Source organism: Mesorhizobium sp. BR-1-1-10, assembly GCF_020165595.1.
Classification (GTDB): domain Bacteria; phylum Pseudomonadota; class Alphaproteobacteria; order Rhizobiales; family Rhizobiaceae; genus Mesorhizobium; species Mesorhizobium australicum.
Map to the genome: position 1 here is coordinate 343205 of NZ_JAIUIL010000006.1, position 56637 is coordinate 399841.

Genomic DNA, 56637 nt, shown 5'->3' on the forward strand with positions numbered 1-56637 from the left:
GTATCGGCAAGACGCTTGCGCAGAGACAGGACATTCGTGCCGGGACTTGTCACACCCGAGGACAGCGAAACGGACCCTTCGGTGGTTGGCTCGGAAACCGACGTTCTGACTTTCAGGCTGATGCGACCGGGAGACAGCACCACCGGCTGGAACTCCAGGCCGATGCCATATTCGATCTTGTCGATGGTATAGTTCTTCAGGCCAGTCTGGTTGTCGGTCGACACGTTCGCCGTGACGCCGCTCACCATGTTGTATTCACCGCCGACCTTGAAGGTTGCCTTCTCGCCGGATACGGCAGTCAAGGTGGGCTCGGCCAAGGTCTTCATGACCCCGGACTGCTCCATGGCATTGACATAGGCTTGCAGCCCCGAGGCGCCTATATTGAACCCCGAATTCGACAGCTGCTTACCGAGTCCGGTGAAATTGTCGCTAATCGCTCCATAGCTGATGCCGTTGCTGCCGCCACTGCCGACCATATTGACGCCGAGCTGCTTCATCACGGAACGGCTGACTTCGGCCACCGTCACCTTCAGCGTGACCTGATCATCTCCGATGATCTGCAGCAGATTGACGATCTGGCTGACGCGGCGCTCCTGGTCCGGATTGTTGATGTCGACACCGCTCTGGGCCGAGCCGCCAGCGGCGGTCTGCGAATATTGTCCCGTCGTCGCTTCACCGCCGGACACAAACATATTTGCCAGCTGTTCGGCACGCTTGGCATCCAAGGGGGTATCCACGGTGCCGGTCAGAACCACGTTGTCGTTGAGCAGTTCCACTTTGACGGCCGAGGTCGGAAGGAAGCGCTTGATATAGTCTTCCAGGCCGGCGACGTCGCGCTCGATGGCCAGGTCCAGGCTGGCGATCTGTTCGCCGTTCGGTCCAAAGACGAAGATGTTGGTTTCGCCGACCGACTTGCCAAAGAGATAGATACGCCTTGCGGTGCGGGTCACGGCGTCGGCAACGGAGGGATTGGCGACAAGAATGTCATAGGCATCGCTCGGCAGGTCAATGACCACCGACTTGTTGAGGCCAAGCTTGACGCGCTGGGTGGCTGTCGTGGCCGACACCTGCGTGCTCTTCGCCTCGACGCCCTGCACATTCGCTCCGACGAGCAGCAGGCCGAATGCCATGGCTACGATTGCCGGCAGTTTAGCGCTTAGCCTCATTTCCTTGCCCCTACCTCGGAGACTTCGCCCGACTTGATCAGCCTCACCGTTCCCCTGCGACCATTGCCGGAAACGAGATAGTCGGCCTCGTCCACATTCTTTTCCTGGGTGTCCGTGATCGCCCGCAGCGCCAGCGTCAGGCGATCCGCCATCTGCTGGGCAACGGTGATGATCTCCGCCTGTTTGGGTGTCAGCTCCAGCGTGGCGGTCTGGCCTACCCTGGTCTTCTTGCCTTCCTCGTCTTCCTGGATGGTTTGATCGATTGCCAGGACGCGGATATTCTTCAGGATGGTCTCGGTGCTGAAGCCGGCCCCGGTGTTGGCATCGGCCCTGCGGGTCATGATGACGTCGACGAAATCGTTTGGAAGAATGAAGCCGCCGGCCGAGGTGTCGGCCGATATGGTCGTGGCGACCGCCCGCATGCCGGAAGGCAGGATGGACGACATGAAGCTTTGCCCCTCGCCGATCAGCTTGGAGCGCCGCACGGGCTCGCCCGCATACATCGGCACACGGGCAATCGACCCTTTCAGCTTCTCCAGGGCATCGGGAGCGGTGGCCTTGGTGATGAAATTCGCGTTGATGCCGTCAGCGGGCCAGGATTGCCAGGCGATGCTGTTCTGGAGCGCGTTGCCCATCGCGACATCACCCGAAAGCACGAGCACATCCTGCAGGGATACCGCCGGGGCCTGGGGGCCAGAATCGACGACGATCTGAGGCGGCGGAGCGACCATGTTTTTTGCGACATAGCCAGCACCGCCCGCCGCGGCCACCGCCACGCTCAGAATAATCAATCGGGATGCTGGCATCTGTCCGAACCCTCGCCCTTGGCAAACCACCTAGCCAAGCCGGACTTTGCAGCGGCAATCGTCAAAACAAGGTTAATGCAATGCTTACGATCGTGATTAATTTAAGGTTTACATAAATTGAATGGATCGCGCCGAGATGCGCGGAAATGCTGGGCCGCCGCTCCGCAAGACGGCTTGCAAGGCATGCCAGCCGACGAAAAATTGATGAATTCAGTTCGCCAGCCTTGCCAGCGCCCATACCATCATGGGGGAATCGGGAAAGGTCAGCAGTCCGCCCAGGCCGAGCGCGATCCCGTAGGGAACACCGGCCGACTCTTCGGCGAAATGACGCAGGAATGGATTGCGGCCGGTGAAAACCGCCAGCGTCGATTTCCGGTAAAGCAGGATCGCGATTGTCAGAAGGCCGCCGATGAATGTCGAGACGACCAGATATTCGACGAGATGCACGTTGAGCCCCATCCACACGGCCGTGGCGGCCAGCAGTTTGGCGTCGCCGCCGCCCATGCCACCCAAGGCGAACAGGCCGAACGTCACGGCAAGGACGATGGCGCCGGCGGCGAAATGTCCGCCATAGGCTGCCCAGTCCATGCCCGTCAGCGGCGCCACCAGCGCGAAGACGACGACAAGCAGGACCGGCACGCGATTGGCGATCGTCATCGACAGCATGTCGGAGATCGCGGCAAACAGCATGCAGAACGGGAAGACGACGAAGATCAGGGCTTCAAGCATCGGCGCTTATGCCTATTGTGCGGATTTCCAGGATACTCAATCTAGGTCGGTTCGATTAACGATTGATGAGGTCCGCATGAAAAGACGGTCGTTGTCGGCAGCACTCTGGACCGGTCACAGAGAAACAGGGGCCGCCATGTGGCGGCCCCTGTCCAGAATGGAATCCAGGTGATCAGCAAATAAGCAGATCAGCTGCCGCTGCTGTTCAGCGTTGTACCGATGGCCGTGAATTTGGCGTTGATGGCATTGCCGAGCGCGCCTGCGCCGGTGATGATGGCGAGCGCGATGAGAGCGGCGATCAGACCATATTCGATGGCGGTCGCGCCGGATTCGTCCTTCACGAAACGTGCGATGAGATTAGACATTCGAGAGCTCCTACTCCACGTGTTACAGCACTTCCGTCAACTTCTGTGATGGTTGATCGGATGCTGCAAATCTAGGGAGAAGCTCTTTCGATCGGCTTAATAAACAGCCTTACCGATTCCTTTCCCGGCTAGAACATGTTGCGTGGTTAACTCCACACTAAGCGCTGGCTAATGTTCTGTTTTGCAGGTCGACGCCGCAAACGGCAAGGGCTTGGGCAGGCTTGCGACGCCTGCACGAGTTTGGTGATGCGCTCGGCCATGCCGACCGCCATATCCGGGCGCAACAAGTCAACTTAACCGTTGGTTCACCAATCTCGTTCATGTTCCGTTGAACAGTCCGCTTGCGTGGAGCGCCGTGATGGCCGTGCCGAGATCCTCAATTCTGATTGCCGTGCTTCTTGCCGCCAGCTTGACCGCGCCCGCCAGGGCCGGCGCCGGGATCGAGGTCACCATGAACCAGGCCAAGATCGTGAAATTGTCGCGCCCCGCCGATACGATCGTCGTGGGCAACCCGGCAATCGCCGACGCCTCCGTCCAGGATGCCTCGACGATCGTGCTCACCGGCAAGGGTTTCGGTGTCACCAATCTCGTCGTTCTCGACCCAGAGGGCAGCCCGATCGTCGACGCACAGGTTACCGTGGTCCGCCAGGCGGCCTCGTCGGTTCGCATTTACCGGCGCGCGGAGGTCCAGACCATGTCGTGCACGCCCTACTGCGAAAGCTCCTACAAGAGCGACGCGGAGAAATCGTCCGAAGCCGAGATGAGCGTCAGCAAATAAGCCATGCGGGCCGTGCCAGCGCCCAGGTTACTGCCTGGTTAAAGCGCCTGCGCCGAGTTTAACGATCATTCAAACCGGACCTCAATTGCTTTGCACTAATACACCTGTCAGCACCGTCCAGGATGGCAGGAACATCGCATGAGCAAGGAAATCGGCTCGACAGATCAACGCAAGATCGAGCGCGCCAGGCCTTTCCAGCGCTTCGTGCGCGACCGGCGCGGCGCCACGGCGCTGGAGTTCGCGCTGCTTGCGATGCCGTTCGCGCTTCTCGTCTTCGCCATCCTCGAAAGCTGCATCTCGTTTGCCAGCCAGGAGGTGATGGCCAACATTACAGACGATGTCGCGCGCCGGCTGCGCACCGGCCAGTTGAGGGCCGCCGACGTCGCCGGAGACAATTTGAAGAACATGATCTGCGGCAAGCTGGAAATCATCGTTTCGCAGGATTGCCCCAATCAGTTGAGCGTCGATCTTCGCCAGTACACGGCTTTCGCCGACGCGGCCCAGGCCGGCTTCAGGATTCAGGGCGGTAACATCCAGCTGACGAATAGCGGCGCCGATGTGCCCTTTACCGTCACGGCGGGTGCGGCGGAGTCAAGGAACATGCTGCGGGTTTTCTACAAATGGCCCATCATGACCAACCTGATGGCGCAGTCGATGGGCGGCAACAAAACGCTGCATTTCGCTTCGGTGACCTGGCAGAACGAGCCGTTCGACAATTGAGACAATCACCGAAGCAACAACAAGAAAAAAGGCAGTGAATATGATGCGTGCGGGGGCACATCAGGGAATTGCTGGGCCCTGGGGCAAATCAATGCTCTGGGGCAAATCAATCCGGTTCTGGTCCAATCGTCGTGGCGTCGCGGCGGTCGAGTTCGCGCTTATCGCGCCTATCCTGCTGGTCATGTATTTCATGACCATGGAGGCTTCGCAGGCCATCGAGACGAGCAAGAAGGTCAGCCGTGTCGGCAGCATGGTCGCCGATCTCGTCACACAACAGCCGATCATCGCCAAAGTGGACCTCGATGCCATCATGAAGATCGGCACCTTGACCCTTCAACCCTATAACCGCTCCGTGCCGGACATCACCATCACGGCCATACAGGTCACCACCGATGCCACGCCGCAGGTCCTGGTGGTGTGGTCGCGCAAGGTGGTCAACGGTGTGAACGGCGTCGGGGCCACCGCCGGCACCGCCACCACGGTTCCGGCAAGCCTCAGGGTCCCCGGAACCTTCCTCGTCCGCGTCGACAGCACCCTGGCCTATAAGCCGATCATCAGCTGGACGACCGACAGCCAACAGAAGCTCGGGTTTGTCGAGACGCTCGCCAAAGGCATGACGATGGGCGAAACCTATTATCTGCGTCCCCGCAGAAGCGTCACGATCCCTTGCAGCGATTGCTGAAAGACTTATTGCCGCCCATCGACCGATACCATCCGCACGATGGCCTCCGCCGCCGCATAGTCCTTGGGAGCCACGGGCATGAAGCCGCCAGCATGCTTCGGCTCCAGAAGGTCGTAGACATCCGGCGTCGTCGATTTGAGGTTGGTGAGGAACACGGTCAGCCGACGCTTGGCTTCCGGATCGAGGTCGCCGCGCACCGCATGGGGACCGTATCTCAGCAGACCCGACGTCCACACGACCTGAAGGGCCGAGGCCGAAAGGCCCGACGATTCGAGCCTTGCCTGCGTGCCCCCAGGCAGTCGCGGCTGACCGTCGGCCGCTGCCTTCACCCAGCCGAACATGGCGTCGGCCTCGCCGCCGACGAGCATGGTTTCAGCCGCCGACGCCGACGGGGCATGGACAAGGAATGGTGCGTCTTCGGCGATCCTGACGTGTTCGGCGGCCAAGCCCGCCAGCGGCAAAAGCGAACCGCCGACGCTGTCCGGCGGCGGCATGGCGATCCGGCGGGTCTCCATGTCAGCCAGGCCGGGCAATTCGCCGTCCCTGGTCAGCAGTACCGAGCGGATGCCGGCCGCACCGTCTGAATCGACCGGAGCTACGAGCGGCTCGACGCATTCGCAGCGTTGCAGCGCCGTGGCGTAGGCGGTCGCCGAATAGATGGCGTATTCGATCCGCGCATTGGCCTGTGCCTCGATCAGTGCCGCGTAATCGCGGGCAACGACGAATTCCACCTTCATGCCGAGCGCATTGGTAAAGGCTTGCGTCAGCACGGCCAGCCCCGGAACGGTATTGCCGGCGCCGGGTTCGGCGACGATACCGATGCGAAATGTGCCGATATCGTCGCGCCAGTCTGCCCACGCCGGTCCACAACAGAACGCACCGTTCACAGCCATGAGGGCAGTCCATGTCTTGAGCGCAGCCTTCATGACAGGACCGCCTTGCCTCTTGTTTCGTCCATGGGCGCCCAACTGGTCGCGACACCTGATCTTTGCGCCTTCCGAATTGCCAAGGCCGCCATGGAACCCTATGTCTTGAGGTCCACACTGGCAACAAATGACCCGATGGCGCGTGCATTCCTCTTTGTCCTGGATTCCTTCGGCATCGGCGGCGCGGCCGACGCAGAACGCTATGGCGACGCCGGTGCAAACACGCTGGCGCACATCGCCGAAGCTTGCGCGGAAGGGCGCGCCGATCGCGACGGGCTTCGTCAGGGACCACTGTTCGTCCCCCACATGGCATCGCTGGGACTTGGCAAGGCGGCCGAGACGGCGACAGGACTGGGTTTTGCTCATTTCGGGACGGACCTGCTCGCCAATGCCTTCCATGGCGCGGCGCAGGAGATTTCGAGCGGCAAGGACACGCCTTCCGGCCACTGGGAGATCGCAGGCCTGCCAGTACGCTTCGACTGGGGTTATTTCCCGGATACGGTTCCCGCCTTTCCGGCCGACCTGACCGAGGCGATCATCCGCGAGGGCAAGGTTTCAGGCATCCTCGGCAATTGCCATGCGCCAGGCACCGAGATCATCGAGCGGTTCGGCGAGGAACACATCCGCACGGGCAAGCCGATCTGCTACACATCGGTCGATTCCGTCCTGCAGATCGCCGCGCATGAGGTTCATTTCGGCCTGGAGCGGCTTTATGAATTGTGCCAGGTGGTTCGCCGGCTGGTTGACCCGCTGAGGATCGGACGGGTAATCGCGCGCCCCTTCGTCGGCGAGACATCAGCCACCTTCGAGCGAACCTACAACCGCCAGGACTACGCCGTGCCGCCACCCGAAGCGACATTGCTCGACCGGCTGACGGCGCGCGGCAGCCGCGTCATCGCCGTTGGCAAGATCGGCGACATCTTCGCCCATCGCGGGATTTCGCAGGTGCGCAAGGCGGCGGGCAACATGGCCATGTTCGACCAGGCGCTGGGCGCCATGGACGAGGCTGGCGACGGTGACCTCGTGTTCGCCAATTTCGTCGATTTCGACACCGAATTCGGCCATCGCCGCGACGTCGCCGGTTATGCCGCCGCACTCGAGGCCTTCGACCGGCGTCTGCCGGAGGCGTTTGCGAAGCTGAAGCAGGGCGACCTTCTCATCCTGACCGCCGACCACGGCAACGATCCGACCTGGCGCGGCACCGATCATACGCGCGAACGCATTCCGGTCATCGGCACTGGACCCGGCCTCAAAGGCGGCGACATAGGGCTGAGGGCGACATTCGCCGATATCGGCGAGACGGTTGCCGAACATCTGCGGCTGGCGCGCGGCCGTAACGGCACGTCCTTCCACGCCACGATTCGCGGTCATGCCTGAATTGCCCGAAGTCGAGACAGTCCGGCGCGGCCTGCAGCCGGTCATGGAAGGTGCTCATCTGGCCAAGGTCGAGATGAGACGACCCGATCTGCGCTTCCCCTTTCCCGAACGGTTCTCGGAGCGGCTGACGGGCAGGACGGTCACGGCGCTTGGCCGGCGCGCCAAATATCTGACCATGCATATGCAGGGCGGTCCGGTTCTGATCTGCCACCTCGGCATGTCGGGCTCCTTTCGCATCGAGACCGGCGACAACGACGAGACACCGGGCGTGTTCCATCATGAGCGTTCGAAGAGCGCGGCGCACGATCATGTCGTGTTCCATGTCGTTTCCGCGGCCGGCGCGCGCTCCCGGGTGATCTTCAACGACCCGCGCCGCTTCGGTTTCATGCTGTTTGCGGAAGAGCCGCCGGAGACGCATCCGATGCTGGGCGGACTGGGTGTCGAGCCCACCGGCAATGCGCTGGACGGCGTTCTGCTTGCCTCGCTGCTGAAAGGCCGCAGAGCGCCGCTCAAGGCAGCGCTTCTCGACCAGAGGCTGATCGCCGGCTTAGGCAATATATACGTCTCGGAGGCCCTCTGGCGCGCAGGGCTGTCACCCCTGCGCGAGGCAGGCACCATCGCCAAGCCAGGCAAGAAGGCCAGGGAACAAAGCGAAGGCCTCGCCGAGGCAATCCGTTCGGTCGTCGCGGACGCCATCGCGGCCGGCGGGTCTTCACTGCGCGACTATGTGCGCACCGATGGGTCGCTGGGTTATTTCCAGCATTCCTTCGCCGTGTACGACCGCGAGGGTGAGCCTTGCCCCAAGCCCGGCTGCAGCGGCCATGTCCAACGTATCGTGCAGAGCGGACGCTCGACCTTCTATTGCCGGACCTGTCAGAGGTAAGCTAGACCGCCGTCGAGCAAGGAGAAGCAGCCCATGGACTATGAGACGATCATCACCGAGACGCGTGGCAAGGTCGGGCTGATCACGCTGAACCGGCCAAAAGCGCTCAATGCGTTGAATTCCCGGATCCTTGCTGAACTCGTCTCGGCCGTGAACGGTTTCTGCGCCGATCCTGGCATCGGCGCCGTGGTTGTTACCGGTTCCGACAAGGCCTTTGCCGCCGGTGCCGACATCAAGGAAATGCAGGCGATCTCCTACGCGGATGCCTACAGCCAGGACTTCTTCGTTGGCTGGGAAGAGTTCACGCGGGCACGAAAGCCGATCATCGCGGCGGTGGCCGGCTATGCCCTGGGAGGCGGCTGCGAACTCGCCATGATGTGCGACTTCATCATTGCCGCCGATACGGCCAAATTCGGCCAGCCCGAGATCACGCTCGGTGTCATTCCCGGCATGGGCGGGTCGCAACGCCTGACCCGGTTCGTCGGCAAATCGAAAGCAATGGACATGTGCCTGACGGGACGAATGATGGATGCCGCCGAGGCCGAACGTTCGGGCCTGGTGTCGCGGGTCGTTCCGGCCGCCGAGCTGGTCGAAGAGGCCGTCAAGGCGGCGGCCAAAATCGCGGATTTCTCGCTGCCATCGGTGATGATGGCCAAGGAAGCGGTGAACCGGGCCTATGAGACGACGCTTGCCGAGGGATTGCGCTTCGAACGCCGCCTGTTCCACTCGCTTTTCGCGCTCGAAGACCAGAAGGAAGGGATGGCGGCGTTCGCCGAAAAGCGGAAGCCGAATTTCACCAACCGGTAGGGCGTGGCGGGCCAGCGTCCGAAACCCGTGGCATCGGCAAAAAGAACGCCCGTCGGCGTTGACGCGCCGGAAAAGCTGAACTATAAGCCGCACCAACCGAGGCGGCCCCGTGGCTGCCCGTTTGTTTTTTGCGCCCTGCGGCACGCCGCGTGCGCCGACCAGATCAGAAGAGAGGCATCATGGCCAACACATCCTCGGCCAAAAAGGCAACGCGCAAGATCGCCCGCCGCGCAGCGATCAACAAGAACCGCCGCTCGCGCGTCCGCACCTACGTGCGCCAGGTCGAAGAGGCACTCGCCTCCGGCGACAAGGCCGCCGCACAGGCCGCCTTCAAGGCAGCCGAGCCGGAATTGATGCGCGCCGCAACCAAGGGCGTGATGCACAAGAACACAGCGTCCCGCAAGGTGTCGCGCCTCGCCCAGCGCCTCAAGGTGCTGTCGGCCTGACATCGCCTTTTCAGGACGATCTTCTTCGAACCCGGCCGATCGCGCCGGGTTTTTTCGTTTGCCGGCAAGTACTTAAAAAGAATAGCCGCAGACAGCCCCAAGTGCAGATTCCCGAGTGCGAAATGATTTGCCGGCACATACATGCCCGCTGATGACCGGCACGCTTGAAAAGCGCCGACTGAAAAGACTACGCTCCGCACAAATAGCTATTTTTTTTCAAGCGGTTAGCGACAGTCATCCACAGCTTGTCCACAACGCGCCGAAGAGACGGGAGGACAACTGGCTGTCAAGTGAATTATTTCAGAAAATTTCGCGCCGGCCCGGCTTTTTCATATTCGTCGGAAAAGGGTTTGAATCCCAATGGCTTTGTCAAAATATGCCGCTGCGGCATGGCGCTCCAACCTGCCCGAGGTAACCAGATTCCTTAAAAATCCGTTAGACGTGGCCTTGCCCTATCCACAGCGATTTCGGTAATGTCGATCTATCGAACGGGACGGGCCTCTGGCCCTAACCCAGCCTTACGCGGCCAGCTTAAATTGGCGGGATTTGCGACGTGGATCAAGTCCGCGAACGGGTATGGTTTGCTCTTTTTCGATACGGTAGGGGACTGGCGTAACTAGACATGGCAGGTAGGACGGCGCGCCGGCGCTCTTTCGCCGGACGGTGTTGTATTGCCCTGACATACCCAACGCGGACTGGCTTCCATGGGCCGGCACCGGTTCCCGTCGGATAGTGGGCGACGTTCATTGCCGGCGGCGGCAATGGGCATCGTAGCGAAGACACGGTCGCCGGAAAAGGATGCAGGAGGCGCATCCCCAGCGAAAAACAGGTACAGAAAGGCAAGGAACTCGATCATGCAGAGCGGCATCGAAAGGGAGCTTACGGGCGACCTCCCATTTCCTGGAACTTTGATCGGAGCAAACGAGATGGCGGTCTCCAGCGACGCGGAACAGAAGTTCGACCGGGTCAAGGCCCAGTTGAAGGCGCGCCTGGGAACCGAAGTCTATTCCAGCTGGTTTGGGCGCATGAAGGTCGCGGAAGCGTCCAAGGGCATTGTCCGCATCTCCGTGCCCACCGCATTCCTGCGCTCGTGGATCAACGGCCACTATCATGATCTCATTTCAGAGCTGTGGAAGCACGAGGATCCCGAGCTTCTCAAGATCGAAATCGTCGTGCGCACCGCAACCCGTCAGGGGCGCGGCCAGCCCGAACCGGAATTGGCGCCGGCCCGCAAGATGACGCGGCAGACGCAGACGGCGCTGGCCGCCGGCACCGTCAGTCCAAGTAGGGTGGAGCGGTCTCCGATGCCGCGTCCGGGCGTGCCGGTCGAGAGCGAGTTCCGCCACAATGTCCTGGGATCACCGCTTGATCCGCGTTACACGTTCGGCTCCTTCATCGAGGGACCGTCGAACCGCGTTGCCTTCGCCGCCGCCAAGGCCGTGGCGGAATCGCAGTCGAGCGCGGTACGCTTCAACCCGCTTTTCCTGCATGCCACCGTCGGGCTCGGCAAGACGCACCTGCTGCAGGCCATCGCGGCGGAATCGCTGAAGCAGAACCCGAAGTCACGCGTCGTCTACCTCACCGCGGAGTATTTCATGTGGCGCTTCGCCACGGCGATCCGCGACAACAACGCACTGACGCTCAAGGAGCAGTTGCGCGACATCGATCTCTTAATCATCGATGACATGCAATTCCTGCAGGGCAAATCGATCCAGCATGAATTCTGTCATCTGATCAACATGCTGCTCGACAGCGCCAAGCAGGTCGTCGTTGCCGCCGACCGGCCACCGTCGGAGCTGGAATCGCTCGAACCGCGGGTCCGTTCGCGTCTCAATGGCGGCGTCGCGCTCGAAATGTCGGCGCCCGATTTCGCCATGCGGCTCGGCATGCTCAAACTGCGTCTGGCCACGGCCAGGATCGACGATGCATCGCTGGGCATTTCCGAAGAGATCCTCAACCACGTTGCCCGCACCGTGACCGGCAGCGGACGTGAACTGGAGGGCGCCTTCAACCAGCTCCTGTTTCGCCAGTCGTTCGAGCCGCAGATCACCATCGACCGCATCGACGAGATCCTCGGCCACATCTATCGCACGGGCGAGCCGAAGCGGGTCCGCATCGAGGACATTCAGCGCATCGTGGCGCGTCACTACAACGTCTCGAAGACGGAATTGCTGTCCAATCGGCGCACGCGCACCATCGTCAAGCCGCGACAGGTCGCCATGTATCTGTCGAAGGTGATGACGCCGCGCTCGCTGCCGGAAATCGGACGGCGCTTCGGTGGTCGCGATCACACGACGGTGCTGCACGCCGTGCGCAAGATCGAGGACCTTTCCGGCAATGACAACACGCTGGCGCAGGAACTGGAATTGCTGAGAAGGCTGATCAACGACCAGGCCTGACCGGCCAGAAGCGCCCGCTTGCGGGGTTGGCCAGCTTTATCCCCAGAAAGCCCGCGCAACCGGCCCGAACCGGTGGCGCGGGCTTGCGTTCACTGGTTTTTTCCTGTCAGTTTGCGTAGATTCTGAAGCCTGTTCAGAGCTTTCGCGGGGCGCCGGCAGCCGGAGACCCGTTCATTCATTCAAGCGAGCCTGTTTCGTCATGCGTGTTATCCTGGAACGGTCAAATCTCCTGAAGTCGCTCAACCACGTGCACCGCGTGGTCGAACGGCGCAACACCATACCGATCCTGTCGAACGTGCTTCTCAGCGCGGACGGCGCCAGCCTCGAAATGAAGGCCACCGACCTCGACCTAGAGGTGACGGAAGCGACGCCCGCCAAGGTCGAGCGCGGCGGCGCGACGACGGTCCCCGCGCACCTGCTCTATGACATCGTGCGCAAGCTCTCCGACGGCGCCGAGGTAATGCTGAAGACGGATGAGGACGGCAACGCCATGACGGTGACGTCGGGCCGCTCGAGCTTCCGCCTGCAGTGCCTGCCGCAATCCGATTTTCCCGAGCTTTCGGCCGGATCCTTCTCGCACATCTTCCGCCTCGATGCGGTGGCGCTGAAGGGCCTGATCGAGAAGACGCAGTTCGCCATCTCCACCGAGGAGACACGCTACTATCTCAACGGCATCTACCTGCACACGCATGAAGTCGGCGGCAAGCTGAAGCTGCGCTCGGTGGCAACCGACGGCCATCGGCTGGCGCGCGCCGAGATTGACGCGCCGGCCGGCTCCGAGGGCATGCCGGGCATCATCATTCCGCGCAAAACAGTGAGCGAGTTGCAGAAACTGGTCGACGATCCGGATGTCGCCGTGACCACCGAACTGTCCGACACCAAAATCCGCTTCACCATCGGCAGCGTCGTCCTCACCTCGAAGCTGATCGACGGCACCTTCCCGGACTATCAGCGAGTCATTCCGACCGGCAACGACAAGAAGCTGATCCTCGACCGCCAAAGCTTCGCCGCAGCGGTCGACCGGGTCTCGACCATCTCTTCCGAACGCGGCCGCGCGGTGAAGCTCTCGATCAGCGAAGGCCAGGTGACGCTTGCGGTCAACAATCCGGATTCAGGCAGCGCCACGGAAGAACTGGCGGCCGACTATTCGGCCGACCCGATCGAGATCGGCTTCAACGCCAAATACCTGCTCGATGTCGCCGCGCAATTGACCGGCACGGAGGCCAAATTCATGTTGGCCGATGCCGGTTCGCCGACGCTGATCCACGACATGGCCGATGAGACCGCGCTTTACGTGCTGATGCCGATGCGGGTATAGCCGGCGCGGCGTCGCTGGCGATACGACTAGGCCTTGGTTGCGGCGACTTCTACAGGCGGATAGCGGTTGCCGGCACAAACCCACATAAGTAAGCTCACGCTTACCAATTTTCGCAACTATGCGACCCTTGCGATAGATGTCGCGCCGGGCGCCGTGGTCTTTTCCGGCGACAATGGTGCCGGTAAGACCAATCTCCTCGAAGCGATCTCCTTTTTGACACCGGGACGCGGCTTGCGCCGCGCAGCCTACGGGGATGTGGCCCGTGAGGGTGGCGATGGCGGTTTTGCCCTGCATGCACGGCTCGACGGACCTGAAGGCGAGGTCGAGATCGGTACAGGCATTTCCGGGGGCGACACCGCGGAAAGCGGCAGGCGGGTGCGTATAAATGGAGCCGCGGCGCGGGCCGAGGACATGCTGGAATGGCTGCGGGTCGTGTGGCTGACGCCGGCGATGGATTCGCTGTTCACCGGGCCGGCCGCGGATCGCCGGCGCTTTCTCGACCGGCTGGTGCTAGCGATCGATCCCGGCCATGGCCAGCGCGCACTCGATTACGAGAAGGCGATGCGAGGCCGTAACCGCTTGCTGACGGAAGGCTCGCGGGATGCCAGCTGGTTCGAGGCGATAGAGACGCAGATGGCCGAGACCGGCGTGGCGATAGCGGCCGCGCGCGCCGAGTTGGTGCGCCTGCTGGTGGCCATGATCGACAGGCTGCCCGACACCGGACCGTTTCCGCGGGCCGATATCGGCCTTTCGGGTGAATTGGAGGCCGAGATTGCCGGTGCGCCGGCGGTCGATGTCGAGGAGCGGTTCCGACGGGCGCTTGCCGATGGCCGCGACCGCGACCGCGCCGCCGGACGTACCCTCGAGGGCCCGCACCGCTCGGACCTCATGGTCCGGCACCGGCCCAAGGCAATGCCGGCCGAACTCTGCTCGACCGGCGAACAGAAGGCGTTGCTGGTCGGCATCGTGCTGTCGCATGCCCGGCTGACCGGCGAAATGTCCGGCCTGACGCCGATCCTGCTGCTCGACGAGATCGCGGCGCACCTCGATGGCGGCCGGCGCGCGGCACTGTTCTCGATCCTGGAAGACCTGAACTGCCAGGCTTTCATGACGGGTACCGATGCGGCGCTGTTTTCCAGCCTGCATGGCCGCGCTCAGTTCCTGACGGTCGACCATGGCACGGTTGGGCCAACCGAAGACCCCTGACAATATTTTTCGGCCGCTATATGGTCCTGACATGACTACCGCCCTCACCGCCGACGAGATCGAACGCTATGCCCGCCACATCGTGCTGCCCGAGGTCGGCGGCGCTGGCCAGCAGAAGCTCAAGCAGGCGCGGGTGCTGGTGATCGGCGCTGGCGGGCTCGGGGCGCCGGTGCTTGAATATCTCGCCGCGGCCGGTGTCGGCACGCTCGGCATTGTCGACGACGACACTGTTTCGCTCTCCAACCTACAACGGCAGGTCATTCACGGCACCGATACGGTCGGCATGCTGAAAACCCAGAGCGCCGGCGCTGCGATCGCCCGCATCAATCCCAACATATCGGTCGAAACGCACACATTCCGGCTCACCGCGGAAAACGCCCCTGCCCTCGTCGCCAAGTACGATATCGTCGTCGACGGGTCCGACAATTTCGAGACGCGTTATGTGGTTGCCGATGCATGCGCCAGCGAAGGGAAGCCGCTGGTGCATGCGGCCGTCGGACGTTTCGATGGCTCGGTCACCGTGTTGAAGCCTTTCGAGGACGGCAGGGACGGCAAGCCGAACCCGAGCTATCGGGATCTGTTTCCCGAAGCCCCGCCGCCGGGCCTGGTGCCGTCCTGTGCGGAGGCCGGAGTGCTCGGCGCGCTGACCGGCGTCGTCGGCACCCTGCAGGCAATGGAGGCGATCAAACTGGTCACCGGCATAGGCGAGCCGCTGATCGGCCGGCTGCTGCTTTACGATGCGCTCGCCGCCCGCTTCGAGACCATCCGCTACAAAAGACGCTGATCTTGGAACAACCCCCTGTTTCGATCACGCAAATCCCCGCCGATTTCGGCCGCTGGGGTGATGTGCTTGCCCTGATCATGCATGCCTTCGCCTTCATGGACGGCATCATCGACCCGCCGTCGTCGGCTCACCTGCTCACGGTCGAAGCACTGCGCGCCAAAGCCTTGCGGGAGACAGGCTTTCTGGCGCTCGACGGCGACAGGATCGTGGGCTGCGTTTTTGCTCTCGAAAAGGCCGAGGGTCTTTATGTCGGCAAGCTCGCCGTCGCCCCGGACCGGCAGGGGCAAGGCATTGGCCGGCGGCTGATGCAAGCGGCCGAAGATCTGGCCCGCAGCCGCGGCAAGGCCGACATCGAACTGGAGACGAGGATCGAACTGGCCGCAAATCATGCCGCCTTTGCCCGGCTCGGCTTTCGCGAAACCGAACGGACGGCGCATGAGGGCTATGACAGGCCGACGTCCATCACCATGCGCAAGACCATTTCGTAAGCTTCGGTTTATGAGAGCCGGCGCCTGGAAGGTTTTCAGGTCCTGAGCGGCAGCACGCGGTCCGGCGGGCGATGGCCATCGACGAAGGCGCGGATATTGATGATGACCTTCTCGCCCATGTCGATGCGGCCCTCGAGCGTGGCCGAGCCCATATGCGGCAGAAGCACGACCTTGTTCCTGGCGGCCAGCTTCAAGAGCTTGCTGTTCAGGGCCGGTTCGTGCTCGTAAACGTCCAGGCCGGCGCCGGCGATCTTGCCGTCCTGGATCAGCTTGACCAGCGCTTCTTCGTCGATGATGTCGCCGCGGGCAGTGTTGACGATATAGGCGGTGGGCTGCAGCAACGCGAGCCGCCGCGCCGACAGAAGATGAAAGGTGGCGGGTGTCGAGGGACAATTCACCGAGATGATGTCCATGCGGGCCAGCATCTGGTCGAGACTTTCCCAATAGGTCGCCTCCAGCCCATCCTCGACCGCCGGCAGCACACGATGCCGGTTGTGATAGTGAATGGACAGGCCGAAAGCCTTGGCTCGCCTGGCAACGGCGGTGCCGATGCGGCCCATGCCGACAATGCCGAGCCGCTTGCCCCAGATGCGCCGGCCAAGCATCCAGGTCGGCGACCAGCCGGCCCATTTCTTGTCGCCCGTGAGCACACTGGCGCCTTCCGCTAGCCGGCGCGGCACCGCCAGCATCAACGCCATGGTCATATCGGCGGTATCTTCGGTGAGCACGTTGGGCGTGTTGGTGACGGTGATGCCCCTCTTGGCCGCCGCCGCCACGTCGATCTTGTCGACGCCGTTGCCGAAATTGGCGATCAGCTTGAGATTGTCGCCGGCCTGGGCAATCAGTGCGGCGTCGATCTGGTCGGTCACGGTCGGCACCAGCACGTCGGCTTCCTTGACCGCGGCGACCAGTTCCGGCTGCGTCATCGGCCTGTCCTCGACGTTCAGCCTTGCGTCGAACAGCTCGCGCATGCGGGTCTCGACCGGGTCGGGCAGCTTTCGCGTGATGACCACGAGAGGCTTCTTTTTGCCTACCATTGTTTCCCTCGTTGAGACCTCTTTAACCAAGACAGGCGAAACTGAAAGCCGGTCGCGGTAGCCGATTTACCCATGTAACAAGCGGTGCCGCCGAAGACAAAGAAAAAGGGGTGCCGCAGCCATCGGGCCGGTGCCGAAAGGAACGAAAGTGTCTGGTTTCGCGTCGCTTCGCCTGGCCCTCAGCGCAGCATTTCTCGGCGCTCTTCTCTATTCTCCGCTTGCCGGCGCGCAAAGCGCGGCCGCTCCCGCCCAGAGCGCCATCACGCTCGGACCGAGCGGCCTGCCGCTGCCGCGATTCGTCAGCCTGAAATCCGGCCGCGTCAACTCGCGTGTCGGCCCCGGCGCCAACTATTCGGTCGACTGGATGTACATGAAGGCTGGCCTGCCCATGGAAATCATCCAGGAATTCGATACGTGGCGGCGCGTGCGCGACGCCGACGGCTCGGAAGGATGGATCAACCAGTCGCTGCTTTCGGGCCGACGTACCGCAATCGTCGCTCCCTGGCAGCGCGGCAAGGGCGGCCAGATCAACCTTCTCAAGAGCCCCGAAAAGGATGCCAGAGTGGTGGCGATCGTAGAACCCGGCGTCATGGGCACGATCAAAGCCTGCGACGGCCAGTGGTGCGAGATGACGTTCGACGGCCACACCGGCTGGCTTGCCCAGTCGGTCGTCTGGGGCGCTTATCCGGGCGAGCGGGTCAAGGACTGAACGTCTCGCTCGCTTTTGCGCCCGATACGGCCGAGATGGGTATCCTGAAATCCTGTTGACAGCTTCAAGCCGTAGCCCAGCGCGCGGTCGATCGCGATATGCGCGATCCAGATCAGTGCGACGGCGTTGCCGACCGCACTGCCGGCGAGGTGCCCGGCAAGCAACACAAGCACCGGTACGATCAGAATGTGCAAGGCGTTGTAGGCAATGGCGCCGACGCGTGGGCCGCCGAGATAACCCAGCATCGACAGGTCCGGCGCCAGGATGAGCAACGCGAAGAGCCACCAGGAAACGCCTGTCGCGCCATAGAAGACGATCGCGGCAGCCGCCGCGACGGCCCATTCGAGCCGGACTATCCAATCGAGGAATTTCATCCCAGACCGCTTATTCCGGCCTTGCCGATCATTCCGGACGCTTGGGACGCAGCCTCACCACGATATCGACATTGGCGATCTCCATGCCTTCGGGCGGCTCCGGCAGATTGGTGACGGTTACCGGGCCGTTGGCGATGTCGAAAATCCTGTTTTCGCCTTCGATGTAGAAATGGTGGTGGTCGGAGGTGTTGGTGTCGAAGTAGGTCTTGGAACCTTCGACGGCGAGAATGCGCAGCAGCCCCGCCTGGGTAAACTGGTGAAGCGCGTTGTAGACGGTGGCCAGCGATACCGGCACGCCGGCGGCCTGCGCCTCCTCATGCAGTTCCTCAGCCGACAAATGGCGGTCGCCCTTGGCGAAAAGCAGGTCGGCCAGCGCAATGCGCTGACGGGTCGGCCTCAGGCCGGCTTCACGTACCCGCTTGTCCACAGCGACATTTTCCTTCCGGCAGCCCCGGTCCATCTGGTCTTCCAAGCTCGCAGTCCCGCTTCAAGACACGCCCAGAATGGCAAAAAAATGAATGTCTGCCGGAACCGGACCCCTGTTGACATATATTCTGTCGCCCGAATGCGATCAATAGCGCGCATTGACCCGGGCAGACTGGCGGGTTAAGCGCAAACGCCGGTTTCCGGCCTGAAACAGATTGTGTTAGGACACCAACGACAAGGGCGCGCTACCGCCCGGACGATATGGGGACGAAATTGATGGCGGGTTCGAAATCCAGCTACGACTACGAAGAATTGCTGGCCTGCGCTCGTGGCGAGCTGTTCGGAGAGGGCAATGCCCAGTTGCCCTACCCGCCGATGCTGATGTTCGACCGTATCACCGAGGTCAGCGAGACCGGCGGCGCCTTCGACAAGGGTTTCATTCGCGCGGAATTCGATATCAATCCCGACCTGTGGTTCTTTGCCTGCCATTTCATCGGCAATCCGATCATGCCGGGCTGTCTGGGCCTTGACGCCCTGTGGCAATTGACCGGCTTCTATCTCGGCTGGCTTGGCGAACCCGGCAAGGGAATGGCGCTGTCGACCGGAGAGGTCAAGTTCAAGGGCATGGTCACGCCATCGGTCAAGAAGGTCGAGTACGGCGTTGATTTCAAGCGTGTGATGCGCGGCCGGCTGGTGCTCGGCATCGCCGATGGCTGGATGAAGGCGGATGGCGAGCCCATATATGCGGCGACGGACCTGAAGGTCGGTCTGTCCAAGCAGTCGGCGGTCGCTTGACCGCAGCCCTGGCCCGCGCATTGGCCAGCATCCCTGGAAGGAGTTGCGAATGAGACGTGTCGTAGTCACAGGCCTCGGCATCGTGTCGTCGATCGGCAACAATGCCAACGAGGTGCAGACCTCGCTGCATGACGCCAGATCCGGCATCAGCTTTTCCGATTCCTTTGCCGAACATGGCTTCCGGTGCCAGGTCTGGGGCGCGCCGACGCTCGATCCTTCGGCGATGATCGACCGCCGCGCGATGCGATTCCTAAGCCACGGCGCGGCGTGGAATCACGTCGCCATGGACCAGGCGATCGCGGATGCCGGCCTCGACGAGAGCGACATCACCAACGAGCGCACCGGCATCGTCATGGGTTCGGGCGGTCCCTCGACCCGCACCATCGTCGAGGCGGCCGAAACCACGCTCAAGAACGGCAGCCCCAAGCGCATCGGTCCCTTCGCGGTGCCGAAGGCGATGTCGTCGACGGCCTCGGCAACCTTGGCCACATGGTTCAAGATCCATGGCGTCAACTATTCGATCTCCTCGGCCTGCTCGACCTCGGCGCATTGCATCGGCAATGGCTACGAGCTGATCCAGTGGGGCAAGCAGGACATGGTCTTTGCTGGCGGCCACGAGGATCTCGACTGGACGATGTCGGACTTGTTCGACGCCATGGGCGCCATGTCGTCGAAGTTCAACGACAGGGCCCCAACCGCATCGCGCGCCTACGACGCCAATCGCGACGGCTTCGTCATAGCCGGCGGCGCCGGCGTACTGGTGCTGGAAGAGCTGGAGCACGCCAAGGCGCGCGGCGCCAAGATCTACGCGGAGATCGTCGGCTACGGCGCCACTTCGGACGGTTTCGACATGGTTGCGCCCTCGGGCGAAGGCGCGGTCCGCTGCATGCGCCAGGCGCTGGCGACGGTTTCCACGCCGGTCGACTACATCAACACGCACGGCACCTCGACGCCGGTCGGCGATTCCAAGGAAATGGGCGCGATCCGTGAAGTGTTCGGCGAGAAGATGCCGTTCATCACGTCGACGAAGTCGCTGACCGGCCATTCTCTGGGCGCGGCGGGCGTGCAGGAATCCATCTATTCGATCCTGATGATGCAAGGCGGCTTCATCGGCGAAAGCGCCCATATCGAGACGCTCGATCCGGAATTCGAGGGCATGCCGATCGTACGCAAGCGCATCGACAACGCAGGGATCGACACCGTTCTGTCGAACTCCTTCGGTTTCGGCGGCACCAACGCGACGCTCGTTTTCCAGCGCTACTCCGCATAAGGCCAAGTTTTTCATATAAGGATTGCCGGCCATGGACGGATTGATGAAGGGCAAGCGCGGGCTTGTCATGGGTGTTGCCAACGATCATTCGATCGCCTGGGGCATTGCCAGGAAATTGTCCGAACAGGGGGCGGAACTGGCCTTCACCTACCAGGGCGAGGCTTTTGGCCGCCGGGTCAAGCCGCTCGCCGACAAGCTCGGCGCTTCGCTGGTCGTTCCCTGCGACGTCGAGGACAGCGCTTCGGTCGCCGCCACGTTCGAGACGCTTGGCAAGGCGTGGGGCGGACTGGACTTCGTCGTCCATGCCATCGGCTTTTCCGACAAGAACGAGTTGAAAGGCCTCTATGCCGATACCAGCCGGGACAATTTCGTCCGCACCATGGTGATCTCCTGCTATTCCTTCACCGAGGTGGCGCGCAATGCCGCGCCCCTGATGACCGCCGGCGGCTCGATGATCACGCTGACCTATGCCGGCTCGGTCCGCGTCATGCCGAACTATAATGTCATGGGCGTCGCCAAGGCTGGCCTGGAGGCCAGCGTGCGCTACCTCGCCAACGACTACGGTCCGCGCGGCATCCGGGTCAACGGCATCTCGGCCGGTCCGGTGCGTACACTGGCCGGCGCCGGCATTTCGGACGCCCGCCACATGTTCTCCTACCAGCAACGAAACTCGCCGCTGCGCCGGACGGTGACGATCGACGAGGTCGGCGGCTCCGCGCTGTATCTCCTGTCCGACCTTGCTTCCGGCGTCACAGGCGAAATCCACTATGTCGATTCCGGCTACCATATCGTGTCGATGCCGACCCTCGACGAGTTGAAGCAGACGGATGGCGGCCGCGACTGACGAGCGGCCCCGGTCACGCGGGTCTTTTGCCAGTAAAGAAAATAATCCTCTCCGGTAAAATTGGATTCATTCGCGGAAACCCATTTTAAGAAGGTTTCCGCTATAAAGCTCCCGTCTGGGGACCTTTTTCATGCCTGCCGCCATCAACCCGAAGCGAACACCCGTGTTCCGACTGCTCACGATAGCAAGTTCGGGCATTGGCAGTTTCGTCCTCGGAATCTGGGGGCTGAAGCACGGTCTCGGCGACGGATTTGCCGGCATTTCGGCTGATATGATGGTGTCGATCATGGCCGCGCTTTGTGCGCTGGCCGCATCGGTGGCGGCGATGTCCTTCTTTGCTGGTGTCGATGAATCGGCGGATTTCGTCTTCAACGAAACCCATTTCGACAAGCTGACCGGACTGCTGGCCCGCCCGGCGATGGTCGGCAAGATCGCCGAGGCGGCATGCGCGACAAGCCGCACCGGGGAACCGATGTTCCTGATCGACATCGACATCGACCGGTTCAAGCAGATCAACGATGCAATCGGCTACACTCACGGTGACGAACTGATCCGCGCCTTCACCAAGCGGCTGCACGACTGCGTGCCGGCGCGCGCACTGATCGGGCGGATCGGGGCCGGCGAGTTCGCGGTGCTGCTTCCCGATCACCAGATCCAGGGGACCCTGGAAAGCATGGTCGAGAGGCTCATCGACGAGATGATGGAGCCGTATGAACTCAGCACCCACCAGCAATCGGTGAGCCTGTCGGTGGGCATCGTGGCGATGCCCAAGGATGGGATCGATCCGGTCCTCATCCTGCGCCGTTCCAACCTGGCGCTGCAGAATGCGCGCGCCAGCGGGGTTGGCAACTGGTCGGTCTTCAACAGCGATATGGGGCGGGTGGCCGACCATCGCCAATGGGTCGAGTCCGAACTGCACAATGCGTTCGAGCGCGGCGATTTCGACCTGCATTATCAGCCGCAGCTCGACCTTCCGACCGGCCGCATCGTCGGCTACGAGGCGTTGATCCGGTGGCAGCATCCCGAACGCGGCATGATCCCTCCGATGGAGTTTATCCAGATCGCCGAGGAGACCGGCATGATCAATCCGATCGGCGAATGGGTGCTGCGCAAGGCCTGCAGCGATGCCCGCCATCTGCCGGACGACTGTTTCGTCGCCGTCAACATCTCGCCGGTCCAGTTCATGACCAAGGATTTCGTCGGCCTTGTGCGCGACACGATGCGGAGCACCGGCATCAAGCCGTCACGGCTGGAACTGGAAGTCACCGAGACGGCGATGATGCAGGACCGCGACCGCGCGGCCGCCATCCTGAAAGAACTCGCCGAGATGGGGATCTCGGTCGCTGTCGATGATTTCGGCACCGGCTATTCCAACCTCAGCTATCTGATCGACTTCTCATTCGGCAAGCTGAAGATCGACCGCTCCTTCGTCAGCCGCATCGATACCGATGCGAGCTCCGGCGCGGTCGTATCGACCATTGTCGGGCTTTCACGGGCGCTTGGCGTCAGCATCATTGCCGAGGGCGTCGAGACCGAGAACCAAGCGACACTGCTGCGGGCAGCTGGTTGCGAAGTGGTGCAGGGCTATCTGTTCGGCCGGCCGGCGCCGCTCAAATTCAGCGCTGGTGACAGGCACGCCACCGACGAAGTCCGGCGCGTCGCCAATCTACACTGACCTACAACATGTCGCGGCAATAGGATTCGCCCGACCTGCTGTAAGCTTCCGATTTATGGATGGCGTTGTCCCCGAACCGATGACACTTCCGGGCGACACGCATTAAATGCATCGCGTCAGCGCCGTGCGACAAACACCTTGAACATGCCGTCGCGGGCAAGCTCGGCGTGGCTGGCAAAGGCGGCCGACAGCACCGGCTCGTAGGGAAGCTGGCGGTTGGCGACCATGAACAGGCGCCCACCGGGCTTCAAGGCCTTGGCCGCGGCGCGGATCATGCCGACGCCGATCTCGGGCTCGGCCGCACGGCTGCGGTGGAAGGGTGGGTTCATTGCGATGACGTCGTAGCGGCGCTCGACAGGCTCGGCCAGGAGATCCGTCCAGAAGAAGCCCTGCGCCACGGTGTTGGCAAGGTTGCCCCTGGCGGCCTCCAGCGCATCGAAATCGGCCTCGTGAAGATCGAGGGCCGACAAGCCCGGACAGCGGGCAGCCATCGCGGCCGCCACATAGCCCCAGCCGGCGCAGAAATCGGCCGCGGTGCCACGCAAATCACCGGGCAGATTGTCGACCAGCAGTTTCGAACCGGCATCGACGCGGTCGAAGGAGAACATGCCGGGTGCGGTGCGGAACCGGTCCTCAACAAGCAAGGCGGGATTGGCGGCGCGAAGCGCGGCGGCGGCTTGCACATCAACCGGACGACGCAGCCAGAAGGCAATGCCGTGATATTTTGGCATGTGGCTATCAAGGAGAACAAGATCGCCGACGCGCTTACGCAGGCTTGCGATGCCATCCTCCTTGCCACCGGCAATGACGATCAATCCGCCCTCCGCCACCCGCTCGAGAGCCTCGGCGATGCGCAGTTCGTTTTCGCCGCGATGGCGGCCGGCGAGCACAAGCACTGCATCGAAATCCTCACCGGCCGATCGCGGCGTGACCGTGAAGCCAGCCGCCTGCAAAGCGCGGAAATACGGGCGAAAGCCCTGTACGAGATGCGGCGTAGCCTCGAAGCCCTGTGGCAAGCGCAGGGCGGGTTCGGCGCCAAGGAAGAGAATGCGCTCGTCCCTGCCCGGCGGGGAAAGAGCCTCGGCCTCGAATGGATGAAAAAGCGTCTTCAACGCTTCAGCGGACATGGCCGTGCTCCATAAACAAAAGCGGGCGCGACATAAGCCGCGCCCGCTTCGATTTTTCCGTCAGAGGCCTCAGGCGGCGTTTTCTTCGCCTTCGGTCTTCTTGTCGCGGGCGATTTCCTTGCCGGTGGCCTGGTCGACGACCTTCATCGACAGGCGGACCTTGCCGCGCTCGTCGAAGCCCATCAGCTTGACCCAGACCTTGTCGCCTTCCTTGACGACGTCCGAGGTCTTGGCGACCCGGTCGTTGGCAAGCTGCGAGATGTGGACGAGGCCGTCACGCGGACCGAAGAAGTTGACGAAGGCGCCGAAGTCGGCGGTCTTGACGACCGTGCCTTCGTAGATCTCGCCGACTTCCGGCTCGGCGACGATGGTGTGGATCCACTTCTTCGCCGCCTCGATCTCCTTGGCGTTCGACGAAGCGATCTTGACCGTGCCGTCGTCCTCGATGTTGATCTTGGCGCCGGTCTTCTCGACGATCTCGCGGATGACCTTGCCGCCCGAACCGATGACGTCGCGGATCTTGTCGGTCGGGATGTGCATGACCTCGATGCGCGGCGCGAACTCGCCGAGTTCAGGGCGGGCGCCGGTCAGGGCATGGGACATCTCGCCGAGAATATGCAGGCGACCGTCCTTGGCCTGGCCAAGGGCGATCTTCATGATCTCCTCGGTGATGCCGTCGATCTTGATGTCCATCTGCAGCGAGGTGATGCCGCCTTCGGTGCCGGCAACCTTGAAGTCCATGTCACCGAGGTGATCCTCGTCGCCCAAGATGTCGGAGAGCACGGCGAAGCGCTCGCCTTCCTTGATCAGGCCCATGGCGATACCGGCCACCGGCTTGGCCAGCGGCACGCCGGCATCCATCAGCGCCAGCGAGGTGCCGCAGACGGTAGCCATCGAGGACGAGCCGTTGGACTCGGTGATCTCCGAGACGACGCGCAGCGTGTAGGGGAACTGGTCGGCGGAGGGCAGCATCGGACGGATGGCGCGCCAGGCGAGCTTGCCATGGCCGATTTCGCGGCGGCCCGGCGAACCCATGCGGCCGGTCTCACCGACGGAGTAGGGAGGGAAGTTGTAGTGAAGGAGGAATTTCTCCTTGTACATGCCGGTCAGGGAATCGACGTACTGCTCATCCTCGCCGGTGCCGAGCGTGGCAACCACGAGCGCCTGGGTCTCGCCGCGGGTGAACAGCGCCGAACCATGGGTGCGCGGCAGGACGCCGACTTCGGAGACGATCTTGCGAACCGTGCTCAAGTCGCGGCCATCGATGCGCGCGCCGGTGTCGAGGATGTTCCAGCGAACGACCTTCGCCTGCAATTCCTTGAATACCGAGCCGATCTGTTCGGAGGTGTACTTTGCGTCCTCGCCTTCAGCCGGGGCAAACGCGGCCTTGACCTTCGCCTTGACAGCGTCGACGGCGGCGTAGCGCTTCTGCTTGTCGACGTTCTTGTAGGCATTGCTGAGCTCGTCGCCGACGATCTTCAGCATCTCGGCCTCAAGCGCGGAATAATCCGGCGCGGTGAAGTCGCGCGGCTCCTTGGCGGCAACTTCCGCCAGCTTGATGATGGCGTCGATGACCGGCTGGAAACCCTTGTGGCCGAACATGACAGCGCCGAGCATCAGCTCTTCGCCGAGTTCCTTGGCTTCCGACTCGACCATCAGCACGGCATCGGTGGTGCCGGCGACGATGAGGTCGAGCTTGGACTCCTGCATCTCGTCGACATGCGGGTTCAGCACATATTCGCCATTGATGTAGCCGACGCGCGCGCCGCCGATCGGGCCCATGAAGGGAACGCCCGACAGGGTCAGGGCCGCCGAGGTGGCGACGATCGACAGGATGTCCGGGTCATTTTCGAGATCGTGCTGGACGACGGTGACGACGATCTGCGTGTCGTTCTTGTAGCCGGCGGCGAAGAGCGGGCGGATCGGGCGGTCGATGAGACGGGAAACCAGCGTTTCCTTCTCGCTCGGACGGCCTTCGCGCTTGAAATAGCCGCCCGGGATCTTGCCGGCGGCATAGGTCTTTTCCTGGTAATTGACGGTCAGCGGAAAGAAGTCGAGACCGGGCTTGGGCTCCTTCATCGAAACGACGGTGGCGAGAACCTTGGTCTCGCCGTAGGTGGCGAGCACCGCGCCGTCGGCCTGGCGCGCGATCTTGCCGGTCTCCAGGATGAGCGGACGACCGCCCCATTCGATTTCCACTTTGTGGTGATTGAACATGTCTTGTCCTTAATAAGCGGAAAGGGCCGCGCCGTTTCACGGTGCGCGGATGCCCTTTGCCTGGCTTCCTTTCTCGGGCAGCCACGGGCAAGACAACGGGAAGCTCGGGTGATTTAGGCGCGACAAGCGCGCGCGAGCGTCCTGCAATCCTGCCCCATGACCGTCCATGGGCGGTTTCGAACGGCCCTTTGCACGCTCGAAACCGGGTCTGGCCAGCCTATGCGACTGGCAGAATGCGCGACCGGCGGGCTCTCCGAAGAAAGCCCGCCGGTCAATTCGTCAACGGCGCAGACCGAGCTTCTCGATCAGTGTCTGATAGCGCGAGTCGTCCTTGCGCTTGAGATAATCAAGCAGGCTGCGGCGCTGGGACACGAGAGCGAGCAGACCACGGCGGGAATGGTTATCCTTCTTGTGGTCCTTGAAATGGTCGGTCAGGTTCTTGATGCGCTCGGAAAGGATGGCCACCTGAACTTCCGGAGACCCGGTATCGCCCTTGGCGGTTGCGAATTCACCCATCAATTCCTGTTTGCGCTCGGCAGTAATCGACATCGTGTTTTTCCTTATCTGTTTGAGGAAACGGGTCGCCCGCAGCCGGGATGTCGTCCAGCAGGGGCCGTGCATGCAAAGCGTCAAGGCGCTATGCTGCGGCGCATATAGTGCAATTCCCAGAAAAACACCAGCCCAATTCACAAGCCGGCTTTTGAGGCTCAAATGACAGGTTTAAACCCGGTCAAAGCCATTTCTTCCATTTGAAGAATGCAATCAGCCCGACAGCGACGGCAGCCATGAACAGCAGAGACAAGGGATATCCGTAGTACGCCTTCAACTCCGGCATATTCCATGGCGAGCTGGCGGGGTCGAAGTTCATGCCCCAGATGCCGACCAGGAAGGTCAGCGGCATGAAGATGACCGAAACGATGGTGAGATAGGAGATGACGTCGTTGGTGCGGGCCTGGCTCAGCGACAGATGCATTTCGATCAGGCCGGTCAGCATGTCGCGCTGGGTCTCGACCAGCTCGATCAGCCTGAGCGAATGGTCGAGCGTATCGTTGAGGAAGACCTTGGTCTCGGCTGTGACATAGGCCACGTCGTTGCGGATCAGCGTTGCCAGCGCATCGCGCATGGGCCACAGCACGCCTTTCAAAACATTGGCATCGCGCCGCAATTCGTGCAGCTGCCGCATCTGGTGCTTGTGCGTCGAATGCAGCATCTGGTCCTCAATGCTGTCGACCAGGTCGCCGGCAGCCTCGATCGGCGGAAAATAGCTGTCGACGATGGCGTCGATCAGCGCATAGGCGAGATAGTCGGCGCCGCGCGTGCGCAACCGGTTCGGGGCCGAACTCTCGATGCGCTTGCGCACCGGATCGAACGGATCGCCCTCGCGCTCCTGGAAGGTGACGACGAAGTTCTCGCCGAGGAAGAGAGCGATCTGCTCGTAGCGATGCGACGTGACATCGTCGATCATGCGCATGACGACGAAGGCGTGGTCCTCGAAGAAGTCGACTTTCGGCCGCTGGCCGGTGTTGACGACGTCCTCCAGCGCCAGCGGATGCAGGCTGAAGATGCGGCCGATCTCCTCGATCAATTGGATGTTGGCAAGGCCGGTGCAGTCGAGCCAGATGACCGGCCATTTCCGGCAACTGGCCTCGACATCGTCGATGCTGGCGTTCTCGATGGTCTTGAACTTCTGCGGCGAGATCAAGGTCAGCCGCAGTTCGGAGCGCCGCGCCGCCGGATCGGCGATCAGCGTGCCGGGCGAGGCGCCAACCGGGGGCCGCCTCGTCTTCACCGGCGCCCGTTTTTTCACCACCTCGGCCTTTGCCATGCCACCACCCGTCGAACCTGCTTGTCCTATACCGCCATGGCGATCAGACCGATCACCCGGCAAAGACCCGCTTGGGCTTGAACATGCCTTGCTCGATAGCGCCGATGGCGACGAGCTTGCCGCGCGCCGTCGCACAGGCTTCTTCCGCCTCCACCGGCGCGTCACGGCCACGAATGATGACGGGATTGCCGAGGCGGATCTTGGTCGCGGCATCGTCGCTGATCGCGATCTGCGGCAGGCAGTCGAGCGCCGCCGAGGTGTCGACGAGAAGCCCGTCGATGGCGCCGAAATCGATAGGCATCTCCACTGCGTCCGCGGCATCTGCCTCCGGATCCGGTTTATCGTCACCTTGCGCGCCGAAGCGCGCGGCCTCGAGTTCGGCGATGGTGACGAAGTCCTCTGGCGTAAACGGCTCGACCTCGACCCGGCGCAGTTCGCTGATATGGCCGAAGCAGCCGAGGTCGCGGCCCATGTCGCGGGCCAGCGAACGCACATAAGTGCCCTTGCCGCATTCGACCTCGAAAATCGTCTGGTCCGGCTTGTGCTCGACAATGTCGAGCCGGCCGATCTCGATCTCGCGCGGCGGTATGTCGACCGTCTCGCCTTCGCGGGCGAGGTCGTAGGCGCGTTCACCCGCAATCTTGATCGCGGAAAATTGCGGTGGCGTCTGCATGATGACGCCGGTGTATTTCGGCAGCAACACCCGGATATCGGCTTCCGATGGACGCTGATCGGCCTCTTTCGTCACCGGACCTTCGAGGTCATCGGTCGACCGCTCCTGTCCCCAGGCAACGGTGAAACGGTAAATCTTGGCGCCGTCCTGCACGTAGGGCACGGTCTTGGTGGCCTCGCCGAGCGCGATCGGCAGCATGCCGGAGGCAAGAGGGTCGAGCGTGCCGGCATGGCCGGCCTTTTCGGCCTGGAACAGCCATTTGATCTTGGAGACGGCCTCGGTCGAGCCCATACCGACCGGCTTGTCCAGCACCACCCAGCCGGAGACCGGCCGGCCCTTCTTCTTGCCGCGACGCCCCATTATTCTTCTTCCTTGTTGTCGTCGCTATCCAGGTCGCGTGCCACTTCGGGTGACTTCAGCAGGTCGTTGATCCTGGCGAAATTGTCGAAGGACGTATCCAGCCGGAAACGGAACTCCGGCATGTACTTCATCTGCCGGAGCGCGCCGGAGACGCGGCCGCGCACGAACTTGGCATGCTTGTTCAGCGCTTCGATCACGGCGTCGGTATCCTTTGCGCCGAGCGGAGAAACGAAGGCTGTGGCGATCTTGAGATCCGGCGACATCCGCACTTCCGACACCGAAACGACGGTATTTTCAATCAACGGGTCGATGATGTCCCCGCGCTGCAGGGTTTCCGAGAGCGCATGGCGCACCTGTTCACCGACGCGCAACATGCGCTGGGATGGGCTTGATGTGGTGGAACGGGGCATTTTTCTCGATCCTGAAGCGTGAGGCGCGGGATGGGACCGTGCCGCATGTCTCAAATGATTATTCTCAACAGGCTTACGGTCAACAGGCTTGGGGCGGCGGTCTTTCGACCACCGCCCGATATCGACAAGTCACTCGACCTCAGAGTGTGCGGGTCACCATCTCGACGCGGAAGCACTCGATGACGTCGCCGACGCGCATGTCCTCGTAGTTCTGGAAGGCCATGCCGCATTCCTGGCCGCCCGGGACTTCCGAAACTTCGTCCTTGAAGCGCTTCAGGGTCTTCAGCGTGCCTTCGTGGATGACGACGTTATCGCGGATCAGGCGTACGCCCGCACCACGCTCGACCTTGCCTTCGGTGACACGGCAGCCGGCGATCTTGCCGACCTTGGTGATGTCGAAGATCTCGAGGATCTCGGCATTGCCGATGAAGGTCTCGCGACGCTCCGGCGAGAGCAGGCCCGACAGAGCCGCCTTCACGTCATCCACGAGGTTGTAGATGATCGAATAATAGCGGATCTCGATGCCCGCGGCCGCGGCCGCGGCACGTGCCTGCACATTGGCGCGAACGTTGAAGCCGATGATCGCCGCGCCAGACGTTTCCGCCAGCGAGACGTCGCTTTCGGTGATGGCGCCGGCGCCGGAATGAACGATGCGCGCACGAACCTCGTCGGTCCCAAGCTTGTCGAGCGCGGCATTGATCGCCTCGATCGAACCCTGCACGTCGCCCTTGATGACCAGCGGGAATTCCTTCAGCCCGCTCGTCTGCAACTGCGACATCATCTGTTCGAGCGAGCCGCGCTGGCCGGCATGCCTGGCCACCGCCTTCTCGCGCGCCAGACGCTGGCGATATTCGGTGATCTCGCGGGCACGGGCCTCGTTGTTGACCACGGCGAAGCGGTCGCCGGCCTGCGGCGTTCCCTGAAGGCCGAGCACCTCGACCGGCATCGCCGGCGGTGCTTCCTTGATCTGCTCGCCGCGATCGTTGACCAGAGCGCGCACGCGGCCCCACTCATTGCCGGCGACGAGGATGTCGCCCGGCATCAGGGTGCCGGTCTGCACCAGAACGGTGGCGACGGGACCACGGCCCTTATCGAGCTGCGCCTCGATGACGACGCCCTCGGCGGTACGGTCGGGGTTGGCCTTGAGGTCGAGGATTTCGGCCTGCAGCAGGATCGCCTCGAGCAGCTTGTCGAGATTGGTGCCCTTGGTCGCCGACACTTCGACGTCCAGCACTTCACCGCCCATGGATTCGACGAAGACCTCATGGCGCAACAGTTCGGAACGCACCTTCTGCGGATCGGCGTCATGCTTGTCGATCTTGTTGATCGCCACGATGATCGGAACGCCGGCCGCCTTGGCGTGGCTGATCGATTCGATCGTCTGCGGCATGACGCTGTCGTCGGCCGCGACCACCAGGATGGCGATATCGGTCGCCTGGGCGCCACGGGCGCGCATCGCCGTGAAAGCGGCGTGGCCGGGCGTGTCGATGAAGGTGATCTTCTGACCGTTCTTCTCGACCTGATAGGCGCCGATATGCTGGGTGATGCCGCCGGCCTCGCCGGAAACGACATTGGCATTGCGGATCGCATCGAGCAGCGAGGTCTTGCCGTGGTCGACGTGGCCCATGATGGTCACGACCGGCGGACGCGACACCAGGTCCTCGGCATTGTCGGCGATGTTGAACAGGCCTTCCTCGATGTCGGACTCGGCAACGCGGCGGACCGTATGACCGAATTCGGTGGCGACCAGTTCGGCCGTGTCGGCGTCGATGACGTCGCCTGGCTTCAGGATCTGGCCCTGCTTCATGAAATACTTGACCAGGTCGACAGCACGCTCCGACATGCGCTGCGCCAGTTCCTGGATGGTGATGGTCTCGGGCAGGATCACTTCGCGCATGACCTTCTCGCGCGGCTCGTTGTGCATCGCGCGCTTGAATTTTTCCTGGCGGCGACGCATCGACGACAGCGAACGAGCCCGGGCATCCTCGTCGGACAGCGCGGAGTTCAGTGTCAGCTTGCCACGGCGGCGGTCTTCCTCGCTCTTGGTGGGCTTTGCCGGGCGCGCCACTTCGGGCGTGACCAGGCGGCGCACCGGTGCGCCGGCGGTCGCCCGCTTCGGCTTGACCTCTTCCTCCTCGTCGGCGGTCGCCAACTCGGCGGCTTGCGGCGCGCGGCGGCGCGCCTCTTCCTCGGCGCGGCGGCGCGATTCGGCCTCGGTCTGCAACCGTGCCTCTTCCTCGGCCTGGCGGCGCGCGGAATCCTCGCGTTCGCGCTTGCGGCGCTCTTCGTCCTCGGCGCGGCGCTTGGCATCCTCGGCGGCCCGCTGACGGTCTTCGACCTCGCGGACCTTCGAGCCCTCGAGCGCCCTGCGGCGCGCTTCCATCTCGCTGCGCGACAATTCGTTCAGCACCATGCCGCTGCGCTCGACCGGAGCCGGCGGCGGAGGTGGCGCCTTGGGCGCTTCCTGGACGACAGGTGCCGCCACGACCGCCGGCTTCGGCGTGAAGACGGGCGCAGGCGGAGCCGCGGCCGGCTCCGGCTTGTCGCCGGGCAGCGAGAACTTGCGCTTCTTGGTCTCGACCACGACCGACTTGGTACGGCCGTGCGAGAAGTTCTGGCGCACGGTGCCCTGTTCCATGCCGGGGCGCTTCAGCGTCAAGGTCTTCTTCGGTGTAACACTCAACGTCTTGTCGTCGCCCGATTTCGTATCGCTCATTCCATATCCTCTGCGGCATCATCTTCGTCAGCAACGGCCGCAAGCATTGCAAGATCGTCCGGGGTACCGCCCCGATATCGGTCGAGCGCAACCATGCGCTTCTGGACCGCCTTACCCGCGTCTCCCGCGAGGACGGCAGCATGTATCACATTTGTACCCCCCAATGCCAAGCTCAACTCGGCCTCGGAGAAAAGTTTGTAGGCAAGGATGGAGGGGCCGCCGATATGGACGGTCGCCCGCCGCGCCTGGCTGATCTTGCGCACGCCATCCTCGGACGCTTCGGTCGCGTGGAGCACGAAAAGCGCCAGTCCGCCGCGCACCGCGCTCTCGACCTTGGTAGCGCCTAGCGAAATCGAGCCTGCCTTGCGGGCAAGACCCAGCATACCGAGAGCGTATCTGGAAAGCAGCCCGTCGACCATGCCGCCGAGATCGGGCGGCACGACCACCTGTGCCTTGAAGGCGCGGGCAAAAAGGTTCTTGGCCGCCGCCTTCTCGATATGTAGGCGGTCCGCACTCACCCAGCAACCACGGCCGGGCAGATTTCTCTTGAGATCGGGAACGACGGCCGAATCCGGGCCGACGACGAACCGGATCAGTTCATCCGGTTCGGCCTGTTTGCGGGTGACGATGCAGGTGCGATCGTTCATCTCGTCCAAGGGCGGGTTGTGTGCGATGCGGTTTCACCTCACGCACCAACGGCTTCGTCGGCCGTTTCTTCTTCGGCCGCAAGCTCGTCTTCGGTGATCCAGCCGGCCTTGAGGCGAGCGGCCAGAACCATCTGCTCGGCATCGGCGCGCGAAACGCCGTGATTGGCCAGCACGCCGGGATAGACCTTGGTCTCGCCGTCCTTGCGTTCCTTCCAGCCGGTGAGGTCGTCGGCGGCATAGCCGGCGAAATCCTCGATCGTCTTCACGCCATCCTCGCCGAGCGTCACCATCATGGCGGTGGTGACGCCGGGGAGTTCGCGCAGATCATCCGAAACGCCCAGCGCCTTGCGCTTCTCGTCGTGCTCGGCCTCGATCTTCTCCAGATATTCGCGGGCGCGGGTCTGGATTTCCGAGGCTGTATCCTCATCGAAGCCGTCGATCGAGGCGATCTCGCCGGCATCGACATAGGCGACTTCCTCGACGCTGGTGAAGCCTTCCGAAGCCAGCACCTGGCCGACCATCTCGTCGACATCGAGGGCTTCCATGAACAGCGCCGAGCGCTCGACGAATTCCTTCTGGCGGCGCTCGGATTCCTCGGCCTCGGTCAGGATGTCGATGTCCCAGCCGGTGAGCTGCGAGGCAAGGCGCACGTTCTGGCCGCGGCGGCCGATGGCCAGCGACAGCTGATCGTCGGGAACCACCACTTCGATACGCTCCGCATCCTCGTCGAGCACGACCTTGGCGACTTCCGCCGGCTGCAGCGCATTGACGATGAAGGAGGCCGCCGAAGGCGACCACGGAATTATGTCGATCTTCTCGCCCTGCAATTCGCCGACGACGGCCTGGACGCGGCTGCCGCGCATACCGACGCAGGCGCCGACCGGATCGATCGAGCTGTCACGCGAAATGACGGCGATCTTGGCGCGCGAGCCCGGGTCGCGGGCGACCGACTTGATCTCAATGATGCCGTCATAGATCTCCGGCACTTCCATGGTGAAGAGCTTGGCCATGAACTGCGGATGGGTGCGCGACAGGAATATCTGCGGGCCGCGCTGCTCGCGCCGCACGTCGTAGACATAGGCACGCACGCGATCGCCATATTTGTAGTTTTCGCGCGGGATCAGCTCGTCGCGGCGGATGATCGCCTCGCCACGGCCGAGATCGACGATGACGTTGCCATACTCGACGCGCTTGACGGTGCCGTTGACGATCTCGCCGATACGGTCCTTGTATTCGTCGTACTGACGGTCACGCTCGGCCTCGCGCACCTTCTGCACGATGACCTGCTTGGCAGACTGGGCGGCGATGCGGCCGAAATCCATCGGCGGCAGCAGTTCGGCGATGAAATCGCCAAGCTGGGCGTCGGGATTGCGCTCACGCGCCGAGGAAATGGCGATCTGGGTCGCGTAATCGTCGACCTTCTCGACCACTTCCATCAGCCGCTGCAGCTTCATCTCGCCGGTGTTCGGGTTGATGTCGGCGCGAATGTTGGTCTCCTGGCCATAACGCGAACGCGCCGCCTTCTGGATCGCATCGGCCATGGCGGCGATGACGATCGACTTGTCGATCGACTTCTCACGCGCGACCGCATCGGCGATCTGCAGCAGTTCAAGTCTGTTGGCGCTTACAACCATGTTCTTTCTCCCGAGCCTGTTCGCCGGACCTTTGCGCCCGGCAGCTCAATCAAATTTCCTGTTCGTGTTCTTCCGTGGCGTCCGGTTCCGTACCCTCGGACACATCGTCGTCCGGTTCACCGCGGCGTCTCTTGGCTTCCTTGCGCTCCCTGTTGTCCCTGGACAACGCTTCGCGAATGAGGTCGTCGGTCAGGATCAGCCTGACATCGGCAATGGCATCGTAGGGCACGCGCACCGTCGGCTCCTCGCCATACGCCGCCTTGTCGCGCTCGATCAGCACGTCGTTCTCACCGGCTTCGGCGATCTTGCCCTTGAAGCGCTTGCGGTCGGCGACGACGACCGATGTTTCCATCTTCACCAGATGACCGGTCCAGGTCACGAAATCCGATTTACGCACCAGAGGCCGATCGATGCCGGGCGAAGAGACTTCGAGGTGATAGGCCTTTTCGATCGGATCATCGACGTCGAGCGCCGGCGACACCGCGCGGCTGACCTCTTCGCAATCCTCGACGGTCATGGTGCCGTCCTCACGCTCGGCCATGATCTGCAGCGTCAGCCCGTTCTGGCCGGACAGATGCACGCGCACGAGGCGAAAGCCGATGCCACGCAGCACCGGCTGGACGATCAGCGCAATGCGCGCATCGATGCCGCTTTCGCGGATGATGCGATCGTCACCTTCGTTTGCCGTTCCAGTCATCGTTGCCTATCGTTGGTCTCGAACCTATCGGCAGGTAATAAAAAAGAGCGGGACCGGGTGGACCCACTCTTCGTCATACCGACCAAGAATTTGAGGCTGATATAAACGAACACGGTTCGTGTTTCAAGTCCGCAGTCCCGGCCGGACGAAAGCCTGTGGGTTCAGGGTTGTTCCAGGCGCATGGCCGCCATGCGGCAATCCGCCTGTGAGAGCCGGCGGCGCGCTCTTATTTGTTAGCCATCAAACGAATTGAATTGGCGCGCTGGCGCGCGAAAGGACAAGACCATGAGCAACCGCAGGATATTCTCCGCCTTGGGCGATCTGTTCACCACATTCGGCAGCGCCGTTGCCGCGTCTCGCGCCGTGGAAGCCGGGCGCAAGCCCAGAGCCGACGACCTGCGCAATCTCGGCATGGATCCGGCCGTATTCAACAGGATCGGTCGTTTCTGACTCCAACAGGCATTCGACCCCGTCCTCCCGGCAGGTTGCCGGTTGGGCGGACCTAGGTCCTGACGAAAGTCAGATAGGCCGGCCGGCGCCCCTCGCGAATGGCCTTTGCCTCATAGCGCGTGCCGGGCCAGCCCTCATAGGAGCGATGCCAGTCCGCCGCTTCCGCAGCCTGCCATGCGAAAGCGCCATGCGCCCGGCAATGCAGCAAGGTCCAGTTCACATAAGTGTCGATGTCGGACGCAAAGCGGAACTTCGAGCCGGGTTTGAGGACGCGTGCGAAACGATCGAGATTGACCGGACTGACGAAACGCCGCTTCCAGTGTTTTTTCTTCGGCCAGGGATCGGGATAGAGAAGATCGATGCCGTCGAGCGAGGTCGGCGGCAACCAGTCAAGCAACTGGGTGGCGTCGTCGTCGTAGACCCTGAGATTGGCCAGCGGCGCTGCCCGCACAGCCATCATCATCTTGGCCATGCCGTTGACAAAGGGCTCGACGCCTATGAAGCCGGTCGCGGGCGCCTCGATGGCGCGATGCAGGAGATGTTCACCGCCGCCAAAGCCGATCTCGAGCCGAACCGCCGAAACCTCTGCTTCAAACAGGACGCGCAGGTCTGGCGGTGCCTCGGCCGTCAGATCGAGCCGGTATTTGCCAAGCCCGCTTTCCAGCGCCGCGGCCTGCTGCGGGCGCACGGGCTTGCCGCGCCGGCGACCGAAGAAGGCTTCGGTCATGCGGCTTGGCCTGTCCGCGTCACTCATCGACTGGCGCCAGTCCTGCCGCCGCCCTCAGGCCGCGACAGCATCCTTGAGCGCCTTGGCCAGATCGGTCCTTTCCCAGGAGAAAGACCCGTCACGGCCAGCCTTGCGGCCGAAATGGCCGTAAGACGACGTCTTGGCGTAGATCGGCTTGTTGAGGTCGAGATGACGGCGGATGCCTGACGGCGACAGGTCCATCACGCTGCGCAGCGCGTCCTCGAGCTTTGCCTCGTCGACCTTGCCGGTGCCGTGCAGGTCGACATAGACCGATAGCGGCTGGGCGACACCGATGGCGTAGGAAAGCTGGATGGTGCAGCGATCGGCGAGCTTCGCCGCCACGACATTCTTGGCCAGGTAGCGCGCCGCATAGGCAGCCGACCGGTCGACCTTGGTGGTATCCTTGCCGGAAAAGGCGCCGCCGCCATGGGGGGCTGCGCCGCCATAGGTGTCGACGATGATCTTGCGGCCGGTCAGGCCGGCATCGCCATCCGGACCGCCGATGACGAACTTGCCGGTCGGGTTGATGTACCACATGCAATCGTCAGCGATCTTGAGGTCGCCCAATGCCTCGCGGATATAAGGTTCCACGACCTTGCGGACCTTCTTGGAATCCCAGCTTGAATCCAGATGCTGGGTCGACAGGACGATCTGCGTCGCCTCGGCGGCCTTGCCGTCGACATAGCGGACGGTGACCTGGCTTTTCGCGTCCGGCCCGAGCTTGCCGGCCTCGCCGTTGTTTTCGTGGCGGGCCGCTGCCAGAAGTTCGAGAATCTTGTGGCTGTAGTAGATCGGCGCTGGCATCAGGTCCGGCGTCTCGCGGCAGGCATAGCCGAACATGATGCCCTGGTCGCCGGCACCTTCCTCGCCCTGACGGTCGGCGGCATTGTCGACGCCCTGGCCGATATCAGGCGACTGGCCATGCAGCAGGACCTCGATCTTGGCCGTCTTCCAGTGAAAGCCAGCCTGCTCGTAGCCGATCTCACGGATCGCCTTGCGGGCGACGGATTTGAACTTCGCCGGGTTGACGACGGGGTGGCCCGCGGCATCCTTGAGGATGTTGCCGGCCTTGTCCTTCTTCAACAACGTCTCGGGAACGCGCACTTCACCGGCGATGACGACCCGGTTGGTGGTCGCGAGCGTCTCGCAGGCGACACGGACTTTCCATGGGTCCATGCCGGTCTTCTTGGCTTCACGATAGACCAGATCGACGATTTCGTCGGAGATGCGGTCACAGACTTTGTCGGGATGGCCCTCGGCTACGGATTCCGAGGTAAAGAAGTAGTTCTGCCGCGTCACGGGTGTCCCCTCTTGAAAAACGATCGGCAGGCTGCCGATTTTGGCGCGCCACGTGTTAGCGGGGCAAAGCGCTGCTCGTCAAGCGCTGCCGCGGCTCTGGCCTGAATGTCGGAGGCGATATCTTGTGCCACCGGCGGCGCATGCCGCCGGCGCAAAGCGCATTGCGGATCAGTCGGGATCGTCCTCGGCGAGCGATTTCACCAGGTCAATGATCCTGCGGCGTACCTTGACGTCGGCGATCTTGACAAAGGCCCGGTTGAGCTGAAGTCCTTCGGGACTGCCGCAGAACTCGACAGCGAAAGCCATCGAACTATCCTCGGCAAAGCCGCGGTTGGCGGTCAATTCCTGGCCTGGCGCATCCTCGAAAAAGAAGGCGACGGGGACGCCGAGTATGGAGGCAATCGCCTGCAGGCGGCTGGCACCGACGCGATTGGTGCCCTTTTCATATTTCTGGATTTGTTGGAACGTGATGCCGAGATTCTCGCCCAGCTTTTCCTGGCTCATTCCGAGCATATTGCGGCGAAGCCGGACCCGGCTTCCCACGTGAATATCGATGGGATTGGGTTTCTTCTTGTTTTCTTCTGTCATTTTTTCCTCGCCGAATTTTTTCGGCTTTGTGATTTTTTCCTGCCCAAAGAAAGCCGGAGGCGACTGCCCCAACAGAACGATCCACCAGCTTCGAGAAATTTTCAGGCGGTACAGTATGAGTTTCTAATGTGCCAGCTGTCAATTCACCCGTAGCTTTTGCCTTACGTTCAACAGCCCCCCTACAAGCGCAAACAGCAACATGATCAGCATTCCGTTAATGCGCCGCTGGCTGGACGAAATGACCGTCTGTGCGGAAACAGGCACCTTCACATCGATGGCTCCGCGCGCGTCGATCGCAAGGGCGTCGACGACGCGGCCACGGGCGTCGACCACGGCCGAGATGCCGTTGTTGGCAGCACGCAACAAGGGCAATCCATTCTCCACCGCGCGAATCTGGGCCTGCCTGAAATGCTGATACGGTCCCGGCGTGTCGCCGAACCATGCATCGTTGGTAACGTTCACAATAAGCTGCGATGACGTAGCGTCAACTGCCACCAGATCGGGAAAGATCACCTCATAACAGATAAATGGCAGGGCACGAATGCCGCCCGGCAACGTGATGGCATGACGCTCGTTGCCGGCCGTGAACGTCAGCGGCCCGGCGACGAGCTGTTCGATGCCGAAACGAGCGAGCAGGTCGGCGAAAGGCAGGTACTCGCCGAACGGCACCAGATGAACCTTGTCCACGGCGTCGGCGATCTCGCCCTTGTCGTTGATCGCCACCACGGAGTTGTAGTAGCGGCTGTCGGCGCTGGCCGCCGAGCCGCCCTCCTCACGCACGACGCCGGCGATCAGCATCTGGCCGTCGCCCAGCATGTCGCCCAGCGCCGTCAAGGCGTCAGGGCGCTCCGTGAAAAGGAACGGTACCGAGGTTTCCGGCCAGAGAATCAATTGCGGTTTTTCGTGACCTGGGTCCGGTGCCTTTGCGGAGAGGCCCAGCAAGGTGGCGAAGATGCGGTCGCGCACCGAGGCATCCCATTTTTCCGACAGATCCACGGCCGGCTGGACGATGCGGACATCGAGACTGCGCGTCGCCGGCTTTTCGGGGGCGTTGAGCCTGACATAGCCAAAGCCGACATGGGCGGCGGCGAGCACGACAAACAGCGCGGCGCCCAGCCGAAGATGCCGACGCGCCGCCAGCAGCGCCGGCAGCGCGAAAAGGAAAACCGCGAGCGCGTTCATGCCGATCATGCCGGTCACCGAGACGCTCTGCATCAAAAGCGGCACCGGCATCGCCGCGTAGCCGATGGCGTTCCAGGGGAAACCGGTGAACAGGAAGCCGCGCAGCCACTCCGCCAGCGCAAAACCGGAGGCAAGGGCAGCGATACGGCCGATATCGCTGCTCCACAGGAGCCGCGCGACCACCGTTGCGAAGCCATAGAAAAATGCGAGCGCGAAGGGAATGCCGACCACCGCGAACGGCAGCGCCCAGGCAAAGTCGTCGGCCTCGACCAGCAGCGCCGAGCCGATCCACCAGAGGCCGGCGAGGAAATAACCGAAGCCGAACCACCAGCCGACGGCGAAAGCCGGCCGCAGGCGCCGCAACAGGCTGCCCGAGGCTTCGCCGGTCGCGCCATCGAGCAGCCAGACCAGCAGCGGAAACGAAATGAAACAGGCGGCAAAGAAATCGTAAGGCGCCTGGCCCAGAACCGTCAGCGCCCCAGCGAAAAACGCCACAAGCGAACGCCGCCAACCCCAAAGCAGAATTATCCGGCCGGCAAGGCGCTCCATGCGTATTTCCGTCGCGCGAATCAGGAGCTAAGATTTATCAGGCCGCGCCGCGCGCTCCAAACGCCGGCGTGATTGCCCGGCCGCTCTCTACCGGTGCCAGCCTTCGATGCGCAGGCCACCCAACCGCTCGGCCTCTTCACGAGAAACAGAACGCACCGGTTGCGTGAACGTCCAGACATGGCCCTCGGGATCGCGCGCCCGATACTGGCGTTCGCCATAGAACTGGTCCGCCGGCTCCTGGATTATTGCAGCACCGGCCGCGCGGGCCTGCTCGCAATGCGCATCCAGGCCGTCTTTCAACCTGACATAGACCGATTGCGTGTTCTTGCCCTGGACCGACGCGGGGCTCGCGACATGATCGGCCCATTCAGAATCGACAATGAGGTAGCAATCGCCGAACCGCATTTCGGCGTGGACCAGCTTTCCCTCGGCATTGCTGACCACCATGCTGCGCTCGAAGCCAAAGGCTGTTTCAAGCCAATCCAGGGCAGAGCGTGGATCTTTGTAAAACACACCGGAGCCGAGGACCGAGTGCTTGAACGGATCTTCGATCGTCATGCGACAGCAGGCTTTCAGGCCTGTTCGGTGCGCGCCGTGGCCCGCCGGCGGCGTTCGCCCTTCTGGCTCTGCACGATGCGAACGCGCTTGACGCGGCGCGGATCGGCGTCCAGCACGTGGAATTCGAAGCCGGGAATGGCCTGCACCACCTCGCCGCGCGCCGGCACGCGGCCGAGCGTGTTGAAGATCATGCCGCCAATGGTGTCGACATACTCGCCATGTTCACCGGCGGCGAAATCCTCGCCGATCATCTTGGCGACCTCGTCGATCTCGGCCTTGCCGTCGACGATAAACACGCCGTCGCCGGTCTGGGTGATCATCGGCTCGTCGTCGTCGTGCTCGTCCTCGATGTCGCCAACCACCATCTCGACGATGTCCTCGAGCGAGACGAGGCCGTCCGTGCCGCCATATTCATCGATGACCAGGGCCATCTGCGTGCGCGTCGTCTGCATGCGGCCCATCAAGTCGGACGCAAGCATCGACGGCGGCACGAACAGGACCTGCCGGATCAGGTTGAGCTCTCCGATGGTGCGCGCGAGGTCGACCTGGGCAAGATCGAGAACCGTGGCGACAGGCGTTTTGCGGGTTGCCCGGCCCTTCCTGACGCGCGCCAGCTTGGTGATATGGGCCAGCACGTCGCGGATATGGACCATGCCGCGCGGGTCGTCGAGCGTCTCGGAATAGACCGGCATGCGGGAATGGCCGGATTGTTCGAACATGCCGAGCAAGTCACCGAGCGACGTGGCGATCTCGACCGCCTCGATATCGGCGCGCGGCACCATGACGTCCTCGACGCGCACCTCGCGCAGGCGCAGGATGTTGTTGAGCATGGCGCGCTCGCCAGGCGAGAAGGATTCGACATCGCTCGTCGTCTCGGCGAGCGCGCCGGCGATCTCTTCGCGCAGGCTGGTGCCGTTGCGTTGCCGGAACAGGCCCAGCACGCGGTTGAACAGGGAGGGGCCGGCAGGCGACGGCTCGATGGCCGCGCTGCCAGTGTTGGCAACACCAGGGGTGACGGTACTCGGACCTGATCCCTCTTCCGACGTATCGGAAGCCTTGATCGCACTGCCGACATCGGGGCGGGCGGCAGTCTCTGGTTTGTCGTTCATCGTCGTCCGGTCAATTGGTCGTTTTTAGTTACGCGTAGGGATCGGGAATGGCAAGCCTTGCCAGCGCGGCGCGCTCGATGGCTTCCATCTCCTCGGCCTCCGCGTCGGTCTCGTGATCATGGCCCATGAGATGCAGCAGGCCATGGATGACGAGATGGCAGATATGGTTCTCCAGCGGCTTGTCTTCCAGTGCCGCCTCGCGCGCCACCGTCTCGGCGGCAAGCACGATGTCGCCGAGCATCGGCGGCAGCGGGCCGCCTTTTGCCGGCGGAAAAGCCGGAAAAGACAAGACGTTGGTGGGCTTGTCCTTGCCGCGCCAGCCGGCATTCAAGATACGGACGTGGGCGTCGTCGGAAAAAACAATGCTGAGTTCGGAATGACCCGCCGCACCGGTCTCGGCAAAGGCGGCGTCAACCGCGCGATCGACCAGCCGCGTCAGCCTTGCTTCATCGGGCCAGTCGCCCGCTTCAACCGATATATCGATCTCGACGGGAACCGGAAGGCTCCCGCCGCCGGATGTGTTGTCCTCAGCCATCAGGCCGCATCGTCAAGATCAATTCTCGGCACCGAGGCCACGAGCCAGCTTGGCGTCCCGATCATAGGCCCTGACGATTTCCGCCACCAGCGGATGGCGGACGACGTCGACATCGTTGAAGCGCACGGTCACCGCGCCTGCCACACCGTCGAGGACACGCAAGGCTTCGACCAGGCCCGACTTGGTGCTCGGAGGAAGGTCGATCTGTGTCGGATCGCCAGTGACGATCATGCGCGAGTTCTCGCCGAGACGGGTGAGAAACATCTTCATCTGCATCGGCGTGGTGTTCTGAGCCTCGTCGAGAATGACGGCGGCGTGCGCCAGCGTGCGGCCGCGCATGAAGGCGAGCGGCGCGATTTCGATTACTTCGGCGGCAATGGCGCGCTCGACCTTGTCGGCCGGCATCATGTCGTAGAGCGCGTCATAGAGCGGCCGCAGATAGGGATCGACCTTCTCCTTCATGTCGCCCGGCAGGAAGCCCAGCCGTTCGCCCGCCTCGACAGCCGGTCGCGATAAAATGATGCGCTCGACCATGCCGCGTTCCAGCAGCATCGCCGCATGCGCCACTGCCAGATAGGTCTTGCCGGTGCCGGCTGGACCGATGCCGAACACCAGTTCCGACCGCTCCAGCGCCCGCATGTAAGCGTCCTGGTTCAGGGAGCGGGCATAGATGGTCTTCTTGCGGGTGGCGATCTGGGCGGCGGAGACCTTGCCCTTGCGCTCCAATGTCGGCAGCGTGAGCTGGTCGTCGGCGGCGATAGCCATGCGCACGGCCCCGTCGACATCGGACTGGCTGATATCGACGCCCTTCTGCAGGATGCCGTAGAGATTGTCCAAGGCGCGGCGCGCCTGTTCGGCGGCCGAAGCGGATCCCTTGATGGTCAGCTGGTTGCCGCGCGAGCGTATGTCGACGCCGAGCTTCTGCTCAAGCCGGGCCAGGTTTTCGTCGAACTGGCCGTAAAGGGCGCTGGCAAGCTTGTTGTTGTCGAAAGTCAAAACGATGTGCGCCATGTCAGAAGCCCCGGATGCCGGTACCGGGGGCAGATTCTTCAGCTCCGCTGCGCTCAACCGTCTCTCCTCATCTGCCGAGACCATCAGGCCAATTCGGCGAACAGGCTGTTGTAGCCCGTCTTCGTGATTCGCACCTTGATAATGTCACCGATTTCGCCGGCGTTTTCATCAACAATAACTGGCTGCAGCCAAGGCGAGCGGCCGACCTTCTGGCCAGCCTGACGAGCGGGCTTCTCGATCAGCGTATCTATGGTGCTGCCGATCAAACTCAAGCCGAAATCCTGCTGTTGCTTCAACAGCAATGCCTGCAGGCGCTGCAAGCGGTCGTCCTTGACCGCTTCCGGCACGTGGTCGGACATCTCGGCGCCGGGCGTACCGGGACGCGGCGAATATTTGAACGAGAAGGCCGAGGCATAATTCACCTGGCGCACCAGATCCATGGTCGCCTCGAAATCGGCCTCCGTCTCGCCGGGGAAACCAACGATGAAATCGCCCGACAGCGCGATATCGGGGCGGGCGGCGCGGATGCGGTCGAGCAGCGCCAGATAGTCCTTGGCCGTATGCCTGCGGTTCATCGCCTTCAAAATGCGATCCGACCCGGATTGCACCGGCAGGTGCAGATAGGGCATCAGTGCGGCCAAGTCGCGGTGCGCGGCGATCAATTCGTCGTCCATGTCGCGCGGATGGCTGGTGGTGTAGCGCAGCCGCGCCAGGCCGGGGATTTCGGCCAGCCGGAACAGCAGCCGCCCGAGACCCCATTCCGCGGTCTTGCCCCCTTTGGCCTCGCCCTGGCCATGCCAGGCGTTGACGTTCTGGCCGAGCAGCGTCACCTCGCGCACCCCGGCCTCGGCCAGCCGCTCGGCCTCGGCGACGATCTGCGCCACCGGCCGCGACACTTCCGAGCCTCTCGTATAGGGCACGACGCAGAAGGTGCAGAACTTGTCGCAGCCTTCCTGGACGGTGAGGAAGGCGGTGACGCCACGCTTGATCACCTCGGCACGCTTGGGCTGCGGCAGATGCTCGAACTTGTCCTCGATGGCGTATTCAGTTTCGACGATCTTTTCGCCGCCGCGAACCCGCGCCAGCACGTCGGGGAGACGGTGATAGGTCTGCGGACCGATGACCAGGTCGACGGCCGGCGAACGCCGGATGATCTCGGCGCCCTCGGCCTGCGCCACGCAGCCGGCGACACCGATCAGCATCTCGCGGCCAGCGCTCGCCCGCTCGGCCTTCATGTCGCGGATGCGGCCAAGTTCGGAATAGACCTTTTCGGCGGCTTTTTCCCTGATATGGCAGGTGTTGAGCAGCACCAGATCGGCCTCGCCGATAGCATCGGTCGCCGTATAGCCGTCAGCGACCAGCGCATCGGTCATGCGCTGTGAATCATAAACGTTCATCTGGCAGCCATAGGTCTTGACGAAGACCTTCTTGGCTGCCGTGGCGCGCGCCGCCGGCTGTCCGGCCGCAGTGCCGATGTCGTCGCTTTCAATCGTGTTCAAGTCCATCCGGCGGCTTCTAACGCCTTTCCGTAACAAAAAACAGACGATTCTGCCTTGGGGCGTTGGGTTCAGCGGCTCGGGAGCGGATCGGCAAGGGCCGCCTGCATCATCTCGCGCACCCGGCCTTCCATCAGCTTGGCCGTTTCCTTGCGGTTGGAACCCTTGGCAAAGGCGATCGGCTCGCCGAAATGCACCTCGACGTCGAGCGCGCCCTCGGCCATCAGCACCTTGAGATGCGGCATCAGGTCCTCATCGCCGATCCAGGCTGCGATCGGACGGTGGCGGCGGCCGAGCGGTACGCCGTGCAGGCGCGTATAGGCGATCGCAACGGGCTGGATGAAGACCTGCTCGGCCGCGCCTTCGGAAATGGCCATCGAGGCGGCGCCGAACAGGGTGCTTTTGAAGGGCAGGACGACATTGCCGTCACCGGTCGAGCCCTCGGCGAACAGCACCATGGCATCGCCCTTGGCCATGCGTCTGGCGATCTCGCTGGCCTGATCGCCAGACGAACGCTTGCGTTCGCGCTCGATGAAAACAGTGCGCTGCAGTTTCGACAGCATGCCGATCAGCGGCCAGCCTTCCATGTCGGCTCGGGCGATGAATTTCACATCGGCAAAGGAGCCCAGCACCATGATGTCGGTCCAGGAGATGTGGTTCGAGGCAACCAGCAAGGGGCGTTTGTCGGACAGTGCCCCCCTGACATGGATACGCATGCCGAGCGCCCGGATGATCAGCCGGTGCCAGATTTTGAGGATGAAGGTTTCCGGCCACCAACCGGTCTTCATCGACAGGATCTGCAGCGGCACGAAAACCAGCGACCCAGCGACGACGAGGCCCAGCGCCAGGAAAATCCTGATTTTCTTGATCATCGCCCTACCATTACAGCGCCGCGCGTCCTCTTGGACGCGCAAAGGACGCTGTAACACCTTAATTCTGGCGCATGATCCTCTCCGAAATCGGATTCGATTTTCGGGATCATGCGGTCCCTGGCTAGCGAAGATCGCGGCGCATGACAAGCGCCCCAGTCGGCCCGCGATCGGGCGACTTGTAGTAATCCGGACGCTTGCCGACTTCCCGAAAACCCAACCGACGATAGAGGGCGATCGCCGCGGCATTGGTCTCATCGACCTCGAGGAACAAGGCTTCGGCGCGCTGCGAATGCAATTCGCGCAGCACTGCGTCCATCAACTGCCAGCCCAGGCCCTGGCGACGATGCGACCGTGCCACCGCGACGGTCAGGATTTCACCCTCGCCCGCGGCCAGCCGGGCGAGGACGAAGCCGGCAGGCGGCTTGGCGCCCTGCCCGGTTTCGCGCGCGGCATAACCGAACACGGTGTCCTGTTCGAGCAAGGCGGCGAACTCACCATCGGTCCAGGGGCGGACAAAATCCTCGCGGTGCAGCAGCGAGACCGCGGCGCTGTCGGTGATCCTGAGCGGCTCGAGCGCGTAGTCGCGGCGACGTGGTTGAAGAAAAGGTATGCGCATCAATTCTCGTTTTCTCGTCTGACCATGGTCTCTAGGCGAACGGGACCGTTTGTCCGCGAAAGCCGGCTTCCACTTTTCGGGATCATGGTCTTTGCCTCGATAGTATAAACCCGGCCTGCGGCCTGGCATCGGCACCACGCAGATAAAGCGGCTTCGGCCTTTCGCCCTGCCCCTTTGCGGCAGCCAGCCGGGCGTAGGTGAGAATGTCGGCGGTGGCCGCCCGAGGCCCGATGTCGAAGGTGCGGCCGGCCGCGTCAGCGATCAGCGTCGCTGCCGTGCCGGCGAGCACCGCGGAACGTTCCGACGCCATCGTCACCGCATCCGCAAGCGTGGCCACGGCCGGACCGTAAGTCAACACTGACATTTCATCGTACAGTGCGGCATGGATTTCCTCGCGGCCGGCATCAAGCGCCGCCAGCACGGCGCGGCTAGGAAAGGCACTGGCCGCCTCGGCGGCCAGTGCCTCGAGGGTCGTCACCCCGATTGCCGGCAGCTTGAGCGCCAGCGCCAGGCCACGCGCCGTCGACACGCCGACGCGCAGGCCGGTGAAGGAACCCGGACCGACAGAGACGGCAATGGCGCCAAGCCCGGCGTAGTCGGTCGCGCCGGTCTTCAACGCGTCAGCGATGACGGCCATCAGGTGCTCGGCATGACCCTTGCCCAGATCAAGCACCGAGCGGCCAAGCTCCAGCCCAGCCGCCGCGTCGTAGACGCAGGCGGCGCAGAGGCTGGCGGCACAGTCGATGGCGAGAACTTTCATGAAACGACCGGTTCGAGAAACAATTCCCTGTGCCCGCCATGGCGCGCAACCGCAAGTGTGTAGTGCATAATTTGTTAAGCGGCTTCGGTTTGGCCCGGCAGAAGAGCTTATGCCGCCGGCCCTATGCGCAGCATGTGATTGTCCCAGACATAGTCCGGTTCCGTCCGCGTGGCACCACCGCCCTCGATGATCTCGCCGGCGCCCGTGGTGGCCATGAAACCTGCCCCGTCGGGCGCCACGCCGCAGACTTCGACCAGCGCGCTGGAGGAGACGATCCGGCCGCTGCCCGCATCGATCACGACAAGCGAATTGCCTTCCGGCGAGGAGACGGCGACGGTGCCGGCACCAGGATTGGCGGCGACCGAGCCGATATAGTTGCGGAAACCGGACAGCACATCCCGCGGCATGTCGAGCAATGCCAACTCCTTACCCCGCGCGGCGCGACCGACCAGAAGCGGACGATCGGTGCCGGAGCCCCTGTATTGGCAGCCGAACCAGACGGTGCCGGTCTGGTCGATATCCATGTGGCGAATCGACAATTGGTGGAGAGCGGCCGGCAGTTCATGCTTTTCGATCAGGTCGCCGGTGACGCGGTCGACCAGCACATAGGAAGGCTTCATGGTGGCAATGTTGAGCTCGGCGCGTCCATAGTCTGGGTGGGTCTCGATGCCGCCATTGGCGACCGCGATCGTCTTGCCATCGCGCAGCAGAAGAAGTTCGTGCGGGCCCATGCCGTAGGTCGGGAATTCGCCGACGCGATTGAATTTCGCCCGCGCGTCATAGACGCCGACCACGCCAGCGGCGTTGTCGAAGTCGTTTTCGGTGGCGTAGAGCAGAGAGCCGTCGGGCGAAAAGACACCATGACCGAAGAAGTGCCGGCCTGCGATGCTGGCGATGGTCCGCGGGGCGTCGCGCCCGGCGTGATCGAATACGACGGCGAAGGTGCCGGGCTGGCGGGCGAAAACCACCGAACGCTTCGAGATCGGATCGAAGGTGACGTCATGACCGCGATCGGGCAGGTCGACCGTATGCAGCACCTTGCCGGCCTCGGACAGGACGGCGGCACCAAAACTGCCGTCGCGCTTGACGAAGGCGGTGGCGAACACGGCATCCGCCGCGAGCGTATTTGCCCAGGCCGAGGGCGTCACGGCGGCGGCAAAGCCAATGCCGGCGGCCCTCAAGAAATCGCGGCGGTCGATGAGACGCGTTTTCAAGACATGGCCCTCCCCTGCACTGGCCGGCTCCAAGACATGGTAGTTTTTAGGGATCGGAGCTGACGCTTGGCACCTGCCGATTCTTCGAATGACTCATCGCAGACGTTGGAAGTTGGCCGAAGCCTCCGGAACTTCGTCATCCTTGGGCGGAGCAGGAGCGTAGCTCCGTCGCGGAGACCCAAGGATCCATGCCGTGACTTTCGCCGAGGAATGCAGCAGAGCAGAATTCTGAACCGTTGCAAGGCCTTGCGGTCACGGCATGGATCCTGGGGTCTACGCCGCGTCGCTTCGCTCCTTGCTTCGCCCCAGGATGACGAAGCTATGGGCGTTTCGGCCAATCTCAAGGTCACGCTCAGTCTCCATCCAGCGACGAGAGGCCGGCGGTCAGGCCGAATTCGGCGGTCAGCCTGGTGCCGATCAGGGTCGACAGGCTGGAGGTGATCAGGGCGAGATGCTCGAGTTTTTCGCGCAGCGCCGGATCGGCGAGCGCCTTGTCGATCGGGCCCTGGACGGCCTTGGCGGTCGCAACGCCGTTGAGCAGCTGGATGTGGATCGACTCTGCCATCCAGCGCGCATCCGGCGGCAGCGCGTTGCCGAGCTTCGACACCTGGAACAGCGCATCGATGCCGGCCAGATTTCCGGCCAGCGCGTTGGCGGTGTTCTGCGAACGCCAGTAGATCGCCTGTTTTGGCTTGTCGGCCTCGGGCTTGGCGCCCAGAAAACCCTTCAGGCGCACATCGCGGACCATTTCCAGTTCGTTGATCAAGACGCCGACCAGTTCGGTCACCGCCTCGTTACCATCGCGATAGAGCGTGTTTTGCGGCCCCGGATTGGCCCACAGTGCCGCGAATCCATCTGGTTTGTCCCAGGCCGCGCTGACGTCCGCGGCGATGGTTTCGATGTTGCCGGCGACAGCCGCCCCGTAAGCGCAGCGATAGGATTCAGCCTTGCCCGTCAAGGCGTCGGCGCCGTCGCCGTAGAGCACGAATTCCAGCGCCCCGAGCCCCTGCATGGCAACGCTCTTGCCGGCAAGCTGGACAGGATCGGTGGCAGCGGGATCCTTGTCCGACAACGCCGCCTGCACCTGCTTCAGACCGATGCTCTTGCGATCCGGCCAGAACAGCATGCGTTCCAGCCTGTTGTTCTCCTTGATCGGCCCGAAACCGATGATCTCGGCCGATGACCAGGCGTAGACGGTAGCCGAGAACGCGGCTCGCGCCGCTTCTAGGTCCGCTTGCGAGGGCGCCCCGCAAAGCTTGTGCATGGCTTTGGCGAGGGCTTCCGCATGCTGGTGCAGGTCCTCATATGCCGGGCGGACAAAGCCGTCGATCGCGCGCTGGATGACATCAGAGGCTTTCACCGCGGCCGATGCGGGCAACGCGCCCAGCAGAACCAGCGGAAGAACGAGAACCAGCGCGAAACGCTTCGCCATTAAAGTGACCCCAGGAATTTGACCAATGCATCGCGCTCGGTGGCGCTGGTGGCGGCAAAGCGGTCGCGCGCCTTCTGCGCCTCGCCGCCATGCCACAGGATGGCCTCGACCAAAGTGCGCGCACGACCATCGTGCAGATAGAAGGAATTGCCGTTGACCATTTCGGTGAGGCCGATGCCCCATAGCGGCGGCGTGCGCCACTCATTGCCGGTCGCATCGCCCACAGCCTGGCCGTCGGCAAGATCCGGCCCCATGTCGTGCAGCAGGAAATCGGAATAAGGCCAGATCAACTGGAACGCCTGCGGCTTGTCAGGTGCATCGCGACGGGTAACGAATTTCGACGTGTGACAGGCAACGCAGCCGATTTCATAAAAGACCTTCTTGCCGGCGAGCACCTCAGGCGAGGCGAGGTCGCGTCGCGCCGGCACCGCCAGGTTGCGCGAATAGAAGGTGACGAGATCCATCACCGGCGCCGGCGCCTCGACCGGGCCGAGGCGCGCCTGCACGCCGTTGGGCATGGCGAGGCACTTTTCCTGCGCGGCGGTGCAATCGCCCCAGTGTTTCGGCGCCTCCGGCGTCGAGATGCCGATATCGCCGGCAAAGGCATCGGCGGCCTGCTGGCGGATCGACGCGGTCTGCGCCTTCCAGCCGAAACGGCCAAGCGTCAGCTCGCCGCTCAGGCCATCACGCACGATGTTGGGCTTGCCGGAAATACCATCGCCATCCCTGTCGTCAGGGTCGGCACGGGCCAGAATGTCGGCCGGCGCGATCTGTTCGATGAGGCCGAGGCCGATCATCGGCGGCGTCAGGCGCGGCGACAGCGTGGTGCGCGGATCGAGCGGCCCGTAGCCGAGATCATCGATCGTATAGGCGGGTTTGCGCAGTAAAACCGCGGTGCCGTCCGGCAGTTCCACCTTCCGTTCCCGATAGTCGACACGCATCCTGCCCTCACCCCTGAGACCAGGCACGGCCAGTTGCTGCAATTGCGTGCCATAGACCGGGTCTGGAAGGTTGAGCAGCCGGTGGTCGGCGAGCGCCGCCTTTTCTTCCGCGCTGCTGGCATCGCGCGCCAGCCGCAGGAACATCGAGGTGGTGCCAACATCGGCTTGCGGCGGCCGTCCGCGTCCATCCTTCAGATGGCAGTTCTGGCAAGCGCGTTCGTTGAACAAGGGTCCGAGCCCATCCGATGCCTGCGTCGAGGACGGCGACGAGACCCAGTTCTTGCGGAAAAGCGCATTGCCGAGCTTGAAGGTGCCTTCTTCCTCGAAGCTGATGTTGGCCGAAGATTGCGAGAAGGAATCACAGCTGATGTCTTTCCGCGAGGTGCCTGCGCCACCTTGCATCAGTTCGAAAGGCTCGGGCTTGGAAAAATCCGTGGTCGGCCTGGCAATGGCTGTGACGCGCACCTGATCCTTGGCATTAAGGTCGGTGCGCGTGGTGGCGAGACCGGCGGGTAGAAGGTCGCCGGCGATGGCAGAAGTGGTCAGCGCCAGCATCAGAATAATGCCGTGCCGACCAGCCGATATGGCTGGCATTTTCCGGAGGCGCGGCGGGCCCTTGGCCCGCCGCAAGCGGCGCAGGACGTCTAAGAGGCGCCGCATTCCCGCATATCCTTAGTCTGCCTCGTCCGCCGGTGCGGCGTTGAGCTGGCCGTACTTTTCCTCACCGATCGAGGCCAGCAGGTCGAGCTGCGTCTCGAGGAAGTCGATATGGCTTTCCTCGTCGGCGAGCAGTTCCTCGAACAGTTTCATCGTCACGTAGTCGCCCGCTTCCTCGCAGATTTCGCGCGAGCGCTTATAGGCAGTGCGCGCGTCATATTCACCGGCCAAGTCGGATTCGAGCACTTCCTTGACGTTCTGGCCGATGCGCAGCGGCGCCACGGACTGCAGGTTGGGATGGCCTTCAAGGAAGATGATGCGGGCGACGAGCTTGTCGGCGTGGTGCATCTCCTCGATCGATTCCGCCCGCTCCTTCTTGGCCAGCTTGGCGTATCCCCAATCCTCGAGCAGGCGGAAATGCACCCAATACTGGTTGACGGCGCCGAGCTCCAGAAAGAGAGCCTCGTTAAGCCGCTCGATGATCTGTGGTTCGCCTTTCATGGGTCCTGCTCCCGTATTGGACGCGCAGGCCTCTGACGCGATCCAGATGTGAAACGATGTCCACGCCGCTTGCCTGCGAGCGGGCGTGGTAGTTCTCGGTGACCCGAATGATCGTTTCGACCACATTTGGGAAGCAGCCGCAACAGCGGCCCCGTTTGTGCATGGCGTGATAGACCTTTGCCGGCACGATGAGCTGCCAGGGATCCTGATCCAGCAGGCCGATGATCGTCTGCTCGATCTCCTTCTCGGTGATGATGTTGCAATGGCAGATCAGCATTTCGTCGCTCTGGCTGACGGCGCTCCGATGCGCCGTTTGGCTGGGGGCTTACTTGAACACCTTGTCGGGCGCGTCGAGACTGTCGGAGCCTTCGAAGGCGATGTTGTTCAGCTTCAAGGCGCCGACGGCGCGTTCGATCGACTTGGTCTGGTCGATCAATGCGTCGATTGCCGCCTGCACGGTGGCATTGCCCGCCGTATTGCCCTCGGCGATCTGCTGGTCATAGGCCTCGCCGGCCAATGCCCGTGCCTTGATGGCTTCCATCTTGGCGACCGAAACATCGAGCTTGTCGGACAGTTCCTTGTCGATTGCCGGATCCGCTGCCTTGACCATGTCGTGCACCGAGGGACCCGAAACGACGGTACCATCCAGCCTTGTGTAGCTGGCGTGATAGGCGGCGCGAATGCCGACTGCATCATAGAGATGAGAATTGTAGGTGTTGTCGGAGAAGCAGTCATGCTCCTCTTCCGGATCGTGCAGCAGCAGGCCGAGCTTCATGCGCTCGCCGGCCAGTTCGCCGTAGGAGAGCGAGCCCATGCCGGTGAAGATCACCGAGACGGCGGTGTTCGGCTCGCCATCGACGAGGTTCTTGCGCGCGGCGCCGTCTTCCTTCCAGTCGTTGACCATCTTCTGCAGGTCGGAGACCAGAAGGTCAGTTGCCGATTTCAGGTACTGTGCGCGGCGGTCGCAATTGCCGCCGGTGCAGTTCTTGAGGTCGTAGTCCGTATAGAGACGCTCGCCGGCGCCTGGACCGCTGCCGTGCAGGTCCTGACCCCAGAGCAGGAACTCGATGGCGTGATAGCCGGTAGCGACGTTGGCCTCGATACCGCCGGCTTGCTGCAAGGTCCCGGAGAGGAATTCCGGCGAAAGCGTCGAGGCGTCGATCTTCTTGCCGTTGATTTCGATCTCCTTGTTGGCGATCACATTGGCGGTGTAGAGAGAATTCGCGTCCGATTCCGTGCCGTAGCTCTTGGCGACATAGTCGATCAGGCCTTCGTCCAGCGGCCAGGAATTCACCTCGCCCTCCCAGTCGTCGACGACCTTGTTGCCGAAGCGATAGACCTCGGTCTGCTGGTAGGGCACGCGCGCCGCCTTCCAGGCGTCGCGGGCGGCATTGAGCGTTTCCGCCGACGGGTTGGCCAGCAGCACGTCGACCGCCTTGTCCAGCGTCCGCGCCGTGGTTAGCGAATCCTCGTACTTGGCAAGCGCGATGTCGGAATAGGTCTTGATCACCGCCTTCGCATCGGTTTGCGCCTTTGCAGGCAGCACGAACACCGCCGCCGTCAGCAGCGCCGTGGCGCCGATCGCCACAAGCCTGCCGCCATATCGTGCCGTCATTATCGCTCTCCAGTTTCTCGGGAATTCCGCAAACGGCGCGCGCGGCAACCGGCACCAGGCCGTATGCATGCCACCGGCCGCAAGATATGCCGCGCTGCCGCGCGGCTCAGGGAAGAAAGACACCAAAATGCCTCCAATCGAACGGGTTCAAGGCCCAGACATCAAAGGGATGCGCCAATGCGCAAGCTTCCTTAAAACTTCGAGTTCGATGGAGTCAACGGAAATTGCTGAAAAACATAATCGAAACAACAGTTTAGAATTATTCTAAACTACAACTGTCAACTTTACGCGTTCCCTTGCACCGACTTTGCGGCCGAACTGTACGATTGACAGTCGCCATCCCGGGTGCGACCCGCAGACATTCTCTTGCGGCGGTGCCAGGCAATTGCCGCTTGGCGAGACGTCCTAGGATCGAATCGGGATCGGAATGCGATGAAGAACGGCGTGGTCATTGTCGGTGCGGGTCATGCGGGCGTGCAGGCGGCCGCCAGTCTGCGCGAGGATGGTTATGATGGGCCGGTGATCCTGGTGGGCGACGAGAACGAACTGCCCTATCACAAGCCGCCGCTGTCGAAGACCTTCATCAAGGATGCCACGGCCAAACCGCAGCCCTTGCGCGGCGAAGCCTTCTACACCGGCAGCGCCATCGACTACCGGCCGGGCATCCGGATCGAGCGCATCGATGCCGGCCGCGGCAGTCTCGACATTGCTGGCGGTGGCGCACTTGCCTTCGACCATCTGATCCTGGCGACCGGATCGCGCCCGCGTGCCTTGCCATTACCCGGCGCGGAGCTGTTCGGCGTGGTGTCGCTGCGCTCGCTGGCCGATGCCCGGCTGATCCGGGACTTGAGCGCGCACAGCGAAGATGTCGTTATTCTCGGCGGCGGCTTCATCGGACTGGAAATCGCCGCGACGCTTCGGGCGGCGGGCCGCACCGTCACCGTTGTCGAGGCGGTCGACCGGCTGCTTGGCCGCGCCGTGGCGCCGGTGGTGGCCAGCCATGTCCGGCAAAGGCTGGAAGCGACAGGCGTGCGCATCCTCACCGGCACCTCGATTGCAAGGCTCGAAGGCGAAGACGGCCATGTCACCGCCGCGATCACCACCTCAGGCGAAAGGCTGCCGGCGCGCATGGTCGTGGTGGGCATCGGTGCCGTGCCGAATGTCGAACTGGCGCAGGAAGCCGGCCTCACCATCGCCAACGGCATCCGCGTCGATCACCAGATGCGCAGCTCGGTACCGGATATCCTCGCCATCGGCGACGCCGCCTCGTACCGGCACTGGTTCACCGGCGGCGACGTGCGGCTGGAATCGGTGCAAAACGCCACCGACCAGGCGCGGCTCGCCGCGCGCACCATATCAGGCCACGCCGACGCTTATTCGGCGGTGCCATGGTTCTGGTCCGACATTGGCGACATGAAATTGCAGATGGTCGGGCTGACATCAGGCGGCGACAGCCATGTCGTGCTCGGTGACCTGCCCGACAACAAGTTCTCGATCTACCACTACGCGGGAGACCGGCTGCTCGGCATCGAGTCCGTCAACCGCCCCGGCGACCACATGCTTGGCCGCAAGATGCTCGGTGCCGGCTTCTCGCCGACACCGCAAACGGTAGCCACGGGTCCCGAAGGGCTGAAGGCGGCTCTGGCTGCCTTTCAGCAGGATGAGCTGGCAAGAGCTGCGGGATAGCCGCCCTCCCCTTGTGGGAGGGTCGCTGCGAAGCAGCGGCGGGGTGGGTCGGCGCCAAGCCCCCCACCCGGACCTGCGGTCCGACCTCCCCACGAGGGGGAGGTAACGTGGTTCAGGCGGCGCAGACTTCGCGGATCGAGCTTTCCAGAATGTCGAGCGCTTCGTTCATGACTTCGTCCTGAATGGTGATCGGCGCCAGGAAGCGGATGACGTTGCCGTAGACGCCGCAGGTCAACAGGATCAGACCCTTGTCGAGCGCCTTCAGCCGGATCGCGTTGGCGATCTCGGCCGACGGCAGGCCCTTCTTGACGTCATTGAACTCAACCGCGTTCATGAAGCCCAGACCCCTGATGTCGACGATCTCGGGCACGTCGTCACGGATCGACTGCAGACGCTGCTTGAGCCGCGCACCCAGCGTGTTGGCGCGGTCGCAGAGCTTTTCGTCCTCGATGACATCCAGGACGGCGTGTGCCGCGGCGACGCCGATCGGGCTGCCGCCATAGGTGCCGCCGAGCCCGCCGGGGCTGGGCGCATCCATGATCTCGGCGCGGCCGGTGACCGCCGCAAGCGGGAAGCCGCCGGCCAGGCTCTTGGCCATGGTGGTGATGTCGGCCGCCACCTCGTGATGGTCCATGGCGAACATCCTGCCGGTGCGGGCAAAGCCGGTCTGCACTTCGTCCGCGATGAGCAGCATGCCGTGCTGGTCGCACAGCTTGCGCAGCGCCGTCAGGAATTCACGCGGCGCGTCGTAGAAGCCGCCCTCGCCCTGAACCGGCTCGATGATGATCGCGGCGACGCGGGCCGGATCGACATCCGCCTTGAACAGCTTGTCGAGTGCCGCCAGCGAATCGGCGACCGAGACGCCATGCAGTTGCACGGGGAACGGCACGTGGTAGACGTCGCCCGGCATGGCGCCGAAGCCAACCTTGTAGGGCACGACCTTGCCGGTCAGCGCCATGCCCATGAAGGTGCGGCCGTGGAAGCCGCCGCCGAAGGCGATGACGGCCTGGCGGCCGGTGGCGTTGCGAGCAATCTTGATGGCATTCTCCACCGCCTCGGCGCCGGTGGTGACGAAGATCGTCTTCTTCTCGAACTTGCCGGGCAGCATGGCGTTCAGCCGTTCGGCCAGCCGCACATAGCTCTCGTAAGGCACGACCTGGTGGCAGGTGTGGGTGAAGCGGTCGAGTTGCGCCTTGACCGCCTCGATCACCCTGGGATGGCGATGGCCGGTGTTGACGACGGCGATGCCCGAGGAGAAGTCGATATAGCGGCGGCCCTCGACATCCCAGATCTCCGAATTCTCGGCCCGGTCGGCGTAGATTTGCGTGGTCATGCCGACGCCGCGCGAGATCGACTGGTTCTTGCGTTCGGAAATGGCGGAGTTCTTCATCATATCCCTCACCGGGCCGGCGCCCGTTCTGTTTGATGCCGTTGAGTTCCCTTCTGGCCTTATTTCAGGTTTTCCTCAAGCCGGCACCATCGCAGGGTCGATTGGGCCTGAC

At 63.0% G+C, this 56637-nt stretch carries 56 protein-coding genes (1 of these 56 running past the window's edge); 19 read left to right on the forward strand and 37 right to left on the reverse strand.

The genetic code is table 11. The features are described from left to right. The 4 genes from LB555_RS15630 to LB555_RS15645 all read right to left on the reverse strand — a co-directional run. On the reverse strand, window positions 1-1166 hold the 5' portion of the coding sequence (locus LB555_RS15630; RefSeq protein ID WP_140614761.1) for a type II and III secretion system protein family protein. It extends 349 nt beyond the left edge of the window; only the first 1166 of its 1515 coding nucleotides appear in the window; it begins with the start codon at window positions 1164-1166; the stop codon falls past the left edge of the window. After that, window positions 1163-1972 carry a Flp pilus assembly protein CpaB gene (gene cpaB / locus LB555_RS15635; protein ID WP_140614762.1) on the reverse strand — a complete coding sequence of 270 codons (810 nt, stop codon included), beginning with the start codon at window positions 1970-1972 and terminating at the stop codon, window positions 1163-1165. Before cpaB ends, LB555_RS15630 begins: the two co-directional genes overlap by 4 nt. A gap of 210 nt (window positions 1973-2182) precedes the next feature. Then, window positions 2183-2701 carry a prepilin peptidase gene (locus LB555_RS15640; protein WP_015319334.1) on the reverse strand — a complete coding sequence of 173 codons (519 nt, stop codon included), beginning with the start codon at window positions 2699-2701 and terminating at the stop codon, window positions 2183-2185. Between the two features lie 188 nt (window positions 2702-2889). Continuing rightward, window positions 2890-3066: a Flp family type IVb pilin gene (locus tag LB555_RS15645; protein WP_015319335.1), complete on the reverse strand. Its 177-nt coding sequence runs from the start codon at window positions 3064-3066 to the stop codon at window positions 2890-2892. Between the two features lie 358 nt (window positions 3067-3424). Here LB555_RS15645 and LB555_RS15650 point away from each other — a divergent pair, with 358 nt between their 5' ends. The 3 genes from LB555_RS15650 (at window position 3425) to LB555_RS15660 (ending at window position 5246) form a co-directional block, all read left to right on the forward strand. After that, on the forward strand, window positions 3425-3844 hold the full coding sequence (locus LB555_RS15650; protein ID WP_140660658.1) for a pilus assembly protein N-terminal domain-containing protein: 420 nt from the start codon (window positions 3425-3427) through the stop codon (window positions 3842-3844). Between the two features lie 138 nt (window positions 3845-3982). Next, window positions 3983-4564, forward strand: coding sequence for a TadE/TadG family type IV pilus assembly protein (locus tag LB555_RS15655; protein WP_015319337.1), 582 nt, complete (start codon window positions 3983-3985; stop codon window positions 4562-4564). Window positions 4565-4604: 40 nt separating this feature from the next. Further along, entirely contained in the window at window positions 4605-5246 is a 642-nt protein-coding gene (locus LB555_RS15660; RefSeq protein ID WP_224683263.1) for a TadE/TadG family type IV pilus assembly protein, read from the forward strand. Between the two features lie 5 nt (window positions 5247-5251). Here LB555_RS15660 and LB555_RS15665 read toward each other — a convergent pair whose 3' ends face one another. Next, window positions 5252-6172 carry a phosphate/phosphite/phosphonate ABC transporter substrate-binding protein gene (locus LB555_RS15665; RefSeq protein WP_224683214.1) on the reverse strand — a complete coding sequence of 307 codons (921 nt, stop codon included), beginning with the start codon at window positions 6170-6172 and terminating at the stop codon, window positions 5252-5254. A 135-nt stretch (window positions 6173-6307) separates the two neighbouring features. On the opposite strand from LB555_RS15665, the gene LB555_RS15670 reads away from it, so the two are divergent. From LB555_RS15670 to LB555_RS15710, 9 genes are all read left to right on the forward strand, one after another. Continuing rightward, complete coding sequence (locus LB555_RS15670; protein WP_224683215.1) at window positions 6308-7549, forward strand: phosphopentomutase; 1242 nt, start codon at window positions 6308-6310, stop codon at window positions 7547-7549. Continuing rightward, the gene (gene mutM / locus LB555_RS15675) at window positions 7542-8432 is read left to right on the forward strand and encodes a bifunctional DNA-formamidopyrimidine glycosylase/DNA-(apurinic or apyrimidinic site) lyase (protein ID WP_015319341.1); all 891 of its coding nucleotides are present in this window, start codon (window positions 7542-7544) and stop codon (window positions 8430-8432) included. Before LB555_RS15670 ends, mutM begins: the two co-directional genes overlap by 8 nt. 33 nt (window positions 8433-8465) lie before the next feature. After that, the gene (locus tag LB555_RS15680; RefSeq protein WP_015319342.1) at window positions 8466-9239 is read left to right on the forward strand and encodes an enoyl-CoA hydratase; all 774 of its coding nucleotides are present in this window, start codon (window positions 8466-8468) and stop codon (window positions 9237-9239) included. A gap of 179 nt (window positions 9240-9418) precedes the next feature. Further along, the gene (gene rpsT / locus LB555_RS15685; RefSeq protein WP_015319343.1) at window positions 9419-9685 is read left to right on the forward strand and encodes a 30S ribosomal protein S20; all 267 of its coding nucleotides are present in this window, start codon (window positions 9419-9421) and stop codon (window positions 9683-9685) included. An 854-nt stretch (window positions 9686-10539) separates the two neighbouring features. Further along, window positions 10540-12084 carry a chromosomal replication initiator protein DnaA gene (gene dnaA, locus LB555_RS15690; protein ID WP_015313987.1) on the forward strand — a complete coding sequence of 515 codons (1545 nt, stop codon included), beginning with the start codon at window positions 10540-10542 and terminating at the stop codon, window positions 12082-12084. A gap of 199 nt (window positions 12085-12283) precedes the next feature. Continuing rightward, window positions 12284-13402 (forward strand): DNA polymerase III subunit beta, encoded by a 1119-nt coding sequence (gene dnaN, locus LB555_RS15695; RefSeq protein ID WP_015313988.1) that lies wholly within the window; start codon window positions 12284-12286, stop codon window positions 13400-13402. Window positions 13403-13468: 66 nt separating this feature from the next. Beyond that, a complete protein-coding gene (gene recF / locus LB555_RS15700; protein ID WP_015313989.1) occupies window positions 13469-14608 on the forward strand; it encodes a DNA replication/repair protein RecF in 1140 nt (379 codons plus the stop codon). A gap of 31 nt (window positions 14609-14639) precedes the next feature. Continuing rightward, entirely contained in the window at window positions 14640-15392 is a 753-nt protein-coding gene (locus tag LB555_RS15705) for a molybdopterin-synthase adenylyltransferase MoeB (RefSeq protein ID WP_015313990.1), read from the forward strand. A gap of 2 nt (window positions 15393-15394) precedes the next feature. Continuing rightward, a complete protein-coding gene (locus LB555_RS15710) occupies window positions 15395-15880 on the forward strand; it encodes a GNAT family N-acetyltransferase (RefSeq protein ID WP_181174098.1) in 486 nt (161 codons plus the stop codon). A 35-nt stretch (window positions 15881-15915) separates the two neighbouring features. Here LB555_RS15710 and LB555_RS15715 read toward each other — a convergent pair whose 3' ends face one another. After that, window positions 15916-16917, reverse strand: a complete 1002-nt coding sequence (locus tag LB555_RS15715; protein ID WP_015313992.1) for a 2-hydroxyacid dehydrogenase — start codon at window positions 16915-16917, stop codon at window positions 15916-15918. A 148-nt stretch (window positions 16918-17065) separates the two neighbouring features. On the opposite strand from LB555_RS15715, the gene LB555_RS15720 reads away from it, so the two are divergent. Beyond that, complete coding sequence (locus LB555_RS15720) at window positions 17066-17626, forward strand: SH3 domain-containing protein (protein ID WP_015313993.1); 561 nt, start codon at window positions 17066-17068, stop codon at window positions 17624-17626. On the opposite strand, the gene LB555_RS15725 is transcribed toward LB555_RS15720, so the two are convergent. Together LB555_RS15725 and irrA are read right to left on the reverse strand one after the other, a co-directional pair. Beyond that, the gene (locus LB555_RS15725) at window positions 17599-18000 is read right to left on the reverse strand and encodes a DUF4260 domain-containing protein (RefSeq protein ID WP_140787146.1); all 402 of its coding nucleotides are present in this window, start codon (window positions 17998-18000) and stop codon (window positions 17599-17601) included. The genes LB555_RS15720 and LB555_RS15725 overlap by 28 nt on opposite strands. A gap of 28 nt (window positions 18001-18028) precedes the next feature. Continuing rightward, the gene (gene irrA, locus LB555_RS15730; RefSeq protein ID WP_015313995.1) at window positions 18029-18460 is read right to left on the reverse strand and encodes an iron response transcriptional regulator IrrA; all 432 of its coding nucleotides are present in this window, start codon (window positions 18458-18460) and stop codon (window positions 18029-18031) included. Window positions 18461-18702: 242 nt separating this feature from the next. Here irrA and fabA point away from each other — a divergent pair, with 242 nt between their 5' ends. From fabA to LB555_RS15750, 4 genes are all read left to right on the forward strand, one after another. Next, window positions 18703-19221: a 3-hydroxyacyl-[acyl-carrier-protein] dehydratase FabA gene (gene fabA, locus LB555_RS15735; protein ID WP_015313996.1), complete on the forward strand. Its 519-nt coding sequence runs from the start codon at window positions 18703-18705 to the stop codon at window positions 19219-19221. Window positions 19222-19270: 49 nt separating this feature from the next. Beyond that, the gene (gene fabB, locus LB555_RS15740; protein WP_224683216.1) at window positions 19271-20491 is read left to right on the forward strand and encodes a beta-ketoacyl-ACP synthase I; all 1221 of its coding nucleotides are present in this window, start codon (window positions 19271-19273) and stop codon (window positions 20489-20491) included. 31 nt (window positions 20492-20522) lie between these two features. Continuing rightward, window positions 20523-21335, forward strand: a complete 813-nt coding sequence (fabI, locus tag LB555_RS15745; protein ID WP_140660650.1) for an enoyl-ACP reductase FabI — start codon at window positions 20523-20525, stop codon at window positions 21333-21335. Between the two features lie 130 nt (window positions 21336-21465). Then, window positions 21466-23010 (forward strand): putative bifunctional diguanylate cyclase/phosphodiesterase, encoded by a 1545-nt coding sequence (locus LB555_RS15750; protein WP_140660649.1) that lies wholly within the window; start codon window positions 21466-21468, stop codon window positions 23008-23010. A 116-nt stretch (window positions 23011-23126) separates the two neighbouring features. Here LB555_RS15750 and LB555_RS15755 read toward each other — a convergent pair whose 3' ends face one another. From LB555_RS15755 to rimP, 10 genes are all read right to left on the reverse strand, one after another. After that, entirely contained in the window at window positions 23127-24137 is a 1011-nt protein-coding gene (locus tag LB555_RS15755; protein WP_224683217.1) for a class I SAM-dependent methyltransferase, read from the reverse strand. Window positions 24138-24206: 69 nt separating this feature from the next. Beyond that, window positions 24207-26354 carry a polyribonucleotide nucleotidyltransferase gene (pnp, locus tag LB555_RS15760; protein ID WP_015314001.1) on the reverse strand — a complete coding sequence of 716 codons (2148 nt, stop codon included), beginning with the start codon at window positions 26352-26354 and terminating at the stop codon, window positions 24207-24209. Window positions 26355-26633: 279 nt separating this feature from the next. Beyond that, window positions 26634-26903, reverse strand: coding sequence for a 30S ribosomal protein S15 (rpsO, locus tag LB555_RS15765; RefSeq protein ID WP_015314002.1), 270 nt, complete (start codon window positions 26901-26903; stop codon window positions 26634-26636). 181 nt (window positions 26904-27084) lie between these two features. Further along, window positions 27085-28179, reverse strand: coding sequence for a magnesium/cobalt transporter CorA (gene corA / locus LB555_RS15770; protein WP_140787140.1), 1095 nt, complete (start codon window positions 28177-28179; stop codon window positions 27085-27087). A 52-nt stretch (window positions 28180-28231) separates the two neighbouring features. Beyond that, the gene (gene truB, locus LB555_RS15775; protein ID WP_015314004.1) at window positions 28232-29212 is read right to left on the reverse strand and encodes a tRNA pseudouridine(55) synthase TruB; all 981 of its coding nucleotides are present in this window, start codon (window positions 29210-29212) and stop codon (window positions 28232-28234) included. Beyond that, window positions 29212-29622, reverse strand: coding sequence for a 30S ribosome-binding factor RbfA (gene rbfA, locus LB555_RS15780; protein ID WP_015314005.1), 411 nt, complete (start codon window positions 29620-29622; stop codon window positions 29212-29214). The genes truB and rbfA overlap by 1 nt, the downstream gene beginning before the upstream one ends. Window positions 29623-29761: 139 nt before the next feature. Next, on the reverse strand, window positions 29762-32338 hold the full coding sequence (gene infB / locus LB555_RS15785) for a translation initiation factor IF-2 (protein ID WP_015314006.1): 2577 nt from the start codon (window positions 32336-32338) through the stop codon (window positions 29762-29764). Then, window positions 32335-32985: an RNA-binding protein gene (locus LB555_RS15790; RefSeq protein ID WP_140614777.1), complete on the reverse strand. Its 651-nt coding sequence runs from the start codon at window positions 32983-32985 to the stop codon at window positions 32335-32337. Before LB555_RS15790 ends, infB begins: the two co-directional genes overlap by 4 nt. A 38-nt stretch (window positions 32986-33023) precedes the next feature. Continuing rightward, window positions 33024-34619, reverse strand: a complete 1596-nt coding sequence (gene nusA / locus LB555_RS15795; protein ID WP_015314008.1) for a transcription termination factor NusA — start codon at window positions 34617-34619, stop codon at window positions 33024-33026. A gap of 49 nt (window positions 34620-34668) precedes the next feature. Further along, on the reverse strand, window positions 34669-35316 hold the full coding sequence (gene rimP / locus LB555_RS15800; protein WP_015314009.1) for a ribosome maturation factor RimP: 648 nt from the start codon (window positions 35314-35316) through the stop codon (window positions 34669-34671). A gap of 285 nt (window positions 35317-35601) precedes the next feature. On the opposite strand from rimP, the gene LB555_RS15805 reads away from it, so the two are divergent. Beyond that, window positions 35602-35766, forward strand: coding sequence for a hypothetical protein (locus LB555_RS15805; RefSeq protein ID WP_015314010.1), 165 nt, complete (start codon window positions 35602-35604; stop codon window positions 35764-35766). Window positions 35767-35818: 52 nt separating this feature from the next. Here the strand turns inward: LB555_RS15805 and trmB are convergent, their stop codons facing one another. From trmB to LB555_RS15895, 18 genes are all read right to left on the reverse strand, one after another. Continuing rightward, window positions 35819-36520: a tRNA (guanine(46)-N(7))-methyltransferase TrmB gene (trmB, locus tag LB555_RS15810; protein WP_140878288.1), complete on the reverse strand. Its 702-nt coding sequence runs from the start codon at window positions 36518-36520 to the stop codon at window positions 35819-35821. A 27-nt stretch (window positions 36521-36547) separates the two neighbouring features. Further along, complete coding sequence (gene metK, locus LB555_RS15815; RefSeq protein WP_015314012.1) at window positions 36548-37813, reverse strand: methionine adenosyltransferase; 1266 nt, start codon at window positions 37811-37813, stop codon at window positions 36548-36550. Between the two features lie 168 nt (window positions 37814-37981). After that, window positions 37982-38401 carry a helix-turn-helix domain-containing protein gene (locus LB555_RS15820; RefSeq protein ID WP_015314013.1) on the reverse strand — a complete coding sequence of 140 codons (420 nt, stop codon included), beginning with the start codon at window positions 38399-38401 and terminating at the stop codon, window positions 37982-37984. Between the two features lie 138 nt (window positions 38402-38539). Further along, the gene (gene lnt, locus LB555_RS15825; RefSeq protein ID WP_224683218.1) at window positions 38540-40132 is read right to left on the reverse strand and encodes an apolipoprotein N-acyltransferase; all 1593 of its coding nucleotides are present in this window, start codon (window positions 40130-40132) and stop codon (window positions 38540-38542) included. 87 nt (window positions 40133-40219) lie between these two features. Beyond that, the gene (locus LB555_RS15830; RefSeq protein ID WP_140878291.1) at window positions 40220-40690 is read right to left on the reverse strand and encodes a VOC family protein; all 471 of its coding nucleotides are present in this window, start codon (window positions 40688-40690) and stop codon (window positions 40220-40222) included. A 14-nt stretch (window positions 40691-40704) separates the two neighbouring features. After that, window positions 40705-41799 (reverse strand): hemolysin family protein, encoded by a 1095-nt coding sequence (locus tag LB555_RS15835; protein ID WP_140722958.1) that lies wholly within the window; start codon window positions 41797-41799, stop codon window positions 40705-40707. Between the two features lie 28 nt (window positions 41800-41827). Then, window positions 41828-42334 (reverse strand): rRNA maturation RNase YbeY, encoded by a 507-nt coding sequence (ybeY, locus tag LB555_RS15840; RefSeq protein ID WP_224683219.1) that lies wholly within the window; start codon window positions 42332-42334, stop codon window positions 41828-41830. A gap of 18 nt (window positions 42335-42352) precedes the next feature. Next, window positions 42353-43345: a PhoH family protein gene (locus tag LB555_RS15845; protein WP_031241013.1), complete on the reverse strand. Its 993-nt coding sequence runs from the start codon at window positions 43343-43345 to the stop codon at window positions 42353-42355. Between the two features lie 83 nt (window positions 43346-43428). Beyond that, entirely contained in the window at window positions 43429-44850 is a 1422-nt protein-coding gene (gene miaB / locus LB555_RS15850; protein WP_224683220.1) for a tRNA (N6-isopentenyl adenosine(37)-C2)-methylthiotransferase MiaB, read from the reverse strand. Between the two features lie 62 nt (window positions 44851-44912). Then, window positions 44913-45713: a lysophospholipid acyltransferase family protein gene (locus tag LB555_RS15855; RefSeq protein WP_140722964.1), complete on the reverse strand. Its 801-nt coding sequence runs from the start codon at window positions 45711-45713 to the stop codon at window positions 44913-44915. Between the two features lie 121 nt (window positions 45714-45834). Beyond that, window positions 45835-46329, reverse strand: coding sequence for a ribosomal protein S18-alanine N-acetyltransferase (gene rimI / locus LB555_RS15860; RefSeq protein WP_224683221.1), 495 nt, complete (start codon window positions 46327-46329; stop codon window positions 45835-45837). 82 nt (window positions 46330-46411) lie between these two features. After that, window positions 46412-47089, reverse strand: coding sequence for a tRNA (adenosine(37)-N6)-threonylcarbamoyltransferase complex dimerization subunit type 1 TsaB (tsaB, locus tag LB555_RS15865; protein ID WP_224683222.1), 678 nt, complete (start codon window positions 47087-47089; stop codon window positions 46412-46414). A 107-nt stretch (window positions 47090-47196) separates the two neighbouring features. Next, window positions 47197-48303: a DUF1513 domain-containing protein gene (locus LB555_RS15870; protein ID WP_224683223.1), complete on the reverse strand. Its 1107-nt coding sequence runs from the start codon at window positions 48301-48303 to the stop codon at window positions 47197-47199. Window positions 48304-48655: 352 nt separating this feature from the next. Then, entirely contained in the window at window positions 48656-49735 is a 1080-nt protein-coding gene (locus tag LB555_RS15875; protein WP_224683224.1) for an imelysin family protein, read from the reverse strand. Further along, window positions 49735-51336: a di-heme oxidoredictase family protein gene (locus LB555_RS15880; protein WP_224683225.1), complete on the reverse strand. Its 1602-nt coding sequence runs from the start codon at window positions 51334-51336 to the stop codon at window positions 49735-49737. The genes LB555_RS15875 and LB555_RS15880 overlap by 1 nt, the downstream gene beginning before the upstream one ends. A gap of 12 nt (window positions 51337-51348) precedes the next feature. Next, window positions 51349-51834, reverse strand: a complete 486-nt coding sequence (gene bfr / locus LB555_RS15885; protein ID WP_015314026.1) for a bacterioferritin — start codon at window positions 51832-51834, stop codon at window positions 51349-51351. Next, window positions 51800-52111, reverse strand: coding sequence for a (2Fe-2S)-binding protein (locus LB555_RS15890; protein ID WP_140614790.1), 312 nt, complete (start codon window positions 52109-52111; stop codon window positions 51800-51802). Before LB555_RS15890 ends, bfr begins: the two co-directional genes overlap by 35 nt. Before the next feature lie 48 nt (window positions 52112-52159). Next, the gene (locus LB555_RS15895) at window positions 52160-53449 is read right to left on the reverse strand and encodes an imelysin family protein (protein ID WP_224683226.1); all 1290 of its coding nucleotides are present in this window, start codon (window positions 53447-53449) and stop codon (window positions 52160-52162) included. 432 nt (window positions 53450-53881) lie between these two features. Here LB555_RS15895 and LB555_RS15900 point away from each other — a divergent pair, with 432 nt between their 5' ends. Then, on the forward strand, window positions 53882-55135 hold the full coding sequence (locus tag LB555_RS15900) for an NAD(P)/FAD-dependent oxidoreductase (protein ID WP_224683227.1): 1254 nt from the start codon (window positions 53882-53884) through the stop codon (window positions 55133-55135). A 112-nt stretch (window positions 55136-55247) separates the two neighbouring features. On the opposite strand, the gene LB555_RS15905 is transcribed toward LB555_RS15900, so the two are convergent. Then, window positions 55248-56525, reverse strand: coding sequence for a 4-aminobutyrate--2-oxoglutarate transaminase (locus tag LB555_RS15905; protein WP_224683264.1), 1278 nt, complete (start codon window positions 56523-56525; stop codon window positions 55248-55250). Window positions 56526-56637 lie beyond the last annotated feature (112 nt).

Coding starts and splice junctions, on each gene's coding strand:
- LB555_RS15805 (WP_015314010.1), top strand. CDS start 35,602: ATGAGCAACCGCAGGATATTCTCCGCCTTGGGCGATCTGTTCACCACA.
- LB555_RS15890 (WP_140614790.1), bottom strand. CDS start 52,111: ATGCTGATCTGCCATTGCAACATCATCACCGAGAAGGAGATCGAGCAG.
- LB555_RS15715 (WP_015313992.1), bottom strand. CDS start 16,917: ATGGTAGGCAAAAAGAAGCCTCTCGTGGTCATCACGCGAAAGCTGCCC.
- irrA (WP_015313995.1), bottom strand. CDS start 18,460: ATGGACCGGGGCTGCCGGAAGGAAAATGTCGCTGTGGACAAGCGGGTA.
- LB555_RS15880 (WP_224683225.1), bottom strand. CDS start 51,336: ATGCGGCGCCTCTTAGACGTCCTGCGCCGCTTGCGGCGGGCCAAGGGC.
- rimI (WP_224683221.1), bottom strand. CDS start 46,329: ATGCGCATACCTTTTCTTCAACCACGTCGCCGCGACTACGCGCTCGAG.
- cpaB (WP_140614762.1), bottom strand. CDS start 1,972: ATGCCAGCATCCCGATTGATTATTCTGAGCGTGGCGGTGGCCGCGGCG.
- LB555_RS15820 (WP_015314013.1), bottom strand. CDS start 38,401: ATGACAGAAGAAAACAAGAAGAAACCCAATCCCATCGATATTCACGTG.
- fabA (WP_015313996.1), top strand. CDS start 18,703: ATGGCGGGTTCGAAATCCAGCTACGACTACGAAGAATTGCTGGCCTGC.
- rpsO (WP_015314002.1), bottom strand. CDS start 26,903: ATGTCGATTACTGCCGAGCGCAAACAGGAATTGATGGGTGAATTCGCA.
- tsaB (WP_224683222.1), bottom strand. CDS start 47,089: ATGAAAGTTCTCGCCATCGACTGTGCCGCCAGCCTCTGCGCCGCCTGC.
- lnt (WP_224683218.1), bottom strand. CDS start 40,132: ATGGAGCGCCTTGCCGGCCGGATAATTCTGCTTTGGGGTTGGCGGCGT.
- dnaN (WP_015313988.1), top strand. CDS start 12,284: ATGCGTGTTATCCTGGAACGGTCAAATCTCCTGAAGTCGCTCAACCAC.
- LB555_RS15640 (WP_015319334.1), bottom strand. CDS start 2,701: ATGCTTGAAGCCCTGATCTTCGTCGTCTTCCCGTTCTGCATGCTGTTT.
- rpsT (WP_015319343.1), top strand. CDS start 9,419: ATGGCCAACACATCCTCGGCCAAAAAGGCAACGCGCAAGATCGCCCGC.
- LB555_RS15845 (WP_031241013.1), bottom strand. CDS start 43,345: ATGGCGCACATCGTTTTGACTTTCGACAACAACAAGCTTGCCAGCGCC.
- LB555_RS15835 (WP_140722958.1), bottom strand. CDS start 41,799: ATGAACGACAAACCAGAGACTGCCGCCCGCCCCGATGTCGGCAGTGCG.
- LB555_RS15905 (WP_224683264.1), bottom strand. CDS start 56,525: ATGAAGAACTCCGCCATTTCCGAACGCAAGAACCAGTCGATCTCGCGC.
- LB555_RS15790 (WP_140614777.1), bottom strand. CDS start 32,985: ATGAACGATCGCACCTGCATCGTCACCCGCAAACAGGCCGAACCGGAT.
- bfr (WP_015314026.1), bottom strand. CDS start 51,834: ATGAAAGGCGAACCACAGATCATCGAGCGGCTTAACGAGGCTCTCTTT.
- LB555_RS15655 (WP_015319337.1), top strand. CDS start 3,983: ATGAGCAAGGAAATCGGCTCGACAGATCAACGCAAGATCGAGCGCGCC.
- LB555_RS15645 (WP_015319335.1), bottom strand. CDS start 3,066: ATGTCTAATCTCATCGCACGTTTCGTGAAGGACGAATCCGGCGCGACC.
- rbfA (WP_015314005.1), bottom strand. CDS start 29,622: ATGCCCCGTTCCACCACATCAAGCCCATCCCAGCGCATGTTGCGCGTC.
- LB555_RS15725 (WP_140787146.1), bottom strand. CDS start 18,000: ATGAAATTCCTCGATTGGATAGTCCGGCTCGAATGGGCCGTCGCGGCG.
- LB555_RS15665 (WP_224683214.1), bottom strand. CDS start 6,172: ATGAAGGCTGCGCTCAAGACATGGACTGCCCTCATGGCTGTGAACGGT.
- LB555_RS15650 (WP_140660658.1), top strand. CDS start 3,425: ATGGCCGTGCCGAGATCCTCAATTCTGATTGCCGTGCTTCTTGCCGCC.
- truB (WP_015314004.1), bottom strand. CDS start 29,212: ATGGGGCGTCGCGGCAAGAAGAAGGGCCGGCCGGTCTCCGGCTGGGTG.
- LB555_RS15895 (WP_224683226.1), bottom strand. CDS start 53,449: ATGACGGCACGATATGGCGGCAGGCTTGTGGCGATCGGCGCCACGGCG.
- LB555_RS15670 (WP_224683215.1), top strand. CDS start 6,308: ATGGCGCGTGCATTCCTCTTTGTCCTGGATTCCTTCGGCATCGGCGGC.
- LB555_RS15750 (WP_140660649.1), top strand. CDS start 21,466: ATGCCTGCCGCCATCAACCCGAAGCGAACACCCGTGTTCCGACTGCTC.
- pnp (WP_015314001.1), bottom strand. CDS start 26,354: ATGTTCAATCACCACAAAGTGGAAATCGAATGGGGCGGTCGTCCGCTC.
- LB555_RS15900 (WP_224683227.1), top strand. CDS start 53,882: ATGAAGAACGGCGTGGTCATTGTCGGTGCGGGTCATGCGGGCGTGCAG.
- trmB (WP_140878288.1), bottom strand. CDS start 36,520: ATGAGTGACGCGGACAGGCCAAGCCGCATGACCGAAGCCTTCTTCGGT.
- ybeY (WP_224683219.1), bottom strand. CDS start 42,334: ATGGCTGAGGACAACACATCCGGCGGCGGGAGCCTTCCGGTTCCCGTC.
- fabI (WP_140660650.1), top strand. CDS start 20,523: ATGGACGGATTGATGAAGGGCAAGCGCGGGCTTGTCATGGGTGTTGCC.
- dnaA (WP_015313987.1), top strand. CDS start 10,540: ATGCAGAGCGGCATCGAAAGGGAGCTTACGGGCGACCTCCCATTTCCT.
- nusA (WP_015314008.1), bottom strand. CDS start 34,619: ATGGTTGTAAGCGCCAACAGACTTGAACTGCTGCAGATCGCCGATGCG.
- fabB (WP_224683216.1), top strand. CDS start 19,271: ATGAGACGTGTCGTAGTCACAGGCCTCGGCATCGTGTCGTCGATCGGC.
- miaB (WP_224683220.1), bottom strand. CDS start 44,850: ATGGACTTGAACACGATTGAAAGCGACGACATCGGCACTGCGGCCGGA.
- LB555_RS15755 (WP_224683217.1), bottom strand. CDS start 24,137: ATGTCCGCTGAAGCGTTGAAGACGCTTTTTCATCCATTCGAGGCCGAG.
- LB555_RS15660 (WP_224683263.1), top strand. CDS start 4,605: ATGATGCGTGCGGGGGCACATCAGGGAATTGCTGGGCCCTGGGGCAAA.
- rimP (WP_015314009.1), bottom strand. CDS start 35,316: ATGACTGGAACGGCAAACGAAGGTGACGATCGCATCATCCGCGAAAGC.
- LB555_RS15875 (WP_224683224.1), bottom strand. CDS start 49,735: ATGGCGAAGCGTTTCGCGCTGGTTCTCGTTCTTCCGCTGGTTCTGCTG.
- LB555_RS15705 (WP_015313990.1), top strand. CDS start 14,640: ATGACTACCGCCCTCACCGCCGACGAGATCGAACGCTATGCCCGCCAC.
- LB555_RS15855 (WP_140722964.1), bottom strand. CDS start 45,713: ATGATCAAGAAAATCAGGATTTTCCTGGCGCTGGGCCTCGTCGTCGCT.
- infB (WP_015314006.1), bottom strand. CDS start 32,338: ATGAGCGATACGAAATCGGGCGACGACAAGACGTTGAGTGTTACACCG.
- LB555_RS15680 (WP_015319342.1), top strand. CDS start 8,466: ATGGACTATGAGACGATCATCACCGAGACGCGTGGCAAGGTCGGGCTG.
- mutM (WP_015319341.1), top strand. CDS start 7,542: ATGCCTGAATTGCCCGAAGTCGAGACAGTCCGGCGCGGCCTGCAGCCG.
- corA (WP_140787140.1), bottom strand. CDS start 28,179: ATGGCAAAGGCCGAGGTGGTGAAAAAACGGGCGCCGGTGAAGACGAGG.
- LB555_RS15830 (WP_140878291.1), bottom strand. CDS start 40,690: ATGACGATCGAAGATCCGTTCAAGCACTCGGTCCTCGGCTCCGGTGTG.